This is a genomic window from Comamonas odontotermitis (assembly GCF_040396735.1).
In the GTDB taxonomy this organism is placed as follows: Bacteria; Pseudomonadota; Gammaproteobacteria; order Burkholderiales; family Burkholderiaceae_C; genus Comamonas; species Comamonas odontotermitis_C.
In genome coordinates this window covers 1-54,997 of sequence record NZ_JBEBNZ010000010.1, presented here as the reverse complement: position 1 = coordinate 54,997, position 54,997 = coordinate 1, and the positions used below count along the sequence as shown (strand labels likewise).

General features: G+C 62.2%; 56 protein-coding genes and 1 tRNA gene (1 of these 57 cut by a window edge). 25 read left to right on the top strand and 32 right to left on the bottom strand.

What is annotated here, in order from left to right; genetic code table 11:
• From ACH2DG_RS10790 to ACH2DG_RS10775, 4 genes are all read left to right on the top strand, one after another.
• Positions 1-1,182, top strand: partial view of an MFS transporter gene (locus tag ACH2DG_RS10790; RefSeq protein ID WP_395026051.1) — the 3' portion only. 6 nt of this gene lie to the left of the window's left edge; the window shows 1,182 of its 1,188 coding nt (coding positions 7-1,188); its start codon lies beyond the left edge, outside the window; its stop codon occupies positions 1,180-1,182.
• 103 nt (positions 1,183-1,285) lie between these two features.
• Positions 1,286-2,440 (top strand): NADH:flavin oxidoreductase/NADH oxidase, encoded by a 1,155-nt coding sequence (locus tag ACH2DG_RS10785; RefSeq protein WP_395026050.1) that lies wholly within the window; start codon positions 1,286-1,288, stop codon positions 2,438-2,440.
• 33 nt (positions 2,441-2,473) lie between these two features.
• The gene (locus ACH2DG_RS10780) at positions 2,474-3,169 is read left to right on the top strand and encodes an EthD domain-containing protein (protein WP_395026049.1); all 696 of its coding nucleotides are present in this window, start codon (positions 2,474-2,476) and stop codon (positions 3,167-3,169) included.
• A gap of 242 nt (positions 3,170-3,411) precedes the next feature.
• Entirely contained in the window at positions 3,412-3,771 is a 360-nt protein-coding gene (locus tag ACH2DG_RS10775) for a PRC-barrel domain-containing protein (protein WP_395026047.1), read from the top strand.
• A gap of 247 nt (positions 3,772-4,018) precedes the next feature.
• Here ACH2DG_RS10775 and ACH2DG_RS10770 read toward each other — a convergent pair whose 3' ends face one another.
• Complete coding sequence (locus ACH2DG_RS10770; RefSeq protein ID WP_224149564.1) at positions 4,019-4,168, bottom strand: hypothetical protein; 150 nt, start codon at positions 4,166-4,168, stop codon at positions 4,019-4,021.
• 116 nt (positions 4,169-4,284) lie between these two features.
• Positions 4,285-4,755, bottom strand: coding sequence for a CopD family protein (locus ACH2DG_RS10765; protein WP_395026046.1), 471 nt, complete (start codon positions 4,753-4,755; stop codon positions 4,285-4,287).
• Positions 4,756-5,234: 479 nt separating this feature from the next.
• On the opposite strand from ACH2DG_RS10765, the gene ACH2DG_RS10760 reads away from it, so the two are divergent.
• The gene (locus ACH2DG_RS10760; protein WP_395026166.1) at positions 5,235-6,107 is read left to right on the top strand and encodes a hypothetical protein; all 873 of its coding nucleotides are present in this window, start codon (positions 5,235-5,237) and stop codon (positions 6,105-6,107) included.
• A gap of 70 nt (positions 6,108-6,177) precedes the next feature.
• Here ACH2DG_RS10760 and ACH2DG_RS10755 read toward each other — a convergent pair whose 3' ends face one another.
• Entirely contained in the window at positions 6,178-6,675 is a 498-nt protein-coding gene (locus ACH2DG_RS10755) for a flavodoxin family protein (RefSeq protein WP_395026044.1), read from the bottom strand.
• A 126-nt stretch (positions 6,676-6,801) separates the two neighbouring features.
• Here ACH2DG_RS10755 and ACH2DG_RS10750 point away from each other — a divergent pair, with 126 nt between their 5' ends.
• Complete coding sequence (locus tag ACH2DG_RS10750; RefSeq protein ID WP_395026043.1) at positions 6,802-7,227, top strand: PaaI family thioesterase; 426 nt, start codon at positions 6,802-6,804, stop codon at positions 7,225-7,227.
• A 73-nt stretch (positions 7,228-7,300) separates the two neighbouring features.
• Here ACH2DG_RS10750 and ACH2DG_RS10745 read toward each other — a convergent pair whose 3' ends face one another.
• Positions 7,301-8,089 carry an enoyl-CoA hydratase/isomerase family protein gene (locus ACH2DG_RS10745; protein ID WP_395026042.1) on the bottom strand — a complete coding sequence of 263 codons (789 nt, stop codon included), beginning with the start codon at positions 8,087-8,089 and terminating at the stop codon, positions 7,301-7,303.
• Positions 8,090-8,130: 41 nt separating this feature from the next.
• Positions 8,131-9,054, bottom strand: a complete 924-nt coding sequence (locus ACH2DG_RS10740) for a Bug family tripartite tricarboxylate transporter substrate binding protein (RefSeq protein WP_395026041.1) — start codon at positions 9,052-9,054, stop codon at positions 8,131-8,133.
• 295 nt (positions 9,055-9,349) lie between these two features.
• Between ACH2DG_RS10740 and ACH2DG_RS10735 the strand changes: the two genes are divergently transcribed.
• Positions 9,350-10,144 (top strand): crotonase/enoyl-CoA hydratase family protein, encoded by a 795-nt coding sequence (locus tag ACH2DG_RS10735; RefSeq protein ID WP_395026040.1) that lies wholly within the window; start codon positions 9,350-9,352, stop codon positions 10,142-10,144.
• 307 nt (positions 10,145-10,451) lie between these two features.
• On the opposite strand, the gene ACH2DG_RS10730 is transcribed toward ACH2DG_RS10735, so the two are convergent.
• Entirely contained in the window at positions 10,452-10,988 is a 537-nt protein-coding gene (locus ACH2DG_RS10730; RefSeq protein ID WP_395026039.1) for a hypothetical protein, read from the bottom strand.
• Positions 10,989-11,116: 128 nt separating this feature from the next.
• The gene (gene lexA / locus ACH2DG_RS10725; protein WP_395026038.1) at positions 11,117-11,845 is read right to left on the bottom strand and encodes a transcriptional repressor LexA; all 729 of its coding nucleotides are present in this window, start codon (positions 11,843-11,845) and stop codon (positions 11,117-11,119) included.
• A gap of 115 nt (positions 11,846-11,960) precedes the next feature.
• Between lexA and ACH2DG_RS10720 the strand changes: the two genes are divergently transcribed.
• Both ACH2DG_RS10720 and ACH2DG_RS10715 read left to right on the top strand, forming a co-directional pair.
• Positions 11,961-12,962, top strand: a complete 1,002-nt coding sequence (locus ACH2DG_RS10720) for an asparaginase (RefSeq protein WP_395026037.1) — start codon at positions 11,961-11,963, stop codon at positions 12,960-12,962.
• Between the two features lie 11 nt (positions 12,963-12,973).
• The gene (locus tag ACH2DG_RS10715; protein WP_395026035.1) at positions 12,974-13,432 is read left to right on the top strand and encodes a VOC family protein; all 459 of its coding nucleotides are present in this window, start codon (positions 12,974-12,976) and stop codon (positions 13,430-13,432) included.
• Between the two features lie 92 nt (positions 13,433-13,524).
• Here ACH2DG_RS10715 and ACH2DG_RS10710 read toward each other — a convergent pair whose 3' ends face one another.
• From ACH2DG_RS10710 to ACH2DG_RS10675, 8 genes are all read right to left on the bottom strand, one after another.
• Positions 13,525-13,767 carry a hypothetical protein gene (locus tag ACH2DG_RS10710; protein WP_395026033.1) on the bottom strand — a complete coding sequence of 81 codons (243 nt, stop codon included), beginning with the start codon at positions 13,765-13,767 and terminating at the stop codon, positions 13,525-13,527.
• 257 nt (positions 13,768-14,024) lie between these two features.
• On the bottom strand, positions 14,025-14,681 hold the full coding sequence (gene adk, locus ACH2DG_RS10705) for an adenylate kinase (protein WP_395026031.1): 657 nt from the start codon (positions 14,679-14,681) through the stop codon (positions 14,025-14,027).
• Positions 14,682-14,932: 251 nt separating this feature from the next.
• Positions 14,933-15,733: a 3-deoxy-manno-octulosonate cytidylyltransferase gene (kdsB, locus tag ACH2DG_RS10700; protein ID WP_395026029.1), complete on the bottom strand. Its 801-nt coding sequence runs from the start codon at positions 15,731-15,733 to the stop codon at positions 14,933-14,935.
• A gap of 101 nt (positions 15,734-15,834) precedes the next feature.
• Positions 15,835-16,473 carry a hypothetical protein gene (locus ACH2DG_RS10695; protein ID WP_395026028.1) on the bottom strand — a complete coding sequence of 213 codons (639 nt, stop codon included), beginning with the start codon at positions 16,471-16,473 and terminating at the stop codon, positions 15,835-15,837.
• Positions 16,474-16,683: 210 nt separating this feature from the next.
• Positions 16,684-16,893 carry a Trm112 family protein gene (locus ACH2DG_RS10690; protein WP_395026027.1) on the bottom strand — a complete coding sequence of 70 codons (210 nt, stop codon included), beginning with the start codon at positions 16,891-16,893 and terminating at the stop codon, positions 16,684-16,686.
• Positions 16,894-16,901: 8 nt separating this feature from the next.
• Positions 16,902-18,026 (bottom strand): tetraacyldisaccharide 4'-kinase, encoded by a 1,125-nt coding sequence (gene lpxK, locus ACH2DG_RS10685; protein ID WP_395026026.1) that lies wholly within the window; start codon positions 18,024-18,026, stop codon positions 16,902-16,904.
• A gap of 54 nt (positions 18,027-18,080) precedes the next feature.
• Positions 18,081-18,500, bottom strand: coding sequence for an ExbD/TolR family protein (locus ACH2DG_RS10680; RefSeq protein ID WP_395026025.1), 420 nt, complete (start codon positions 18,498-18,500; stop codon positions 18,081-18,083).
• A gap of 18 nt (positions 18,501-18,518) precedes the next feature.
• Positions 18,519-19,139 (bottom strand): MotA/TolQ/ExbB proton channel family protein, encoded by a 621-nt coding sequence (locus ACH2DG_RS10675; RefSeq protein WP_395026023.1) that lies wholly within the window; start codon positions 19,137-19,139, stop codon positions 18,519-18,521.
• A 556-nt stretch (positions 19,140-19,695) separates the two neighbouring features.
• Between ACH2DG_RS10675 and xseA the strand changes: the two genes are divergently transcribed.
• On the top strand, positions 19,696-21,033 hold the full coding sequence (gene xseA, locus ACH2DG_RS10670) for an exodeoxyribonuclease VII large subunit (protein WP_395026022.1): 1,338 nt from the start codon (positions 19,696-19,698) through the stop codon (positions 21,031-21,033).
• A gap of 273 nt (positions 21,034-21,306) precedes the next feature.
• Positions 21,307-21,888: a superoxide dismutase gene (locus ACH2DG_RS10665; protein WP_184707783.1), complete on the top strand. Its 582-nt coding sequence runs from the start codon at positions 21,307-21,309 to the stop codon at positions 21,886-21,888.
• Between the two features lie 95 nt (positions 21,889-21,983).
• Here ACH2DG_RS10665 and ACH2DG_RS10660 read toward each other — a convergent pair whose 3' ends face one another.
• Complete coding sequence (locus ACH2DG_RS10660) at positions 21,984-22,892, bottom strand: LysR family transcriptional regulator (protein ID WP_395026020.1); 909 nt, start codon at positions 22,890-22,892, stop codon at positions 21,984-21,986.
• Positions 22,893-22,989: 97 nt separating this feature from the next.
• Here ACH2DG_RS10660 and ACH2DG_RS10655 point away from each other — a divergent pair, with 97 nt between their 5' ends.
• The gene (locus ACH2DG_RS10655) at positions 22,990-24,006 is read left to right on the top strand and encodes an aldo/keto reductase (protein WP_395026018.1); all 1,017 of its coding nucleotides are present in this window, start codon (positions 22,990-22,992) and stop codon (positions 24,004-24,006) included.
• 21 nt (positions 24,007-24,027) lie between these two features.
• Here the strand turns inward: ACH2DG_RS10655 and arfB are convergent, their stop codons facing one another.
• A complete protein-coding gene (gene arfB, locus ACH2DG_RS10650; protein WP_395026016.1) occupies positions 24,028-24,444 on the bottom strand; it encodes an alternative ribosome rescue aminoacyl-tRNA hydrolase ArfB in 417 nt (138 codons plus the stop codon).
• A 339-nt stretch (positions 24,445-24,783) separates the two neighbouring features.
• Between arfB and ACH2DG_RS10645 the strand changes: the two genes are divergently transcribed.
• Entirely contained in the window at positions 24,784-27,015 is a 2,232-nt protein-coding gene (locus tag ACH2DG_RS10645) for an NADP-dependent isocitrate dehydrogenase (RefSeq protein ID WP_395026015.1), read from the top strand.
• A gap of 243 nt (positions 27,016-27,258) precedes the next feature.
• On the opposite strand, the gene ACH2DG_RS10640 is transcribed toward ACH2DG_RS10645, so the two are convergent.
• Positions 27,259-27,735, bottom strand: a complete 477-nt coding sequence (locus tag ACH2DG_RS10640; protein WP_395026014.1) for a DUF192 domain-containing protein — start codon at positions 27,733-27,735, stop codon at positions 27,259-27,261.
• A 213-nt stretch (positions 27,736-27,948) separates the two neighbouring features.
• Here ACH2DG_RS10640 and icd point away from each other — a divergent pair, with 213 nt between their 5' ends.
• Entirely contained in the window at positions 27,949-29,205 is a 1,257-nt protein-coding gene (gene icd, locus ACH2DG_RS10635) for an NADP-dependent isocitrate dehydrogenase (protein WP_395026013.1), read from the top strand.
• Positions 29,206-29,529: 324 nt separating this feature from the next.
• On the opposite strand, the gene ACH2DG_RS10630 is transcribed toward icd, so the two are convergent.
• From ACH2DG_RS10630 to ACH2DG_RS10620, 3 genes are all read right to left on the bottom strand, one after another.
• Positions 29,530-29,727, bottom strand: a complete 198-nt coding sequence (locus tag ACH2DG_RS10630) for a CsbD family protein (protein WP_224149536.1) — start codon at positions 29,725-29,727, stop codon at positions 29,530-29,532.
• Positions 29,728-29,869: 142 nt separating this feature from the next.
• Positions 29,870-31,099, bottom strand: coding sequence for a GNAT family N-acetyltransferase (locus ACH2DG_RS10625; RefSeq protein WP_395026012.1), 1,230 nt, complete (start codon positions 31,097-31,099; stop codon positions 29,870-29,872).
• Positions 31,100-31,145: 46 nt separating this feature from the next.
• Positions 31,146-32,213, bottom strand: coding sequence for a threonine aldolase family protein (locus ACH2DG_RS10620; protein WP_395026010.1), 1,068 nt, complete (start codon positions 32,211-32,213; stop codon positions 31,146-31,148).
• A gap of 232 nt (positions 32,214-32,445) precedes the next feature.
• Here ACH2DG_RS10620 and ACH2DG_RS10615 point away from each other — a divergent pair, with 232 nt between their 5' ends.
• Both ACH2DG_RS10615 and glnK read left to right on the top strand, forming a co-directional pair.
• Positions 32,446-34,101: an NAD+ synthase gene (locus ACH2DG_RS10615; RefSeq protein ID WP_395026008.1), complete on the top strand. Its 1,656-nt coding sequence runs from the start codon at positions 32,446-32,448 to the stop codon at positions 34,099-34,101.
• A gap of 103 nt (positions 34,102-34,204) precedes the next feature.
• Positions 34,205-34,543, top strand: coding sequence for a P-II family nitrogen regulator (gene glnK, locus ACH2DG_RS10610; RefSeq protein ID WP_184707805.1), 339 nt, complete (start codon positions 34,205-34,207; stop codon positions 34,541-34,543).
• Between the two features lie 170 nt (positions 34,544-34,713).
• On the opposite strand, the gene ACH2DG_RS10605 is transcribed toward glnK, so the two are convergent.
• Positions 34,714-35,343, bottom strand: coding sequence for a helix-turn-helix domain-containing protein (locus tag ACH2DG_RS10605; RefSeq protein ID WP_395026006.1), 630 nt, complete (start codon positions 35,341-35,343; stop codon positions 34,714-34,716).
• A 206-nt stretch (positions 35,344-35,549) separates the two neighbouring features.
• Between ACH2DG_RS10605 and ACH2DG_RS10600 the strand changes: the two genes are divergently transcribed.
• Positions 35,550-36,497 carry an ornithine cyclodeaminase family protein gene (locus ACH2DG_RS10600; RefSeq protein WP_395026004.1) on the top strand — a complete coding sequence of 316 codons (948 nt, stop codon included), beginning with the start codon at positions 35,550-35,552 and terminating at the stop codon, positions 36,495-36,497.
• Between the two features lie 125 nt (positions 36,498-36,622).
• Positions 36,623-37,918 (top strand): MFS transporter, encoded by a 1,296-nt coding sequence (locus tag ACH2DG_RS10595; RefSeq protein ID WP_395026003.1) that lies wholly within the window; start codon positions 36,623-36,625, stop codon positions 37,916-37,918.
• A gap of 231 nt (positions 37,919-38,149) precedes the next feature.
• On the opposite strand, the gene ACH2DG_RS10590 is transcribed toward ACH2DG_RS10595, so the two are convergent.
• From ACH2DG_RS10590 to ACH2DG_RS10565, 6 genes are all read right to left on the bottom strand, one after another.
• Positions 38,150-38,743, bottom strand: coding sequence for a TIGR00730 family Rossman fold protein (locus ACH2DG_RS10590; RefSeq protein ID WP_395026164.1), 594 nt, complete (start codon positions 38,741-38,743; stop codon positions 38,150-38,152).
• A 2-nt stretch (positions 38,744-38,745) separates the two neighbouring features.
• Positions 38,746-39,219 (bottom strand): diacylglycerol kinase, encoded by a 474-nt coding sequence (locus ACH2DG_RS10585; protein WP_395026001.1) that lies wholly within the window; start codon positions 39,217-39,219, stop codon positions 38,746-38,748.
• A 237-nt stretch (positions 39,220-39,456) separates the two neighbouring features.
• On the bottom strand, positions 39,457-40,005 hold the full coding sequence (locus tag ACH2DG_RS10580; RefSeq protein WP_395025999.1) for an RDD family protein: 549 nt from the start codon (positions 40,003-40,005) through the stop codon (positions 39,457-39,459).
• Between the two features lie 10 nt (positions 40,006-40,015).
• Positions 40,016-40,951: a DUF3106 domain-containing protein gene (locus ACH2DG_RS10575; RefSeq protein ID WP_395025997.1), complete on the bottom strand. Its 936-nt coding sequence runs from the start codon at positions 40,949-40,951 to the stop codon at positions 40,016-40,018.
• Positions 40,948-41,397, bottom strand: coding sequence for a DUF3619 family protein (locus ACH2DG_RS10570; RefSeq protein ID WP_395025995.1), 450 nt, complete (start codon positions 41,395-41,397; stop codon positions 40,948-40,950). The genes ACH2DG_RS10575 and ACH2DG_RS10570 overlap by 4 nt, the downstream gene beginning before the upstream one ends.
• Entirely contained in the window at positions 41,394-41,960 is a 567-nt protein-coding gene (locus tag ACH2DG_RS10565) for an RNA polymerase sigma factor (RefSeq protein WP_224149524.1), read from the bottom strand. Before ACH2DG_RS10565 ends, ACH2DG_RS10570 begins: the two co-directional genes overlap by 4 nt.
• Positions 41,961-42,268: 308 nt before the next feature.
• Between ACH2DG_RS10565 and ACH2DG_RS10560 the strand changes: the two genes are divergently transcribed.
• From ACH2DG_RS10560 to ACH2DG_RS10530, 7 genes are all read left to right on the top strand, one after another.
• Positions 42,269-44,062 (top strand): acetolactate synthase 3 catalytic subunit, encoded by a 1,794-nt coding sequence (locus tag ACH2DG_RS10560; RefSeq protein WP_184707819.1) that lies wholly within the window; start codon positions 42,269-42,271, stop codon positions 44,060-44,062.
• Positions 44,063-44,204: 142 nt separating this feature from the next.
• Positions 44,205-44,696, top strand: coding sequence for an acetolactate synthase small subunit (ilvN, locus tag ACH2DG_RS10555; protein ID WP_184707821.1), 492 nt, complete (start codon positions 44,205-44,207; stop codon positions 44,694-44,696).
• A gap of 354 nt (positions 44,697-45,050) precedes the next feature.
• Positions 45,051-46,067: a ketol-acid reductoisomerase gene (ilvC, locus tag ACH2DG_RS10550; protein ID WP_224149522.1), complete on the top strand. Its 1,017-nt coding sequence runs from the start codon at positions 45,051-45,053 to the stop codon at positions 46,065-46,067.
• A gap of 276 nt (positions 46,068-46,343) precedes the next feature.
• Positions 46,344-47,231 (top strand): CDP-diacylglycerol--serine O-phosphatidyltransferase, encoded by an 888-nt coding sequence (pssA, locus tag ACH2DG_RS10545; protein ID WP_224149521.1) that lies wholly within the window; start codon positions 46,344-46,346, stop codon positions 47,229-47,231.
• Positions 47,232-47,454: 223 nt separating this feature from the next.
• Positions 47,455-49,194 (top strand): 2-isopropylmalate synthase, encoded by a 1,740-nt coding sequence (gene leuA, locus ACH2DG_RS10540; RefSeq protein ID WP_395025992.1) that lies wholly within the window; start codon positions 47,455-47,457, stop codon positions 49,192-49,194.
• Between the two features lie 119 nt (positions 49,195-49,313).
• Entirely contained in the window at positions 49,314-50,852 is a 1,539-nt protein-coding gene (locus ACH2DG_RS10535) for a 2-isopropylmalate synthase (protein ID WP_395025991.1), read from the top strand.
• A gap of 195 nt (positions 50,853-51,047) precedes the next feature.
• A complete protein-coding gene (locus tag ACH2DG_RS10530) occupies positions 51,048-52,163 on the top strand; it encodes a serine hydrolase (RefSeq protein WP_395025989.1) in 1,116 nt (371 codons plus the stop codon).
• A 114-nt stretch (positions 52,164-52,277) separates the two neighbouring features.
• Here the strand turns inward: ACH2DG_RS10530 and ACH2DG_RS10525 are convergent, their stop codons facing one another.
• The 4 genes from ACH2DG_RS10525 to ACH2DG_RS10510 form a co-directional block, all read right to left on the bottom strand.
• Positions 52,278-53,075 carry an IclR family transcriptional regulator gene (locus ACH2DG_RS10525; RefSeq protein ID WP_395025987.1) on the bottom strand — a complete coding sequence of 266 codons (798 nt, stop codon included), beginning with the start codon at positions 53,073-53,075 and terminating at the stop codon, positions 52,278-52,280.
• Positions 53,076-53,138: 63 nt separating this feature from the next.
• Complete coding sequence (locus tag ACH2DG_RS10520; protein WP_395025985.1) at positions 53,139-53,900, bottom strand: arginyltransferase; 762 nt, start codon at positions 53,898-53,900, stop codon at positions 53,139-53,141.
• The gene (aat, locus tag ACH2DG_RS10515) at positions 53,893-54,681 is read right to left on the bottom strand and encodes a leucyl/phenylalanyl-tRNA--protein transferase (RefSeq protein WP_395025984.1); all 789 of its coding nucleotides are present in this window, start codon (positions 54,679-54,681) and stop codon (positions 53,893-53,895) included. Before aat ends, ACH2DG_RS10520 begins: the two co-directional genes overlap by 8 nt.
• Before the next feature lie 134 nt (positions 54,682-54,815).
• Positions 54,816-54,891: transfer RNA gene (locus ACH2DG_RS10510), tRNA-Asn, on the bottom strand.
• Positions 54,892-54,997 lie beyond the last annotated feature (106 nt).

The window sequence follows — 54,997 nt, the reverse complement described above, 5'->3', positions numbered from 1 at the left end:
AAGCCGCAATCGGCTGCGCTCCCGCAAAAGCCTGACCAGCTCTGGCTTGTGGGCAGTTGCGCATTCACCAGCATGGCTTCCATGCGTATCTGTGATGCCATGCTGCCCGCGTTTGCCCAGGATTTTTCCGTGACACCGGGGCGGGCAGCGGGTGCGATTTCCGCATTCGCCTTGGCTTACGGAGTGCTCCAGCTTCTTTATGGCCCGTTGGGCGATCGGTTTGGAAAAACCCGGGTTATCGCGCTGGCAACCCTCGCCTGCACCGTTGGAAGCATTCTGGCGGCCATGGCGCCGAGCATGGAGTGGCTGGTTGCCGCACGTGTGCTGTCAGGCGGGGCCGCTGCCGGAATCATTCCATTGGCCATGGCCTGGATCGGCGATACGGTGCCTTACCAAGGCCGTCAGGCGGTGCTGGCAAAACTGCTGGGCGCAACCGTGTTCGGCATGATCAGCGGCCAGTGGGTGGGCGGCGTTCTTGCACACGCATGGGGCTGGCGTTCTGCGTTCTGGGTGCTGGCTTTGCTTTTTTGCTGTACTGGCGTGTTCCTGCTCCGGCAGCTCGCGGGGGAGCAGCCGAAGGCGCAAAGCACTCCAGCGGGGCTGGTGGAAGGATTCCAGTCGGTGCTGCACAACCCCTGGGCCAGGGTGGTTCTCCTGGTGACCGCGCTGGAGGGCGCGTTTGCATTCAGCGCGCTGGCATTCATTCCCAGTGACCTTCATTTGCGCTTCGGGCTGTCGATGCCTGTGGCTGGCGGGCTGGTGGCCCTGTATGGTGTTGGCGGGCTGGTATACAGCCGTGCCGCAAAAAGAATGCTTGCGCGCTGGCGCGAGCCGGAGCTGGCAAAAGCCGGGGGCGTCTGCATCGGCGTGGCATTCGCCGCCATGGCACTGGCTCCCCATTGGTGCTTCATACCTCCAGCGTGCCTGCTGGCCGGCTTTGGGTTCTATGCACTGCACAACACCTTGCAGACCAATGCCACACAGATGGTGCCGGCAGCCCGTGGCACGGCAGTCTCGCTCTTTGCATGCAGCCTCTTTCTCGGCCAGTCTGCCGGGATCCTGGGGGCGGCCTGGGTGGTGGACCATCTGGATGCATCTGCCCTATTTGCGGTCTGCGGAGCAGGCCTTCTCATGGTGGGTGCCGTGTTTGCCATGCTGCTTCAGCGGCAAGACCCTCCGTGAACCCGCAGGGAGCCCTTCGCGCCGCCATGGCGCCTACATGCCTGTGCATGGGGTACCGACACGGGCCGACATTGCCTGAAACCCAGAAGTCCTGATCTTCAAGATGACCTCTACGCTTCCTTTGCTTTTCCAGCCGCTCAGGCTGCGATCGCTTGAACTCAAGAACCGTATCGTGATTTCTCCCATGTGCCAGCACGCCGCGCAGCGGGGGTGTGCCACACCCTGGCATCTGGTTCACCTGGGGAAGTTCGCCCTCGGGGGCGCGGGCCTCATTCTCACGGAGAGCACAGCGGTCGACCCGCGCGGCCGTATCGGCAACGCGGATCTGGGCCTGTGGAACGATGACCAGATGGAGCCGCTCAAGGCCGTGGTGGATTTCATCCATGCCAACGGAGCCGCCGCAGGCGTGCAGTTGGCCCATGCCGGGCGCAAGGCGGGCAGCCAACCGCTGTGGGAGGGCGGGGCAGCGCTCAGTGAGGCAGAGATGGCCAGCGACGCCGAACCCTGGTGGCGGCTGGGGCCCAGCGCACTGGCTGCAGGGCCTGGCTGGTCCAGCCCGCACGCCATGGGTGCGCAGGACATTGAAGACATGATCGTGCGCTTTGTCGAGGCCACCAGGCGTGCCGACCGGGCCGGGTTCGACGTGGTGGAGCTGCACTTTGGCCATGGCTATCTGGTGGCGAGTTTCCTGTCTCCGAACTCGAACCTGCGTAGCGACGAATGGGGCGGAAGTCGCGATGGCCGCATGCGGCTGGCCTTGCAGCTTGCCGCGCGGGTGCGCGAGGTCTGGCCGGCTGGCAAGCCGCTATTTTGCAGGCTTTCCGTTGTGGACGGCAGCACCGAAGGATGGAGCCTCGAGGATTCGGTGGTGCTGTCCCGTGCGCTGGCGCAACTGGGTGTGGATGTCATCGATTGCTCTTCCGGTGGCCTGACCGAAGAGACAAAGGCGCTGCCCGTTCCGCGCGGACTGGGTTTTCAGGTGCCGTTTTCCGAGCGCATCCGGCAAGAGGCTGCGGTACGCACCCAGGCGGTTGGCATGATCGTGGACGCGAGCCAGGCAGAGGCGGTGCTCCAGGAGGGCAAGGCAGACCTCATCGCCCTGGGCCGGGAAGCCTTGTTCGATCCGTACTGGGCGCACCACGCCGCAGTTGCGCTGGGCGTGGACCCGGGTTTTCAGCGCTGGCCCGTTCGCCACGGCGTGTGGCTGGCCAAGCGGGCCCCAGGGCTTGAGAAGGCGCGTGCGCAAGCTGCTCAATGACCACACCATCCATTTGACGAAAGGAAGCCATCCATGACCGTGCGTATGGGATTGATCCGCAAGAAGGCAGATTGGACGTTGAGGGATTTCGATGCCTATTGGCATGCCAGCCACGGTGCCTTGGCCCGGCGGGCGCCGCAACTGCGGGAGTACTGGCAGAACCTGGTTCTCGACAGGCTGCAACGCGGCATTGAATTTGACAGAGGGCCATGGGAGCTGGACGGCATTTCGCAGCTTCGATTTGACGACGCCAGCCAGTCTGCGCAGGCATTCGATGGCAGCTCACTCGCCGCCGAACTCATCCAGGATGAGCAGTACTTTCTGGATGGTCTGCACATCGTCACCGCCGAGCCAACCGTGGTCATCGCGATACCTGCGCAACAGGAGCGCTCCGCGTTGTTGAAACGAATGTCGATCATTACCCGCCTGCCCTCGGTGAGCGAGGAGGACTTTCGCCGGGAATGGACGATCCACGGCGAACTGGTTCGGGGCATGGCAGGCGTGAGCGCCTATCGCCAGAACGTCATCGTGGGCCGGGAGCGCGTGAAAGGGCAGCCCTGCAGTTACGACGAATTGCCCATGGACGGTATCGTCGAGCTGTGGTTCAAGGACGCGGCAACCCTCGAAGCAGCATTCAACTCCGAAGCGGGCAGGAAGACCATGGCGCATGCAAAGACCTTTCTGTCCCACATCACCGCGTTTGTGGTCGGCGAGCGGAAAATTCTCTAGCGCAATAGCGGCTGGAGCGGCGCCGCCCGGTTCCTGCCGGCTGTTTGGAAACGTATGTTTGTGTAGCAGGTCTTGACTGCTGCGCGGCATGTCCTACCCGTGTGCAACAGGCTCGACTACCCCGTCGCTCCACACAGGCACGTAGCATGGATACCAAGGCAAAGCGATGGTTTTGACTGCAGCGGCCGCAAGGCCCGCAATGCTTTGTCTTTTGTTCAACGCTTCCCAAAAAGGAGGACAACATGGATACCGTTCACACCGCATCCAGCGTCATCTCTTCGGACAAGGTTCATGGCACGAACGTGTTCAATCCCGATGGAGAAAAGCTGGGCTCGATTGAGTCTCTGGTGCTTGACAAGCTTTCAGGCAAGGTTCGCTACGCCGTCATGGAGTTTGGTGGTTTTCTGGGCATGGGCACCGATGTCTACCCGCTGCCGTGGGAAACCCTGAAGTACGACACCGACCTGGGTGGCTATGTGGTGACATTGACACGCGAGCAACTGGAAGGCGCGCCGCGTTATGGGCGAGAGACGACGCAGGACTATTCCGATGAATACGGCCGCAAGGTGCACGATTATTACGGTGTGCCCTGGATCTACTGATCTGACGCCCATCGCCTGATTCGCAGAGCGCAAGCCACCTTCGGGTGGCTTTTTCATGGGTACCGTTTTCTGCCGTGCAAATCCTATTTTTATAGCGGTCTGCGCAGACCAGCCAAGCGCCCAAAGCGTGAAACAATGATTTTTGCGGTGGAAACGCACCCGGAAAAACGCCGCGCAAGAGGGCGCGGCGCGGGGGCGGACAGGCAAGAGGGTCAGCGCTTTTGCAGCGCGCGCGGTGCCGGCACCTTCAATGCTTGCTGTGCTGCTGTGCCAGCACACGTCTTGCCTTCTCGAAGGTCTTGCGGATGTCCGTATTGTCCTTGTTGGTGTAACGCAGACTCTTTTCGCCCGGCTTGGCAAGCAAGGGGCGGCTTGGCATGGTGAGCATCGGTGTCATAGGGCCTCCTGAGGGAATAGGCTGCAGTGCCCACTGTTACCTATCAGGAACGGCTTGCCCATCAGTATTTGCCGCAATCCGGACTGGGACTGCACCTACAGCGTGTGAAGAGGCTTTTAAAAAGGTAGTCGTAAAGTCACCACAATCACGGTGCCGAGGGCGAGGTTCAAGGCCACCCATTTGCGGATCTGGTCCATGGCCTTGCCGCCGGCCGGCCAGTCCTTGGCGTCCACGGCGGCGTTGAGCCGTTTGAACAGTGAAAATCGGATATGGCCGAACACCGCCATCATCACGAGTCCCAACACCGCCATCACGATCCACGATACCGGCATGGGTGCCTTGGCGCCAGCCTGCGCGGCCATCTGGTGCACCAGCCCAATCATGCCCAGGCCGCTGACCAGAATCAGCACGATGGCAATCAGAACGGCGCCAAAAAAGCGCTGCAGCACATCGCGCATCAGCGGCAGGCGTTGGGGCGGCGGCAACTGCGCTGCGGCAGGGCGAAGAAAGAAATGGGCGAATGCCATGCCACCCAGCCAGACGATGAGGGCGAGCAGGTGAAGCGTTTTGAGAATGATGTAGAGCATGGGGATGGTATAGGAGTAGGAGGGCGGACGTTGGCCTGTATCGTACCTGCCTTGTCTGCTGAAATGTTGGCTGTTTGGCCATGCAGGCTGCCTGCAGCCCTTGGCGAAAACGGGGCGAGCGAGGGCAGAACCGACCTGGTCAAAGACCACGCTGCATCGTGCGACATGGCGGTGGGCATTTGCTGGCGCTCTGGCTGGCTGCTACCATGCGCCGCATGTTGTCTTCTGCCTCCACGCACTGCCTGCACGCGCCAGTTGCCCTGCCTGGAGGCGCCGTGCTGCGCGGGATGAATTACAAGCCCGTCGCACATTCCCTCGCCCGGCGATAACCCCACACTCATTTGCGCAAACGCAGTATCGCCGGGCTTCTACCCCGCGCGATCGCGGCTGCTCGCCTGACAGGCGCCCGGCCATGGAACAAGCTCGTGACCACGCGTTGCGCCGTCACACGGAAGGGGAAGACCGTCATGGACCAATCCATGGAATTTACCAAGCAGTTTCTGCGCTCCAAGAGCCCTTGTGCAATGGGGTTTCGCTGGTTTGTGCGCAACATCGAAGATGGCGTGAGTTACCAGAAGGCGCTGGACACCCTGGTGGCTGCTGGCCGCGTGGACGATGCGCTATGGCTGTTGAACAACTTTGGCCCCACCAATGCCGTGCTGCAACTGGACCGGCTGGAGGCCGATGCCGTCGTGTTTGCCGGTAGTGTGCAGGTGCGTGGTGGCGTGGAGGTGGATGGTGCGGTGCACGTGGGCCGGTCCCTGCAGGCGGGGGGCGGCGTGCGCTGTGGCAGCGATCTGGTGGTGGGTGAGGACATCCGTGCGGGTGCCAGCATCTTTGCGGGGGGCAGGCTGCAGTGCGGCGGCCATCTGCGCACCGATTGGGGTGTGGATGTGCAGCAGGGCGTGACTGTCGGTGGCGATCTGCGCGTGGCCTGGGATCTGGTGGCACATGGTGCGATCAGCGTGCGCGGCTCGGCAGTGGTGGGGCAGGATGTGATTGCGAGCGACAGCCTCCATTGCGAGAAAAATCTGCGGGTGGGTGGGCATCTGACCGGGGCAGGCCCTCTGCGCGCGGGCCATGGGATTGCAGTGGGCGGCGCGATTGAAGGGGTGTCACATATCGATGCCGGTTGGGGTATTCGTGCGGGCGAACACATCCACGCCAGCGGGGCCATCAAGGCCGGGGAGAGCCTGGCAGCAGGTGAAGCCATCTGCGCAGGCGATGGCTACGGCGTGTTTGCAGGTCTCAATGTGCAGGAAGACAGCTGGGAAGTGAGCGGCCAGGTCTGGGCACCCAGCCCGCCCGCGCGCTTGCGCAGTGGGCTCTGGATCGGCCCCAGCCTGCTGTGAATCTGAGCGGAAACTGCCTGTAGCGCTGGATGGATGTGCGCAGGCTGCTATGGAAAATATAGGAGCTGGTTCAGAAAACGCCAAGCGCCAGGCCTGCCGCCAGTGCTGTGCCGAGTTCGCGGCAGCGCTGCAGATCGGTATCGGGAATGTGCTTGGTGGCCAGTATCGCTTCGGGCGTCTGTGCATGGGTACAGATGACCAGCGGCTCGGCCACCGGCTTGAGCCGCCAGCCTGTGGCGATGCGCTCGATCTGGCGCGCGGCGCCGTGGCCATCGCTGCCCGCGCACACCAGGCTTGCATAGGCACGGCCATTGATGCGATCGAGCACGGGGTAGTAACAGCGGTCAAAGAAATCCTTCATCATGCCGCTCATCGCTGCCAGATTCTCCGGCGTGGCAAACACATAGGCATTGGCGGCCAGCACATCGGAGGGCTGGGTGGCCTGCGCGTGCAGCAGGCGCACCTCCACGCCGCCTTCTGCCAGAGCGCCGTCGCACGCGGCCTGCGCCATCTGGAGCGTGCCCTGGGTGAGGGTGTGGTAGACGATGAGCAATTGCGGAGCAGCCATGGCGCAAGCATAGCGGCAAAGCTGGCGCCGGCATGGCCCGTGCCTTGTCATGTGCACGACGCCGTGTTGCCGTCTGCGTGATGGCGCATGGTAGATTGGCCCTCTCATTCCTTCGGACCGACTTCCATGAGCGAAATGTTTGACCACGTTGCCGCCAGTTTTCATGCCCAGGGGCTGATGCACACCATGGGGGCCAGTCTTCGGCAGGTGAGCGATGGGGAGGTGCAGATTGCGTTGCCCTATAGCAAGGCCCTGTCGCAACAGCACGGCTTTTTGCATGCAGGCGCGGTGACCAGCGTGGTCGACAGTGCCGCTGGCTACGCGGCGCTCACCAAGGCGCCTGCGGGGTACGAGGTGGTCACCGCCGAATTCAAGATCAACCTGCTGCGCCCGGCCATTGGCGAGCACTTTGTGGCGGTGGGCAAGGTGCAGAACGCCGGCAAGCTGCTGACCGTGTGCACCGGCGAATTGCTCGCCTATACCGCAGACATCGACGCCGCACCCAAGGTGGTGGCGCTGATGCAGGCAACCATCGTGAACGTCAAATACTGAGATCGATAGAAAAAAGGCTGCTGGCGCTTATCCATCAAGCGCCAGCAGCTATTATTTTCATAGTGAGTGAGGTTCAGTCCTGCCATTGGTACAGCGCAGGCTGTTTGCTGACAAAGCGCTGGATGGCCTCCTGGTGAAAGGCGCTTTCGCGGCACAGTGTCTGGGCCAGCGCCTCCTGCTGGAACACCTCGGCGCGCTGGCTCTCGAAGGCATGGTTCATCACGCGCTTGGTGTAGCCAATGGCTTCGGTAGGGGCACTGGCAAAGCGCTCGGCAAAGGCAATGGCATCGGCCAGCACATCCTCGCTCGTCACTCGGTAGGCCATGCCCAGTTGCTGCGCCTCTTCGGCACCCACCACGCGGGCGGTAAAGGCCAGTTCCTTGGCGGTCTGCAAGCCCACCAGGCGCGGCAGCAGATGCATGGCGCCCAGGTCCGGCACGAAGCCGATCTTGGCAAATACGCAGCAGAACTTGGCACTGGGCGCAGCCAGCACGAAATCACCTGCCAGGGCCAGTGACAGGCCCGCGCCAAAGGCACTGCCCTGCACGGCGGTGATGACAGGCTTTTCCAGATCGAGCAGCTCGTCAAACCAGCGGTGCAGGCCCAGCATGCGGTTGCGGCTGTCAAACACATCCTGCTTGCCAGCCACTGTGGCCTGCATGCTCTTGATATCGCCACCCGCGCAGAAATGGCCACCCGCGCCGGTCAGCACCACAGCCTTGATGGCGCGGTCGTCACGGATCTGGGGTACGAGGCGGGTGAACTCCTCGCGCATGCTCTGGTCGAGCGCATTGCGGGCTTCGGGGCGGTTCATGGTGAGCACGGCGGTACTGCCGTGCATGGTCAGGGTCAAGGATGTCATGGCGTGGCTTGGAGAGAGAAAAACGGCTGCGGTGTGCAGGCTCATTCCGCCTTGATGTCGAGGCGCTTGGCAACAGGAATCCAGCGCTCGCGCTCGGCGGTGATGAACTGGCCCCATTCTGTGGCGCTTGCCGCAATCGGCTGGGCACCTATGCGACGCAGCTTTTCCTGCACTTCGGGCTTGGCCAGCGACTGATTGACAGCCTGGTTCATGCGGTCGATGGCAGCCTGCGGTGTGCCCTGGCGCGCCACCAGGCCGAACCAGGCACTCGCCTCGGTGCCTGCAAAGCCCAGCTCGGCCAGTGTGGGTACATTCGGTAACTGCGGAAACCGCTGGTTGTCCAGCACGGCCAGCGGCACAATGCGGCCGCTGATGGCTTGCTGCATCGACGAGGGCAGTGCGTCGAACATGATGTCCACATTACCGCCCATCATGCTGGTGATGGCCGGGGCGCTCCCTGCAAACGGCACATGCGTCACCTTGAAGCCCATGCGGTCGCTGGCAAATTCGCCTGCCAGATGGGTGATGTTGCCGCTGCTGGCCGATCCCATGGTGAGCGTCTTCCCCTCCTTTTGCGCCTGCTGGGCCCTGGCGATCAATCCCTTGGCATCCTGCACGCCCAGATCCTTGCGGGTGACGAGCAGCAGCGGCGCCTTGCCCAGGCCCGCCACGGGTACAAAATCCTTGGCCGGGTCGTAGCTCATCTTGGCGTAGATGGCGCTGTTGATGACGAGCGGGGCATTCGAGCCGACGAAAAACGTCTGGCCGTCGGCGGGGGCACGCAGCACGGTTTCTGCAGCAATCATGCCAGCGGCGCCGCCCTTGTTCTCGATGACGATGGGCTGACCGCTTGCCTGCCCCGCATCGTGGGCCACAATGCGGGAAATCTGGTCGGCGGCGCCGCCTGCCGGGTAGGGAACCACCCAACGCAGCGGAGCCTCGGCGGCCTGGCTGTGCAACGCCATCGTGGCAGTGGCTGCGCCTGCCGCAAGGCAGAAAGCACGGTGCAGAAAGTGACGCCGTGAACGGCTCCGAAAATGGTTTTGGGGCACAGTGGTTGTCTCCTGTTTGCCATGAGTCAAGTAGCGGTGGCAGTGGTCTGCTCTGTAGGGTAGAAGGGCAGCAGCGGCTGCTGCACCTGCAACCACACTAGGTCGTTTTGTCAGTCGCGTCCAATATCAAATTGCTCTCAGCTGATATGCGCTGCAACAGTGGCTTTGCCCGTATGCTTGCTGGCAAACGATGCATGAGGAGCAAGCCATGAGCGCATTCTTGAAGTACGAGCAATCCGGCCATGTGGTCACCCTGACCATGTGCCAGCCCGAGCGCCGCAACCCGCTGACCGGCAACACGGCGGTGGAGGAATTTCTCGCCGCCATCGAGAAAATCCGTGCCGACAGCACGGTGCGTGCCGTGATCCTGACGGGCGAGGGCCCGGCGTTCTCGTCTGGTGGCGATATCAAGACCATGCAGGAGCAGTCGTTTGGCGACGTGGACGGCATGCGCATCCGCGAAGACTACCGCCAGGGCATTCAGCGCCTGCCACTGGCGCTGTTCAATCTGGAGGTGCCGACGATTGCCGCCGTGAACGGCCCTGCCGTGGGGGCGGGCCTTGATCTGACCTGTATGTGCGACCTGCGTGTGGCATCGGACAAGGCCAAGTTTGCCGAGAGCTTTGTGAAGGTGGGCATCATTCCGGGCGACGGTGGCGCCTGGCTGCTGCCGCGCGTGATCGGCATGTCGCGTGCAGCCGAGTTGTCGCTGACCGGGCGCATGATCGATGCCGCCACCGCACTGCAATGGGGGCTGGTGTCGCAGGTGGTGCCGCATGACGAGCTGATGCAGGCCGCCCGTGCGCTGGCCGAAGAGATTGCAGCCAACCCGCCGCAGGTCACCCGCATGACGAAAAAGCTCATGCGCGAAGGCATGCACCAAAGCCTGGCATCCATTCTGGAGCTGTCTGCAGCCTACCAGGCGCTGGCCCACCAGACCGCAGATCACCGCGAAGCGGTCAGCGCCTTTCTGGAAAAGCGCAAGCCGGATTTCAAGGGTTGAAGCAGTCTGCCAGCCATGCAGACATGAAAAAACAGATGGCCGCGCAATGCGGCCATCTGTTCTTGGGTACCCCCGGTTGAGCAAGTCTAGCGACTGAGGCCAAAGGTCAGAGGCCCGTAGACCTCGGGACCGAAGCGGGTAACGCAGCAATTGCGATACCAGCCGGGGGCAAAGCGCAGCACGGACGAGAAGCGGGCGCGGTGCCCGCGCTTCTTTGTGTCACTTTGTCACCCTGCCCACCCTGTCATGGGCGGTTGCAGGCGATGGCAGGTGGCGATAGGTGGAAACCGGTCGCGCTTGAGGCTTTTCAGCAGTGCTGGCGCTCCAGCCGTTCCAGGCGCTCCAATTCCGCGCAGATATCGGCCATCGAGCCAGTCATCGCCCAGCGCATGCCGCGCTCGCGCTGCAGGCTGGCAGGTTTGGCCCAGTAGCGTTTGATGGAGGCATCATTGGCGGCCTGGGCACTGCAGCGCTGCACCGAAAGAAAGACATTGCTGGCAGCCACTGCAGTCGTCTGGGTGCGGCGACGGCTGGCGGGTTTGCGCGGCAGGCGGATACGGTCAATGGGGCGGTCAACAGGGCCTTGCGCCGGAGCGGCGGGTTTGTCGTCCTGGGCATCCAGCAGGCTCATCTGTCCCGTGGTGCTGCGCTGGGCGGCAGACGATGCCGAAAGAAAGCAGTGCACCTGGGCTGCATGCTGGCCATCATTGGCTGCACCCCGGTGGGCCTTGCGGCCACGGCGCACGGGCAGGGTGGACAGGGTGCGGCTGACCATGTGGAAGATGGGCGAGCCAGCGACGAGGGAAAAGGGCGCGAGGGCGCGCAATGCTGCAGCGACGAGCATAGGAACTCCTTGTGTACGGGAACGACAGCAGGATTGCTCATGGCAGACGCCGGCCTCAGGGCAGTGGGATGGTTCCCACGGCGCCCGCTACCTGAAGCCGGGTCACATTTTTACTGCTGACGTGCTGTCTACATCAGCATCGTGTTGCGTATCAAGCCAACGGCGATGCCTTCAATCTCGAAGGGCTCGCCGGGCTGCACGACGATGGGCAGGTAGTCGGGGTTTTCGGCCAGCAACTCGATCCCGTCCTTGGTGCGCTGCAGGCGCTTGACGGTGACATCGTCTCCCAGCCGGGCCACGATGATCTGCCCGTTTCGCGCTTCGCGTGTGGATTTGACGGCGAGCAGGTCGCCATCCATGATGCCTGCATCACGCATGGACATGCCGCGCACTTTGAGCAGGTAATCGGGCTGCTGCTGGAACAGGCTGCCTTCCACGCTGTAGGTCTGGTCTACATGTTCCTGCGCCAGAATGGGCGAGCCTGCCGAGACCCGGCCAATCAGGGGCAGCGACAACGGTGCCAGCTCCTGCACGATGCGACCCACACTGGCTGCCATGCTGGAAACCCCCGCCGAGAGGCCGGCCAGCGGCGAAGAAAACCGCGTGCCGCGCGCCGCATTGATGGAGCGCACCGCGTCATTGTTGAGGCGGATGCCGCGCGAGGTACCGCTGACCAGTTCGATCACTCCCTTGCGGGCCAGGGCCTTCAAATGGTCTTCTGCCGAGTTGGCGGATTTGAAGCCCAGTTTGCTGGCGATTTCGGCACGGGTAGGGGGAGCACCAGTGCGCGAGATGGCAGTCTGGATCAGGTCCAGAATTTCTTGTTGGCGCGCGGTCAGTTTGGGGTGGTCTCGCATAAGATCTCCGTGTGATCTGTGGTGCCAGGTGCACCGCCCGTGGGCTGTGCATTCAGACACCTGTACATCAATCCAGTACCTGTATTTTTAACCAGTTTTTTCGGAGAGGCAAGCCTTGCAGCAAAAAATTTTGATCCTGGGCACTGGCGGAACCATTGCAGGTATGGCAGAAGATGCCGAACACCCTGGTAAATACCGTGCCGCGCAGCTCTCCATAGCGGCCTTGGCGGCAGTGATCCCTGGCATTGAAAAGGCTGCTGGTGGCAGCCTGGATGCGCAGCAGCTTGCGCAAATCGATAGCAAGGACATGGACGACGCGGTATGGCTGGCGCTGTTGCACGCATGCGACAAGGCGCTGCACGACGATGCCGTGGCGGGCATCGTCATCACCCACGGTACGGACACGTTGGAGGAAACCGCGTGGTTTCTGCACAGTTGCCTGGGGCGCCTGCCCAAGCCTGTGGTGCTGACCTGCGCCATGCGGCCGGCCAATGCGCTGATGCCGGATGGCCCGCAAAACCTCAAGGATGCCGTACTTGCTGCAGCCTCACGCACTGCCGCCGGCGCGCCCTTGCTGACCGAAGTGGTTGCCGTCACGGGTGGCGGCGAGTTGCACAGCGCGCGGTGGCTGCAAAAAGCGCATCCACACCGGTTGATGGCCTTCTCATCGGGTGAGCAGGGGCCTATCGGCTGGGTGGGGAGTGACGGGGTGCGCCTGCGCGACGGCCAGGTGCCCGGCGGCGTGACGGCGGCTGCCCAGGCATCTCTCGCTGTGCCCAGCTTGCCTGCGCCTGAGGCCTGGCCTTGGGTAGAAATCATCACCAGCCATGCAGGCGCGCGAGCTGCTGCTGTGGATGCATTGCTGGCGCAGGGTGTACAAGGCCTGGTGGTGGCAACCACCGGGGACGGCACGGTGCACGAAGCGTTGCAACCGGCCCTGGCGCGTGCTCGCAGCCAGGGCGTGCCCGTGTGGCGCAGCAGCCGCTGCAGTGAAGGCGTGATCAGCGGCGGCAGGCTGCCGGTGCATGCCGATCTGGGCGCCGACCTGGCCGTGGCACTCAACCCCTACAAGGCACGCGTCAGCCTGCAACTGGCCTTGCTGGGCGCTTTGCGCTGATGGGGGGTGCCATGAGAAAAGAAGCGATCAGCGCCTGTTCCTTGGGCGCTGCAAGCCAGTTTTCAGCAAATATCAGCAATCCTCTGGGGGCCAGCGGCCTGCACCATGTGGCCCTGATTGCATCGGACTATGCCCGCTCCAAGGCGTTTTATACCCATACCCTGGGTTGCACCGTGATTGCCGAGGAATACCGCGCTGCCCGTGATTCCTGGAAGCTGGATCTTGCAGTGCCCGGCGGCGGGCAACTGGAGCTGTTCTCTTTTCCAGCGCCGCCACCGCGCGTGTCCCGGCCCGAGGCCTGCGGCCTGCGCCACCTCGCCATTGCCGTGCAGGCGGTGGAGGCTGCGCGCACCTATCTGGTTTCGCAAGGCGTGGAATGTGAAGCGATTCGCCTGGACGAGATGACCGGCAGGCAATTTTTCTTTTTCAGCGACCCGGATGGCTTGCCGCTGGAGATATACCAGGCCTGATGGGAGCTGCTGGCCACCAGCATGAGCCTGGCAGGCCTGCTTTCGGGGAATTTCGGAGAAAGATGCTGGTGTGCAATGCTTCGCCGGGCCGGTCAATCCGCCTGCGGGGAGGCGCGTCCATCGCGCACTGCCGCGATCACAACACCTACGGCACATGCTGCAAACAGCAATCCGGTCGGGATGCCGCCAATGGTGGCCATCAACCAGCCGTAGATTTCGGAGAGCAGGCCGATGATGCGGTTGCCGCTGTGCGTGCCCAGCTTGTTGCCGATGAAGGCGTTGAAGGACAGCACTGCAAAGACCAGTGCCAAAAAGGCGGTGACGATCCACTTCATGGGATTCTTTCCTCGTTTATTGGAATGAGAGCTTTTGGGAGGGAGACATCTGTCCTTGAGCTGGCTCAAGAACGGGCCGCACTCATTACAGCAGGAAACCGTGTGGTGCTGTAGCTCCGCCGTGCGGCTGTTGCGCCGATGCCGCTTTGGGGTAAAAAAAGCCACTACCAAAAAGATAGTGGCTTGCGCTTGTCGCATGGGCGTGAAAGGCTTGAAAACCTCTCATCGCCGTGCAGTGAAGGACAGATAGGCGGGTATCAGGCTTGCAGCGCTGCAATGGCGCGCTGGGTGATTTCCTCGACGCTGCCCAGGCCGCTGATGGCGCGGTATTTTGGGGCGGCGGCTGGGTCCTGCTGGGCCCAGTTGCTGTAGTAATCGACCAGCGGGCGGGTCTGGTTGCTGTAGACATCGAGGCGCTTCTTGACGGTTTCTTCCTTGTCGTCGTCGCGCTGCACCAGGTCTTCGCCGGTCACATCGTCCTTGCCAGCCACCTTGGGGGGGTTGAACTTGGTGTGGTAGGTGCGGCCCGATGCAGGGTGGCTGCGGCGGCCGCTCATGCGTTCAATGATCGCATCGAACGGCACATCGATCTCCAGCACATAGTCGAGCTTGACACCGGCCGCCTTCATGGCATCTGCCTGGGGAATGGTGCGGGGAAAGCCGTCGAACAGAAAACCGTTGGCGCAGTCGGGCTGGGCGATGCGGTCCTTGACCAGGTTGATGATCAACTCGTCGCTGACCAGCTGGCCTGCATCCATCACCGCCTTGGCTTGCACGCCCAGCGGGGTGCCAGCCTTGACGGCGGCACGCAGCATGTCGCCGGTGGAGATTTGGGGAATACCGTATTTTTGGCAGATGAACGCGGCTTGCGTGCCTTTGCCGGCCCCGGGCGCTCCCAACAGAATCAGTTTCATGACGGTCCTTGGAAATTAGAAAACTTGCACGGCAAAAGCGGGCCGCCAAGCCCGCTTTTACACAAAAAAACTGGGCTTGAGCATATCACGCATCAGGGGATTGTCACCAAAATGCAAGCTAATGTAGTGTCTCCGAATGTGCAATGTTACCCTGCCTTGAAACGGGTTCTCAGCATGCACCGTCTTGCTTACGAGGCGCTTGCATCTGAGCTGCCCGGTGCTGCGGGTTGGCGCAGGCTCTGGCGCCCAGATCACATCTGGGAGGCAAAGAACTGGCGCACGCGCACCAGGTCTTCCGGGGTGTCGACTCCTGCCCCTGGCTGGCCCTGCGTGGTGTGCACGGCAATGCGGTAGCCGTGCCAGAGGGCGCGCAACTGTTCCAGCGCTTCGATCTGCTCGGTCGGCGCCTGGGTCAGCGTGGGAAAGAGCTGCAGGAAACTGGCACGGTAGCTGTACAGGCCCATATGGTGCAGCGGGGCGAACCCGGGCGTGCCGGTGGCATGGGGGTTCTTCCACCAGCTGGCATTGACGTGCTCGCGCCCCCAGGGGATGGGCGCGCGGCTGAAATAGGCGGCGAGGCCCTTGGCATCCAGCACCACCTTGACCACATTGGGGTTGAGCAGCGATTCCAGATCCGCCACGGGGTGGGCCACGGTGCCCATGCTGGCTTCGGGGCGGTCGGTCAGCAGCTGCGCGACGGCATCGATCAGTCCGGGTGCGATCAATGGCTCGTCGCCCTGCACGTTGACCACGATGTCGTCCCCCGTGAGGCCGAGCCGTTGGCAGGCTTCGGCCAGCCGGTCGCTGCCACTGGGGTGGTCTGCGGATGTGGGCACGGCCTGCACGCCATGCTCCTTGCAGGCCTCCAGAATGCGTGCATCGTCGGCGGCCACCACCACGCGCTGGGCATTGCTTTGCTGCGCGCGCTGGGCCACCCGTACCACCATGGGCAGACCACCGATATCAGCCAGAGGCTTGCCGGGCAGGCGCGATGACGCCATGCGCGAGGGAATCAGAACGGTGAAAGGCGCAGGTGTGGAGACGGTTGCCATGGTGTGCCGGGTTGTAGAGGAGCAAAACAAAAAGGGTTGCACCCGACGGATGCAACCCAGAGGCGAGAGGCCATTGTAGCGACGGAGGCAGCGCTCCCCGATCAGGGAATGATCGCCGGCGTGGGCGCATTGCTCGCGGGCACGCTCACGGCATCGGGTGCCAGCAGGATTTTTTCGACCGCGCGCAGCTTTTTGGCCTCGATGGTCTCGCGCAGGCGCGGCAGCAAAGCCACCAGTCCTTCGTAACCCTGGGCTTTTTCCAGGGCCAGTTGCAGGCGGAAACCCTTGAGCCCGAGCTCGCTCACCAACTGGCTGGCGACTGGATAGGCTTTCATGTAGCGGTCTGTCGGATCGCTGACCTGTGCCGGTGCAATGGTGTGGCGTGCTGCCTGCTGGCGCTCTTCAGCCAGGGAGGGCGGAGGGGCCGCAGAGGCAGAGGTTGAGGCCGCCGGCTCATGGGTGGCGCCGGGTGCGTCGGAGGGATGGTTGAGCCAGCCGCCCACTTCGCCACCCTGGGCCGGGCGCAGCAATTCCAGCAGGCCCTGCTGGATCAGCAGCTTGATATCTTCCAGCAGTTGCAGGCGGCCCGTGTTGCCGGGGAGCAGCTCAATCACCTGTTCGACGCTTTTGTTGCCATCGAACAGGATGAAAGCCGTACGCATGCGAGGAGGCAGGGCGGGGTCGCGTGCCCGTAGCGCCTCAAGGCCCTTGTCGGTCTTTTTCAGGATGAGGGTTTGCATGGCAATTCGCTGTCGGTGAAAAAGCCATCCCGCCATTAGTGGGCGGTTGGATGTGTCACGAAAATGTCAACGAATTGTGACTAACTGAAAAAAACTGTGTATTAGGGATTTTCCGGAGCCACGCTCCCGCATGAGTGCAGGCCGTTGATTGGCCTATGAAGCAGCAGTGGCAAGTGCCTGCTTACCGGGGCGGCGGGGGGCAGGCGCGGTTCAGGCGCTTTCGCCAGGGGCTGCTGCGATGGCATCGATCTCATCGTCGGTCAGCGGGCGGGCTTCGACCTCCAGCATCACGGGGATGCCGTCGTGCACCGGGTAGGCCAGGCGGGCGCTGCGCGATACCAGTTCCTGGCGTTCGCGGTCGTAGCGCAGGGGGCCTTTGGTGACCGGGCACACCAGCAGTTCGAGCAGTTTCGGGTCCATAACGGCAATCAATCCTTCTGTGGTTGGGGGGTGTGCGGAGCGGTTGGCAAGGCCATCAGGCGCTCATGCACGTGCTGGGCAAAGGCGGGAGCAATCGCCACCTGCAGTGGCACAGCCAGGGCCTGCGGCGCGATGTGCCACAGCTTGCCTGCGTCCTTTTCGGTGCACAGCAACACGGGCTCCTCCATTGTAGGTGCTGCACCGGCTGCTGCGGAATCTGCCAGCCCCAGCCGGGTCAGCAGTTGGGGATCGGTCAGGTCGGCATGGTCGGGCAGGGCGTCGCTGCGCGCCTGCGGCAGTCCGGCCGCATGCAGCATGGCAAAGAATTCCTGCGGGTAGGCAATGGCGGCCACTGCGTGGATGCGGCGCCCGCGCAGGCTGTCCAGCGGAATGTGGCGGCCGTCCTTGGCAATGGCGAAATCGGCCAACTGGCGTTCTACAGGCCAGACTGCAGCACCGCTGCGCAACAGATTGGCGGGTGGTTCGCCTGCATACAGGGCAATATCGAGCGGGCGTGGCCAGGGCTCGCGCAGCGGGCCGGCCGGCAGTTGCCAGCCGTTACCCACGCCCTGGCGGTTGAACACGGCAATCTCCAGGTCTCGCGCCAGCGCCAGGTGCTGCAGGCCATCGTCGCAGAGGAGTACATCAATATCTTTATGTGCCGAAAGTGCTGCCTGCGCTGCATCTGCACGTTTTTTTGCTACAAAAACAGGAACAGTGGTGCGGCTGGCAATCAGCAGGGGTTCATCGCCCACCTCGCGCGGATCGCTGAGCGCGGTCACTTCCAGCGCAGCAGGGTTGCCCGAGGTGGTTCGCCCATAACCGCGCGAGATGACGGCCGGCCGCCAGCCCTTGGCCTGCAAGGCCAGTACCAACTCAATGGTGACGGGCGTCTTGCCCGAGCCGCCCGCGATCACGTTGCCCACCACCACGGTCGGCACGGGCGCGTGCCAGCTTTTGAGCACGCCCACCCGGTAGAGGCTGCGGCGCAGGCCGCCCAGGCCGGCATGGATCCATGAGAGTGGCAGCAGTGCGCAAGCCAGCAGTCCCTTGCGCTGCCAGGCATCGGTGATGCGGGCAGAGAGGGGGCGGTTGGACAGGGGCTGGGAGGCGTGTGGCGGGGGGGCAGTCATGCAGGCTGCATGCTAGCACTGCAGGGCTTCGTTGCTGAAGACCTGCAGCGCCGTTTATTTGCCTGCCGCCGATTGGGTGGCAAAGGTGACCTGGTTCAGGCCCACGCGGCGTGCGGCTTCCATCACGGAGACGACCGCCTGGTGGGGCGCCATGGCGTCGGCGCTGATGATGATCACGCTGTCCTTGCCTGCGGTGGCGGCACTGCGCAGGGCGGCTGCCATATCGGCCACGGTCTTGCCTTCCAGGGATGTCTTGTTGACGGCGTAGCGGCCATCAGCCGCCACGGCCACAATGATTTCCTTGGGACGGTCGCGCAATTGCTCGGCATTGGCGATGGGCAAGGTGAGCTGCAGCTCGGTGAACTTGCTGTAGGTGGTCGAGAGCATCAGAAAGATGAGGATCACCAGCAGCACATCGATGAAGGGGATCAGGTTGATCTCCGGCTCTTCCTTGGTGCGGGGGCGAAAGTTCATGCGCGGCTCCTGAGGCGATCAACCGCGGCGCAGCTTGTTCAGGTGGCGCAGGAACTGTTCGGCCGACAGCTCCAGCGTCAGGAGGTAGCCATCGACGCGGCTGCGGAAATAGCGCCAGAAAATCAGCGCAGGAATGGCGACGATCAAGCCAAAGGCCGTGTTGTACAGCGCGATCGAGATGCCGTGGGCCAGCAGGGTGGGATTGTTGCCGCCGCCGCTTTGGGAGCCGAAGATCTCGATCATGCCGATCACCGTTCCCAGCAGTCCTAAAAGAGGAGCGGCTGACGCAATGGTGGCAAGCGCCGTGAGGTATTTTTCGAGGTTCTGTGCAGCGCGGCGGCCTGCGCTTTCCATGGTGGCGCGCAGATCGGCTTCGGAGATGCGGGGCTCGCTGTTGATGGCGCGCAAGCCGCTGGCCAGCACTTCGCCAAGGGCCGAATTCTGTCCCAGCTGGTTCACCACTTCCGCACTGGGCACGCTGGTGGAGGAGACGGAAATCGCCTCCTGCAGCAGATTGGGGGGAGCTACCTTGGATGTCTTCAGTGCCAGAAACCGTTCAACAATCAGCGCCAGGGCCAGGATGGAGCAGGCGATCAGCGGCCAGATCGGCCAGCCTGCGGCTTGAATAATGGAAAACAAAATCTCTCTCCGCTCGTTCTTTTCAGCAATGCATTATGGCGCAACGTGGCTTGCTGTCAGCCTAAAATCATGGCGGACGCGGCCTGCAGCCAACAGGGTGCGGATACCGGTGGCGCCGAGGACCGAGTCTTCCACAGAATGTGTGGATAACTTTGTGGGCAATCTGTCATCAGCCGGAAAAATTGCTGAAAGCACGGGGTTTTTCTTAGATTGCTTAAAAAATAAGCTGATAAAAATATATATAAATCAACTGGTTGCACCTGTATTCGGCGCTTTGCGCTACAGACTATGACGGTCAGATGACGTACCCTGGCGCCTTGCCTTCTGTGGACTACTGCCCTGGCTCCTGTGCGGAACTGAACGGCGGCTCGTCTGGATGAGGGCCAGAAGGGCGGGCGTCGAAAAAGTTGCGAGCAAAACCAACGGTGATGGCGTGCGATGTTGCTTTTTGGCGCTGGATGGTGGAGGCTGGGCCGATCTTTCTGTGTGGTATCGGTGAATCCGCTATTGGATATGTAGCTGTTTGCGCCTGCTGATCGGGCGCTAGAGGCAATTTATGAATGATTTCGACACCTCTCCCACCGCTGCTCCCCGCATCTGGGAAGTGGGCGCGCTGTGCCGCGCGGTGGGCGATGCCTTGTCGGCCCGCTTCAACCCGGTGGCGGTGCGCGGAGAGCTGAGCGGCTTTTCACGGGCGGCCAGCGGCCACTGCTACTTCAATCTCAAGGATGTGAACGGCCAGATCCGCTGCGCCATGTTCAAGCGTGCGGCACAGTCGATTGGATTCACCCCGCGCGACGGCGAACTGGTGGAAGTGGTGGGAAAGCTCGGCGTGTATGAACAGCGCGGCGACCTGCAGCTGGTGGTGGAGGACATGCGCCGTGCCGGGCAGGGCGCCTTGTTCGAGCAGTTTCTTCGCCTCAAGGCGCAGCTGGAAGCCGAAGGTCTGTTCGATGCGGCCCGCAAGCGCCCGCTGCCGTTGATGCCGCGCGGCGTTGGCATCGTCACCTCGCTGGGCGCAGCGGCGCTGCATGATGTGGTGACTGCCTTGCGCCGCCGTGTGCCGCAACTGCCTGTGGTGCTGGTGCCTGCGTTGGTGCAAGGGGGGCAGGCGGCTCCATCGATGGTGGAAGCGCTACAGAAACTGTACCGGCTGGCGGAAGCGCAGATTGCGCTGGATGCGGGTTTGACGGATGAGGCGCCGGCGGCTGCCATCGACACCATCCTGCTGGTGCGCGGCGGCGGATCGCTGGAAGACCTGTGGGCCTTCAACGACGAGCAACTGGCGCGCACCATCGTGCAAAGCCCGGTGCCACTCATCAGCGGCGTGGGGCACGAGACGGATTTCACCATCGCAGACTTCTGTGCCGACCTGCGCGCGCCCACGCCAACGGCGGCGGCCGAGCTGGTGTGCCAGCCTCGGGACGTGTGGCTGGGCGCGCTTGATCTGGTACAGGAGCGCCTGGACGACGCGGTCGAGCGGCATATTGACCGCCAGTTGCAGCGCCTGGACATGGCTGCACGCCAGATATCCCGGCCCTCAGGCCTGGTGCATCGCCAGCAGCAGGGGCTCGATCGCAGCGCGCAGCGCCTGCAGGCAGCGGTGCAAAGCCAGTTGCATGGGCAGGACAAGCGCGTGCAGCATCTGGGCAGCACTTTTCCGGTGAGCGTGGCCCGCAGCCTGGAGCGGCAGGAGCAGCATGTCGAACGTCTGGGGGCGAGGCTGGAGTTGCTCAACCCCAGGCAGGTACTCTCGCGCGGCTATGCACTGCTCACCGGCATGGATGGCCAGGTCATCCATTCAGTAACGCAGGCGACACCGGGCAAGGCCATGCATGCGGAACTGGCGGATGGCAGTGTGGATGTGGTGGCCACCCAGCGCTTGCTGGTGTGAGAGTGGGGCTGCCGGCTTTGTCGTGCAACGGTGCAGGGCTAGATCCGAACGAGGCATGCCGGTACTTGGATGCGATGGATTGTCGGCAACCGCTGACCCCACGCTGCCATGTCTGCATGCTATGGTGGTCATAAGAATTTCTGTTGAACCCTATTGGTCATCAGGTCGATTTTCCTTTCTACAATCGACCGATGCCAGCGAAAGCGCGGCGCCCTTTGCGGAGCGCACGCTGCTGCCCATTTTGCAACCCATACCAACCACGAGGAAACGACGATGGAACGCACTCTGCCACCCCTGCCTTACGCGCTTGACGCCCTGGCCCCTGCCTACAGCAAGGAAACCATGGAGTACCACTATGGCAAGCACCACAACGCTTATGTGGTGAACCTGAACAACCTGCAAAAGGGCACCGAGTTCGAAAACATGGAACTGGAAGACGTGGTCAAGAAGTCTTCCGGCGGTATCTACAACAACGCAGCCCAGATCTGGAACCACACCTTCTTCTGGAACTGCATGACCCCCAATGGCGGCGGTGCTCCAAGCGGCGCGCTGGCAGATGCCATCAACAAGAAGTGGGGCAGCTTCGACGAGTTCAAGAAGGCCTTCCAGGCATCGGCCGTGGGCAACTTCGGCTCGGGCTGGACCTGGCTGGTGAAGAAGGCTGACGGTTCGGTTGACATCGTCAACACCGGTGCCGCAGGCACGCCGCTGACCACCGCCGACAAGGCCCTGCTGACCGTGGACGTGTGGGAACACGCGTACTACATCGACTACCGCAACCTGCGTCCCAAGTTTGTCGAGACCTTCCTGGCAAGCCTGGTGAACTGGAAGTTTGCCGAAGCCAATTTCGCCTGATCCTGTGGCGCACAGCGGCTTGCTTTCCGGCAAGCCCGAACGCCTCCGCAAGGAGGCGTTTTCTTTTTGCACCTTTCAATGACGGGCAAGGCGGTTCAGGGCGCTGCCTGCAGCAGGCGTATCAGTTCGCGCAGTGCAGCGGGCACATGGCGGCGGCTCGAATAGTACAGATAGAAGCCCTCGGTCTGCGGACACCAGTCTTGCAGCACACATTCCAGCCGGCCCGACGACAGCGCTTCGCCCACCATGCCGTCGTAGACATAGGCCAGACCCATGCCGTCCAGTGCGGCCTGCAGAACCAGTTGGTCGTCGTCCAGCGTCAAGGGGCCGTTCACGGGTACTTCCAGGCTTTGGCCTTTTTTGGCGAACTCCCATGCGTAGGGGGCGCTGCCCGGAAAGCGGCGGTTGATGCAGGCATGTGCCGCCAGATCGCGCGGGTGCTTGGGGCGGCCATGGAGATCCAGGTAGGCGGGCGTGGCCACCACCAGAAAGCGGGGTGCAGGCCGCAGCGGCAGCGCCACCATGTCTGCTGCCACGCGCGCGCCAAAGCGGATGCCGGCATCGAATCCGTCCCGCACAATATCCACCATGCGGTCGTCCGTGACGATCTCGAGCAGCACCTTGGGGCAGCGCGCGTGGAACGCCGCCAGCAGCGGCGCCAATACCAGCCTTGCGGCTTGCCGGGGCACGTTGAGCCGCAGTGTGCCCGATGGCGTGCCACCGAGTTCGCGCACCTCACGTAACGCTCCGTGGATGTCCTGCAGCGCGGGGAAGAGCCGCTGCAGCAGCAATTGCCCCGCTTCCGTTGGCGTCACGCTGCGCGTCGTTCGGTTGAGCAGGCGCGTGCCCAGCGCTTCTTCGACCTGCCGAAGGCTGTGGCTGAGGGCCGAAGGCGTCACCCCCAGCTGGCGGGCCGCCTTGCTGAAGCTGCACAGCTGGGCCACCTGCACGAAGGCGGCAAGGGCGTCGAGGCTGGCTTCGCCCGTTTCCGAGAGATTTTTCATTTGTGAATTTTTCTCAATGATTCATCAAATATTGTATGGATTATCAAACACAGTCTGCTGTCGCACACTGGGGTCCGTTTCGTTGAAAGGATCTGAAATGCAAATGAGGAAACTGGGCTCACAGGGTTTGCAGGTGTCGGCAGTCGGGCTGGGATGCATGGGCATGAGTTTTGCGTATGGCGATGCCGACGACGCGCAATCCATTGCCACCTTGCACCGTGCGCTCGATCTCGGTGTGAATTTCTGGGACACGGCAGAGGTGTACGGGCCATTCACCAATGAGCAGCTCATTGGCCGGGCACTGCAATCGCTCAAAGGGCGCCGCGATGAAGTCGTGGTGGCCACCAAGTTCGGCTTCGACATCGCCCCTGAGACGCCACAGCGGCGCGGGCCGCAGCGCATGGTGGGGGTGAACAGCCGCCCTGCGCATATCCGTGCGGTCGTCGAGGCGTCGCTTGCGCGGCTGGGGATCGAGGCCATCGATCTGCTCTACCAGCACCGGGTCGATCCCGTTGTTCCGATAGAAGAGGTGGTTGGCACCATGGGCGATCTGGTGCGGCAGGGCAAGGTGCGCTTTCTGGGTCTGTCGGAGGTATCGGCGGCCACGCTGCGCAAGGCGCATGCCGTGCACCCCATCTCGGCCGTGCAGTCGGAGTATTCGCTCTGGAGCCGCGAGCCGGAGGCGGAGGTGCTGCCCGCATGCGCCGAACTGGGCATCGGCTTTGTGCCATACAGCCCCTTGGGGCGCGGTGCGCTGACCGGCAAGCTGCCTGCACCGGGCGAGTTGTCCGAGGATGATTTCCGCCGCGGCCTGCCACGGTTCCAGGCCGATGCCTGGGATGCCAACCAGTCGCTGGTGGCCACCTTGCAGCGCATGGCGGCAGAGCGCGGCCTCACGGCGGCGCAGCTGGCGCTGGCATGGGTGCTGGCGCAGTCGCCATCCATCGTGCCGATTCCCGGCGCGCGGCGCGAGCAGCACCTGCGCGAAAACGCGCTTGCGGCCGACGTGGTGCTCAGCGACGCGGAACTGCGCGAGATTGGCGCTGCGATGGACCCTGCGCGCGTACAGGGCGGCCGGTACACCGAAGCGGCGCTGGCCCTGGTGGACCGCTGAGCTTCGAGCGCGTTCTACGTTCTAATCCACCACCTTGCCACGCAGGGCCTTCACATTGGCGCGCAGGCTCTTGCCCTGCAGGCGACGCTGCTGCGATCCCCAGGTGGGCTTGGTGGCGCGGCGCTTGCGGGGCACGGCGGCGGCCTGCGCGACCAGGGCGTTGAGGCGCTGCAGGGCATCCCACAGGTTGTGTTCCTGTGTGCGGTACTGCTGGGCCTTGATGACGATCACGCCTTCGGTCGTGATGCGGCTGTCGCTCAGGGCCAGCAGGCGTTGCTGCACTTCGTCGGGCAGGCGCGATGCCCGGATATCAAAGCGCAGGTGCACGGCGCTGCTCACCTTGTTGACGTTCTGTCCCCCTGGCCCCTGGGCGCGCACGGCGGTCCACTGCACATCCGATTCGAGCAGCTCCAGTGCAGCGGGGCGCGGGTTGGTCATGGCGGGCGTGTCGTTGTTGGGATTCACAAATGTGCAGCAGGCAGCGTGCATTATGAAGGGGCGTGGTTTCGTGACCGCACAGGTGTGTGCACATGTGGGCGCCTTGGGCGATCAATTCGCTGGGTCAACTCTTGTATAAGACTTAAAAACCAGCGACAATCCTTTCCTGTTGAATTCCGTATTGTGATATTGCATTGCGCCATTGATGGGATTACCCAGCGCTGGTTGCGGTGCGCGTCATAAGATGGCTTCACGCGGGCGTATACGTATATAGAGGCAGACGAGACCACTGCCTTCAGCAGCCACGCTCCCCTGAACTTTTGCCACTTGAAAGACCAGATGACTACCCAGCAACCCACCATCATCTACACCCTGACCGACGAAGCGCCCCGCCTGGCGACCGCGTCGTTCCTGCCCATCGTGCGCAGCTTCGCGGGCGCGGCAGGCATCAATGTGGCCGAGAGTGATATTTCGCTGGCAGCCCGCATTCTCGGTGAGTTTCCTGAGTTCCTGACCGAGGCACAGCGCGTTCCCAACAACCTGGCAGACCTGGGCAAGCTGACCCTGACGCCGGACGCCAACATCATCAAGCTGCCCAACATCTCGGCATCGGTGGGCCAGTTGCAGGAAGCCATCAAGGAGCTGCAGGACAAGGGTTACAAGCTGCCTGACTATCCCGAGAACCCCGGCACGCAGGAAGAAAAGGACATCAAGGCGCGCTACAGCAAGTGCATCGGCTCGGCCGTGAACCCCGTGCTGCGCGAAGGCAATTCGGATCGCCGCGCGCCTGCCGCCGTCAAGAACTACGCCAAGAAGCACCCCCACTCGATGGGTGAATGGAAGCAGTGGTCGCAAACCCATGTCTCGCACATGGAAGAGGGCGATTTCTACCACGGCGAAAAGTCCATGACCCTGGACAAGGCCCGGGACGTGAAGATGGTGCTGGAGACGAAGTCCGGCAAGACCATCGTGCTCAAGGACAAGGTCAAGCTGCAGGATGCAGAAGTGATCGACTCCATGTTCATGAGCAAGAAGGCCCTGCTGGCTTTCTATGAGCGCGAGATCGAAGACTGCCGCGAATCGGGCATCCTGTTCTCGCTGCACGTCAAGGCGACGATGATGAAGGTGTCCCACCCCATCGTGTTCGGTCACTGCGTCAAGATCTTCTACAAGGAAGCTTTCGAGAAGCACGGCAAACTGTTCGACGAACTGGGCGTGAACGTGAACAACGGCATGGCCGATCTGTATGCCAAGATCGACACGCTGCCCGCGTCGCAGCGCGACGAGATCATCCGCGACCTGCACAAGTGCCAGGAGCACCGTCCGCGTCTGGCCATGGTCGACTCTGCCAAGGGCATCACCAACTTCCATTCGCCCAACGATGTGATCGTGGATGCCTCGATGCCTGCGATGATCCGCGGCGGCGGCAAGATGTGGGCTGCCGATGGCAAGCCCTACGATTGCAAGGCCGTGATGCCCGAATCGACCTTTGCCCGCATCTACCAGGAAGTGATCAACTTCTGCAAGTGGCACGGCAACTTCGACCCTCGCACCATGGGCACCGTGCCCAACGTCGGCCTGATGGCGCAAAAGGCCGAGGAATACGGCTCGCACGACAAGACCTTCGAAATCTCCGAAGACGGCGTGGCCAACATCGTGGACATCGCCACTGGCGAAGTGCTGATGAGCCAGAACGTGGAAGCGGGCGATATCTGGCGCATGTGCCAGGTCAAGGACGCACCGATCCGCGACTGGGTGAAGCTGGCAGTCACGCGCGCCCGCAACTCCGGCATGCCTGCAGTGTTCTGGCTTGACCCCTACCGTCCGCACGAGTCCGAGCTGATCCAGAAGGTCAACAAGTACCTCAAGGAGCACGACACCAGCGGCCTGGAAATCTACATCCTGTCGCAAGTGCGCGCCATGCGCTACACGCTGGAGCGCGCTGCCCGTGGCCTGGACACCATCTCGGTGACCGGCAACATCCTGCGTGACTACCTGACCGACCTGTTCCCGATCCTGGAGCTGGGCACCTCGGCCAAGATGCTGTCGATCGTGCCTTTGATGCAAGGCGGTGGTCTGTACGAAACCGGCGCCGGCGGCTCCGCCCCCAAGCATGTCGAGCAGCTGGTGGAAGAAAACCACCTGCGCTGGGATTCGCTGGGCGAGTTCCTGGCTCTGGCCGTGTCGTTCGAAGAGCTGGGCATCAAGAACAACAACAGCCGCGCCAAGCTGTTGGCCAAGACCCTGGACGAGGCCACCGGCAAGCTGCTGGACCTGGACAAGTCGCCATCGCGCCGCACCGGTGAGCTGGACAACCGTGGCTCGCAGTTCTACATCGCGCTGTACTGGGCCCAGGCACTGGCGGCCCAGGCCGAAGACAAGGAACTGGCTGTCAAGTTTGCACCCATTGCCCAGCAACTGGCCGACAACGAAGCCAAGATCGTGGGTGAACTGAAGGCCGTGCAGGGCAAGGCCGTGGACATCGGCGGTTACTACCAGCCCGATACCGCCAAGCTGGACGCCGTGATGCGCCCCAGCGCCACCTTCAACAAGGTGGTTGCGGAAATCTGAGACCTGTGAATGCGGTCTGACAAGCCCCGTGTCCAGCACAAGGCAGGGGCCTCCACAAAAAAAACCGCAGTTTTCGGACTGCGGTTTTTTTATGCGCTCAGCCATTGAAATGGGGAAAGCGTTTTTTTTTTTTGCTATATTTTTAGTAGCTATTGACGCTATGCCATCAGGCGCTACAGGTGTTTCATCTATAGGTATGCGGAGGCTGGCGCCCGCCAAACTTGCGGCGCCCGTGCGCAGCCCTTACTGGCTGAACGGCTTGCCTCGCAACTGCGCGCCTTCGGCAATGCCCTTCTGTTTGAACCAGCCCTGGTTCATCTCCAGCACGTAGCGTACCGGCTTGCGCGAGCAGTGCGAATCCTCGGTCATGGGCTGCATGTCGGCGAGGTTGACGATGGTGCCGTCATCGGCCACAAAGGCGGTGGTCAGTGGCAGCAAGGTGTTCTTCATCCAGAAGCACTGCACGGCGGGCTGCTCGAACACGAACAGCATGCCTTCGGCAGCAGGCATTTCCTTGCGGTGCATCAAGCCCACTTCGCGTTGGCGGGGTGTCTGGGCCACCTGGGCATGGATGCGGTGCATGCCGGCCGATAGCTCGGTACGCTGCAGATTCATCTGCGGCTCGCCCGTCGTCTGGGCTGTGGCGGAAAGGCTGAGCGCCGACAGGCCCAGGGCCAGGGCGACGGTGGAGGTGCGGGCAAGAAAATTCAGGCTTGACATAGGGAAACAGGGCCTTCTCAAAAAACGGGCAGCGCAAGGCGCCGTGGGGGTTTTATACACGATCTGGCTGCATCGTTGAGCGAGATGCGCAGGCCCGATGTGCGCGACAGCAGAGGCGGCCATTGTCGATAGAATCAATCGGAGCAACGCTGCTGCATGTCCGCCATGGCATGCAGCGCTTCACGGTTTCTGATGATTTTGGAGAGAGGTTCCATGTCTTACCAACACATCCGCCTGCCTGACGGCGGCCAGCCCATCACTGCGCGCGAGGGTCATGCGCTGCAGGTGCCTCCGCAGCCCATCATTCCGTTCATCGAAGGCGACGGCGTGGGCCGTGATGTTACCCCGGTGATGCGCAAGGTGGTCGATGCCGCCGTGGCCAAGGCCTACGGCGATGCCCGCCGCATTGCATGGATGGAGGTGTTCGCAGGCGAGAAGGCGACGCAGGTGTACGGTGCAGACCAGTGGATGCCGCAGGAGACGCTGGACGCTATCGGCCAGTACCTCGTGGCCATCAAGGGTCCGCTGAACACGCCGGTGGGCGGTGGCATCCGCTCGCTCAATGTCACCTTGCGCCAGACGCTGGATCTCTACGTCTGCCTGCGCCCGGTGCGCTATTTTGCGGGCGTGCCGTCGCCGGTACGCGAGCCCGAGAAGACCGATATGGTCATCTTCCGCGAGAACTCGGAGGATATCTACGCAGGCATCGAGTTTGCCGCAGGCTCGGAGGTGGCAGTCAAGTTGATCGAGTTCCTGCGCAAGGAGGTGGGCAGCCAGAAGATCCGTTTTCCAGAGACCTCGGGTATCGGCATCAAACCCGTCTCGCGCGAAGGCAGCGAGCGCCTGGTGCGCAAGGCCATCCAGTACGCCATCGACCATGACAAGCCTAGCGTCACCCTGGTGCACAAGGGCAACATCATGAAATTCACCGAAGGGGCCTTCCGCGACTGGGGTTATGCGCTGGCGCAGAAGGAGTTCGGTGCCGAGCCCATCGACGGCGGCCCCTGGCTGCGGCTGAAGAACCCCAAAAACGGCAAGGAGATCATCGTCAAGGACGTGATTGCCGATGCCTTCCTGCAGCAGGTGCTGCTGCGTCCTGCCGATTATTCGGTGATCGCCACCTTGAACCTGAACGGCGATTACATTTCGGACGCGGTGGCGGCCCAGGTTGGCGGCATCGGCATTGCGCCGGGCGCCAATCTGTCGGACAGCGTGGCGGTATTCGAAGCCACCCACGGCACGGCCCCCAAGTATGCGGGCAAGGACTATGTCAACCCTGGCTCGATGATCCTGTCGGCCGAGATGATGCTGCGCCACATCGGCTGGACCGAAGCTGCCGATCTCATCATCCGCTCGATGGAGGCTACCATCGAGTCCAAGCGCGTGACCTATGACTTTGCCCGCCTGATGGACGGCGCCACGCAGGTGAGCACCTCGCGCTTTGGCGACGAGATGATTGCCAATATGTGAGGAATGGGGGGGCAGCGGGAGCCATCGCCATTTCCCCCTGTAAGCCAGCTTGAAGTAGCAAAGGCGCCAGCACCCAGCCGGCGCCTTTGTTTTTGCGCTTGGCCAGCGTCAGGGTATGCAGGCGCTGCTGTCTGGCATGCCTGCCAGAGGCTCGGCGGCACCACAGATGCGGGCAAAAAAATGCCAGCACTGAGGCTGGCCAAGGAGGGGTTCTGTGAAAACCGATGAAGGCATGATGCCCGAAATCGGCAAGGTGGTGCAGCCAAATTTGTTTAAGTTGGTGACTATCGTTTGCCTGGCTGTTACACCCGTGGTGGCTGATTCTTAGAGGTTCTTTTTCACTTCTTTGACGGCATCCTTGGCGGCCTGCTTCACATCGCCTGCTGCCTTCTGCAATTCACCTTCGGTCTCCAGTGCCTTGCCTTTGGCAATCTGCTCGGGGCTGTTGATGGCCTTGCCAATGCCAGCCTGTGCTTCGCCCGCCAAATCCTTGATCTTGCCGACTACTTGATCCTTGTTCATGCAAACTCCTTCAGATGCGTTGGGAATGGATTGCATTGTGGATTGGCAGTAGCGCGGGCCATGTCAGCCATGCCAACAGATGGCTGTGCGGGATGGCCGACATCGTTAAAACTAATTACAAATGGGGCGGGCGCGGAGCCCTTCACATGGGCGGCGAATCGCTCTTGATCGGGCTGTGGCTCTGCAGCACTTGCTGGTAGGCCTGCAGGTGGGCGGATTCCTGCTGCAAGTAATGGGCAATGGCGCGGGCAAACTGCGGCTCGGCCACCCAATGCGCACTGGGCGTCGAGAGCGGCAACAGCGCGCGTGCCATCTTGTGTTCGCCTTGGGCGCCGCCTTCAAAGTGAAGATAGCCATTGGCAATGCACCATTCGAGCGGCTGGTAATAGCAGGCCTCGAAATGCAGGTTGTCCACGCGCTCGATGGCTCCCCAGTAGCGTCCATAGGCGGTGGGTTCCAGCTGTCCGTTGGTGCTGCCCTGCGGGCCGCTGATGGCGACCAGGCTGCAGGCGATGGCCTGGTTGTCGCGTTCAGCGACGAACAGCAGCCAATGCTCGGGCATGGCATTGCGCATCGCTTCAAAGAAGGCGGGAGTCAGGTAGGGCGCGTTGCCGTGTTCGAGGTAGGTGCGCTCGTAGCATTCGTAGAAGAACGCCCAGTCGGCGGCAGTGATCTGCTGGCCCGTTGCATGGCGGAACGTCACGCCGGCGTCGCGCACCTTGCGCCGCTCCTGGCGGATTTTCTTGCGCTTTTCCTGCTGCAGCTCCGCCAGAAAATCGTCGAAATCGGCATAGGGCGCAGCGCTGCCATTTTGCGTGTGGCGTGCATGGCGGTTGTGCCAATGGAACTGCACGGTTTCGCGCTGCATCAGGCCTGCCTGCTGCGCGGCCTGCAGATCTGCGGCATCGGCAAACAGCAGATGCAGGGAAGACAGGCTTTGCTCCCGGCACCAGGCAGTCGCCGCATGCAGCAAGGTGGTACGCAGCGCCGGGCGGGCCGCCAGCAAGCGGCTGCCTGGTACCGGGGTGAAAGGCACCGCAGCCACGGCCTTGGGGTAGTAGTGCAGGCCATGGTCGGCGTAGGCCCGCGCCCAGGCGAAATCAAACACGTATTCGCCGTAGGAGTGGGTTTTGGCGTACAGCGGGCAGGCGGCTACCAGGGCGTCACCTTCCCACAGGGTGATGTGGCAGGGCTGCCAACCCGTTTCCACCGTGGCGCTGCCGCTGTCCTCCAGCGCCTGCAGATAGGCGTGGCGCATGAAGGGCGTGGGCCGGGCCTGCAGGGCCAGCAGGCCATCCCAGGCGGCGGCATCCACATCGGCCATCTGGTGCAGCACTTTCAATTGCGGGGAAGCGGTCGAAGAAAGGGTCATGGCCTGATTGTGGCGGCTGTGCTGCGCCTGTGCCGGGGTGCGGAAATCAGGCGAGGCGCCGCACCAGGCCTGCCAGCGCCTGTACCTCGTCGCTGGTGGACGACCACGATGCCACGAAGCGCACCACCATCTCGTCGGCCGCCAGGGCCGTGCCGGGCGGGACGCTGGTGTCATACCAGTCGGCGCAGCGCACGCCGTGGGAGACCAGTTGTGCATGCAGGGCACGCGGCAGAATGGCAAACACCTCGTTGGCCTCGGCGGGCCAGGCCAGGCGCGCCGCCTGGGTTGCCACCAGGGCATCGGCGAGGCTGCGCGCAGAGGCATTGGCCTGGCGTGCCAACTGCAGCCAGTGGTCGTCCTGCAGCCAGGCGCAGTATTGCGCACCGATCAACCGGCTTTTGGACACCAGTTGCCCCGCGCGTTTCTGGCGGATGCGGAAATGCTCGGCCAGCGCATCGTCAAAAAACACCACGGCTTCGGCCATCAGTGCACCATTCTTCGAGGCGCCCAGGCTGAGCACGTCCACCCCGGCCTTGCAGGTGATGTCTGCCGGGTGACAGCCCAGGGCGGCCACGGCATTGGCCAGGCGTGCACCGTCCATGTGCAGGCGCAGGCCCCTGGCATGGGCGCTGGCAGCCAGTGCGGCCACTTCGTGCGGCTGGTAGACCAGGCCGTTTTCCGAGACTTGCGAAATGCTGACCGCGCTGGGCAGCATGTTGTGCGGCGGACTGGCCGGGTAGCTGGCCAGAAAGCGGTCCAGATCGTCCGCCAGAACCTTGCCGCTGCCGGTGGCGAGCGGCAGGAGGCGGGCGCCACCGGTGAACCATTCGGGCGCGCTGTTCTCGTCCACCGCGATATGGGCCATGTCGTGGCACACCACCGCGTTCCAGGGCTGGGCGACGGTGGAGAGCGCCAGGCAGTTGGCGGCTGTGCCTGTGGCGACGAAAAAGGCTTTCAGCGGTGTGTCGAAAGCCTCGCACAGCATCTGCTCGGCGCGCGCACACCAATCATCGTTGCCATAGGCGGACTGGATGCCGCTGGCGGCCTGTACCAGGGTCTGGAGGATGGCCGGGGAGACGCCGGCCTGGTTGTCGCTGCCAAAATTCATTGTCATCGGGGTTTTGCTGGGGAAGGCTGTGATTTTGCCTGGGTAAACCCATTGCGTGGTGCACCTGCCTGACAGGCCTGCATTGCCAGATTTGCCTGACTGCAGCCAACGAGCCAGGTTGCGACTTGTTTTCGCGCTAGACTCATAGAACATATCAATGCTCTCATCGCGCCGCAACGCGAATGCGGCGCGGAGACAGGCAGGCACGTTATTTGCTGCACCAGGTTCATAAAGCACCATGTCCAACTTTTCCATCGCCAGCGCCCAGCTCAATTTCGTTGTGGGCGATATGCAGGGCAACGCCCGCAAGATCATTGACGCGGCCGCCGAGGCCGTGGCCCAGGGCGCGCAGCTGTTGCTGACCCCCGAGCTGGCCATTTGCGGCTATGCGGCCGAAGACCTGTTCCAACGTCCCTCGTTCCTGGCTGCCTGTGAAGTGGCGCTGCAGACGGTGGTGGATGCCTCCAGCCAGTGGCCGGAGCTGACCATCGTCGTGGGCCACCCCAAGGCCGCCCTGCATGCGCCGCATGGCCGCTGCTACAACGTCGCCAGCGTGGTGCGCGGCGGCCAGCTGCTGGCCAGCTACCGCAAGCAGCTGCTGCCCAATTACCGTGAGTTCGACGAGACGCGCTATTTTGTCGAAGGCGCGCAGACCTGCGTGTTCGACGTGGCGGGCACCCAGGTGGGTCTCCTGATCTGCGAAGACGCCTGGGCCAGCCAGCCCGCACGCGCTGCCCGGGCAGCAGGCGCGCAGGTACTGGCAGTCATCAACGCATCGCCTTTCCAGATGGACAAGGTGGGCCAGCGCGAGCAGGTGGTGGCCGAGCGTGTGCGCGAAACCGGTTTGCCGCTGGTGTACACGCACCTGGTTGGCGGGCAGGACGAACTGGTGTTTGACGGCCATTCGTTCGCGATGAATGCCGATGGCAGCGTGGCGGCACGCGCGCCGGGTTTTGACGAAAAACTGCTGCTCACCAACGTTGATACTTCGGGGCCTGCTATCAAATTGTCTGGAGAAATCGCTCCGCAGGGCGACACCAACCAGCAGTTGTGGCATGCACTGGTGCTGGCAGTACGCGATTACCTGGGCAAGAGCGGCTTCCCCGGTGCGGTGCTGGGCCTGTCCGGCGGCATCGATTCGGCGCTGGTGCTGGCCATTGCGGTGGATGCCATCGGCGCGGACAAGGTCCGCACGGTGATGATGCCTTCGCCCTACACCGCCGACATCAGCTGGATCGACGCGCGCGACATGGCCAAGCGGCTGGGGGTGCAGTACGAAGAGATTTCGATCGCACCGATGTTCGAGAGCTTCAAGGCCGCGCTGGCGCAGGATTTTGCGGGCCGCCCCGAGGACACGACCGAGGAGAACCTGCAGGCGCGCATTCGCGGCACCTTGCTGATGGCGCTGTCCAACAAGTTCGGCTCCATCGTTCTGACCACCGGCAACAAGAGCGAAATGGCCACCGGCTACTGCACCCTGTATGGCGACATGGCCGGCGGCTTTGCCGTGATCCGCGATGTGCTCAAGACGCGCGTGTTCGAGCTGGCACGCTGGCGCAATGCGAACGACCCCTTCGGCACCGGGCGCGAGCCGATTCCTGAGCGCATCATCACCCGCCCGCCCAGCGCCGAGCTGCGTCCCGATCAGAAGGACCAGGACAGTCTGCCGCCTTACGAGGTGCTCGATGCGATCATCGTACGCTACATGGAGCAGGACGCCGATATCGACAGCATCGTGGCCGCTGGCTATGCGCGCGCCGATGTAGAGCGCGTGGTGCGGCTCATCCGCGTCAACGAATACAAGCGCCGCCAGGCTGCCGTGGGGCCGCGCCTGTCGGCACGGGGCTTTGGCCGCGACTGGCGCTACCCGATCACGAACGGTTTTCGCGGTTGAATCTGCCCGCCCATGTGGGCGCGGAGTTCTTGACGCACAATAGCTGCAGTTGCCGTGTGGCCGTGACACGCGGTGTATGTTTGGCCGATCCGAGGAGTGACCTATGAAAATGATTACCGCCGTTATCAAACCCTTCAAGCTGGACGAGGTGCGCGAGGCCTTGGCCGATGTGGGCGTGACGGGTTTGACGGTCAGCGAAGTCAAGGGTTTTGGCCGCCAGAAAGGCCATACCGAGCTGTACCGTGGTGCGGAGTACGTGGTCGATTTTCTGCCCAAGGTCAAGATCGAAGTGGCCGTGAAGGACGAGGACGTGGACCGTTGTGTCGACGCCATCGTGAACGCTGCCCGCACCGGCAAGATTGGCGACGGCAAGATTTTTGTGACCGAAGTCGAGCGCGTGATCCGCATCCGCACCGGCGATCTGGACGAGGCTGCGGTCTGATGCGCACGCGCAGCTGATCCATTGGCTGCACCGTGAAAGTGAAAAGCGCCTTGCTTGCAAGGCGCTTTTTTTCTTGGCGGATGCTATGAAAAGAGAAGTGCTTGGCGCTTACTTCGTAAGCTCTTCAGATCAGTTTTTGTCTGAAAATGGCGCGCGCCGGGCGCCTGCAGCTATGGTTTGATGGTGATGTGGGAGCAGATCCACAGCACCTGCGCGTCCTCGTCGCCGCCGGAGATGCAGGCATGACCCATGGCGCTGTCAAAGTAGCAGGAGTCGCCGGTCGCCAGCTCGAGTGGCGCATAGCAGTCGGTATGGATCACCACCTTGCCGTGCAGCACATAGACCATCTCCTCCCCGTCGTGGCTCAGCAGTTGCGGGAACGCCGTGCGTTCGCGCGCCTTGATGGTGGTGAGCAGGGGAATGAAGCGCTTGTCCGCCAGATCGGCATGCAGCAATTCGTACGCATACTGTGGCGTGCGGTGCGCGAGGCCGTCGCCCGCGCGCGTCACGCTGCGGCGCGCCCGCAGCGCAGGCTGTTGCACGGGGCTGAACAGCTCGCCCACATCCACTTCCAGCCCCCGCGCCAGTGCCGCAATCTTTTCGTAGGTGGGCGATAGCTGGCCGTGCTCCACCTTTGATAGCGCCGAGGCCGAGATGCCGCAGCGCTGGCTGAGCTGCTGCAAGGTCAGCCCGGCATTGCGCCGCAGCAGGCGCAGCTTGTGGGCCAGCACATCGGTGGTGGCGTCGGCATTGGCGCTGCCGAGGGATGGGGCAGGGGTGGTGGTGGTGGAATGGGGCATGTCTCGTGTTCTTCTGGGCGCCAGCAAGTGTAGGGCCCGGCACACACCTGTGGAGCGCAAGCCCAGGTCATCTATCTTTCTGTTCACAGGGGTAAACCCTAGGAAAAAACCGGTGCCGCGCGGGAAAACCCATGAACAATTCTACATAAAATTTCCTATACGAAATTTATTCTTCTTTAGTGGATTTTTGACTCGACCGTACCCGCATGCAGATACTTGACCAGACCACCACCGTACAGCACCTGCCTTTTGGGCCCTTGATCGACAGCCTGGAGCAGATGTTTATCGACGGCTGCGAAGTGCCGCTGCGCCACAACCACAAGATTGCCGGCAGCACGACTGACGAAGATGGCATTGTGCTGCTGATGCCGGCATGGCAGAGCGGCAAGCGCATCGGCATCAAGACCGTCTCCATCTTCCCGGGCAACCAGGCCAAGGGCCTGCCGGGGCTGCATTCGGTGTTCATCCTGTACGACGCGACCACCGGCGTGCCGCTGGCGGTGCTGGATGGCGACACCATCACCTCGCGCCGCACGGTGGCCGCATCGGCATTGGCGGCGCGCTGGCTCAGCCGCCCCGATGCGCGCAGGCTGCTGGTGGTAGGTGCGGGCCGCGTCGCCAGCCTGCTGCCGGGTGCCTACCGCTGCGTGCGTGATATCACCCACGTGCAGGTGTGGGACATCCGCCCGGAGGCGGCGCAAGCCATGGTGGAGCGCCTGCGGGAGCAGGGAGTGGACGCCACTGTGGCGACCGACCTGGAGCAGGCGGCACGCGCGGCGGACATCATCAGCTGCGCCACCTTGTCCACGGCGCCCCTGATTCGCGGCGAGTGGCTGCAGCCGGGCACGCACCTGGATCTGATTGGCGGCTTCACGCCTGCCATGCGCGAGAGCGACGATGCCTGCTTTGCGCGCGGCACGGTGTTTGTCGACACCAGCGAAGCGCTGATGAAGTCGGGCGACATTCTGGAGCCCATCGCCAGCGGTGCCTGGGAGCAGGCCCGCCTGGCCGCCACCCTGGAAGACCTGTGCCGAGGCAAGCACGCGGGCCGCAGCAGCGCAGAAGAAATCACGGTCTACAAGGCCGTGGGCACGGCGCTCGAAGATGTGGCTGCGGCATCGCTCGCCTATGACGCGTTCATGGCAACTGCCTGATACCACCCACCATCGTTTCGTGACTTTCTGACGTCTTCTCGGCCCGTGCAGGCACTCTCCAAGGTGTTGCGCGGGCGGCTTTGGCTGTTTTCTACAACCTCATTCCCCTCTCTTTCTCTCTTTTCATGAGCCCAACCCCAACCATGCCCGCGGCGAGCGCGGCCACGAACAAGCGCGTACTGATGGCCAGCCTCATGGGCAGCTCCATCGAGTGGTTCGACTACTTCCTGTACGCCACCACGGCTGCACTGGTGTTCAGCAAGGTGTTTTTTCCCACCAGCGACCCGGTCGTCGGGCTGATGCTGTCGTACCTGACGTTTTCGCTGACCTTCTTCATCCGTCCGCTGGGCGGCTTCATCTTCTCGCACATCGGTGATCGCATCGGGCGCAAGAAGACCCTGGTGATCACCCTGTCGCTGATGGGTGGTGCCACGGTGCTCATCGGCCTGCTGCCCGGTTATGACCAGATTGGCATCTGGGCGCCCATCCTGCTGATCGTGCTGCGGCTGATCCAGGGCCTGGGCATCGGCGGAGAGTGGGGCGGTGCCTTGCTGCTGGCCTACGAATACGCGCCGCAAAACCGCAAGGGCCTGTTTGGCAGCGTGCCGCAGATGGGTGTGACCATCGGCATGCTGCTCGCAACCCTGGCCATCACGGTGATGAGCACCTTGCCGGATGAGCAGTTCCTCGCCTGGGGCTGGCGCGTGCCTTTCCTGCTGAGCGCGGTGCTGGTGTTCCTGGGGCTGTGGATCCGCAAGGGCATTGACGAGACGCCCGCCTTCAAGCAGGCCAAGGCCAGCGGCAATGTGGCCAAGATGCCGCTCGTGGAAACCTTGCGCTACCACTGGCGTGCCGTACTCGTGGCAGTGGCGATCAAGTTCGTCGAAACGGCGCCGTTCTACATCTTCTCGACCTTCATCGTCAGCTATGCCACCAGCAGCCTGGGCTTTGACCGCATCTCGGTGCTCAATGCCGTGACGCTGGCCACCCTGGTGACGACCCTGATGATCCCGGTCATGGGCCGCATCTCCGACACCGTGGGCCGCAAGCGTATGTTTGTGGCGGGCACGGTCATCATGGCGGTGTTCACCTTCCCGTACTTCATGCTGCTGGAGCAGCGTACCACCGCGACCCTGGTGATTGCCACCGTCATCGGCCTGGGCCTCGTGTGGGCGCCGATCACTGCTGTGCTGGGAACCCTGTTCTCGGAGATTTTCTCGACCCGCGTGCGCTACACCGGCATCACCCTGGGCTACCAGATTGGCGCAGCCCTGGCGGGCGGCACGGCTCCGCTGCTGGCCACCTGGCTGCTCAAGACTTATGACGGCTCGTGGGTGCCGGTGGCCTGGTACATCGTTGGCACGGCGGTGATTTCGCTGATCGGCATCGCCTTTGCCAAAACCGTGGCAGACAACGACTGACACTTTGATGTGCATCCGGGTGTGGCCCGGAAGCAAAACGGCGACTGCGGGTAAGAGCAGTCGCCGTTTTTTTTGGTTACTTGATTGCTATCGAAACAGAAGCGGTATGCGCATGCTGGTATTGGTATTCAGATAAAAAATAATCTGCGACTCAACGCTAGCTTGCGCTCTGTGCTCACATTCTTGATGGCCGTATGATCGGTACCGAAAACGGCCCGGCAGGCTGCGCGTTCAGATCACGTCGCGCAGGGCATCCCTCTGGTGCGACAGACCCGCTTCTTCCACCAGCCGGGCCAGCAGCGTGGTGTGGTCGCCGCTGCTTTGCACCAGGCCCATCTGCCACTCGTCCATGAAGCCCTGGCCCACGCACTGCTGCAGAAACTGCAGCATGCCGTCGTAGTAACCCTGGGTATTGAGGATGCCGATGGGCTTGTCGTGGTAGCCCAGCTGGCGCCAGGTCCAGATCTCGTACAGCTCTTCAAACGTGCCGATGCCGCCAGGGATGGCGACAAAGGCGTTGCTGCGCTCTGCCATCATGGCCTTGCGCTCGTGCATGGTGGTCACCACGTGCAATTCGTCGCACAGTTCGTTGGCCAGTTCGCGATCGACCAGCGCCTTGGGAATGACGCCCACCACCCGGCCGCCCGCCTCGCGGGTGGCGCGCGCCACCATGCCCATCAGCCCGGATTTGCCCCCGCCATAGACCAGCTGGCCTCCATGGCGGCCAATCCAGGTGCCCACGGCATCTGCCGTGGCAGCAAAGGCCTCATCCTTGCCTGGGCGCGAGCCGCAGTACACACACATCGAAAAAGCAGGGGAAGTCATCGTCATTTCAACCATCTTTCATACAGCGCCGCCAGCCATACGGCGGCGCACAATACCAGGGCCAGAAACACGGCAGCACTGCCCATGTCCTTGGCCTTTTTGGACAGCAGGTGCCATTCGGGGCCAAAGCGGTCAATGGCCGCTTCAATGGCGCTGTTGAGCAGTTCGGTGATCAGCACCAGAAACACGGGCAGGGTCAGCAGCGCCCATTCGCGCCAATCCCGTGCCAGCCAGCAGGCGGCAGGCAGCAGCACCAGGGTCAGCAAGGCTTCCATGCGGAAGGCCTTTTCCCCCCAGCCAGCGCGCAGGCCCTGCAGGGAATAACCGGCTGCATGCTTCAACCGGCTGAAGCCGCTTCGCGCCTTATGGGGATTGATCTGCAGAAAGGCCTCTGAGGCCGGGTCCTGGTGCGCTTGCGGAGCCTGTTGCGTCGGAGCGGATTCTTGCCGGGGGCGTGGTGCAAGCGGTTCGGTCATGGAGCGGGCCAATGGTGAGCAGGGGTGAAATCTGGGTGCGGGCTATCTGCGTGTGGCCCAGGCGAAGGGGGCAGCACAAGCCGTCACTATAACCATATTGCACTGCAGCAGGCCGGGGAGGCGATGCAGGAATGGGCTCACAGTATGCCTGTATTTGCTATTAAAAAAATAGCCTGTGGCGCATGACAGCCTTGCGGTGGACATGGGTTTCTGTCCAGGCGCGCTAATCCTGCCCGCTCAGGCCTTGTTGCGCGGCGCGGGGGGCTCGCTGCTGATCAGGCGTGTACCAGCCAGTGCGTCGTGCCAGAACTGTTTTTGCGGGTGCAGGCGGCTGGCCAGGGCCCAGACGGCGATCCAGCCTGTCAGCAGCACCAGAACCTCTGTCACCGGAAGGTGGAACGGTAGGGTAGCCACCAGTGGTGGCAGAAACCACAGCCAGCTGCAGGCATAGCGCACGAGCGCACGGCGTTGGCTCAGCGGCTGGCCCATGGCATCCACGACACGGATGTGCCAGGTCTTCATCGCCAGAGTCTGGCCTTTGTACCAAAACCACACAAAGTAGATGCCAAAGATGATGAAAAGGAACAACTGCAGCCCATGGCGGTTGTCCAACGCGTTGCGGGTCTGGCTCAGGGTGCTGTAGAGATAGCCCGAGATGAAGACCACGCCGAACATCAGCATGCCTTCATACAGCCAGCATGCCATGCGCCTTCGGAGGGTGGGTGCCTGCAAAAGGGGGGCTGCGGCAGGCTGATCGGGGGCAGTGGTGGCGTGTGAGGAAGGCATGGTGCCAGTCTCAGGCAGGCGGATGCACCGGGCCATCGCCCAGGCGCGACTGTGGCTCGCCAGCGGGGGCAATCGGGGCCGGGCGGCTGTCCAGGGGCGGCAGAGGCGATGAGGTGACTGGCGAAGGCACCTGCACCGGCGCGGTCTCCGCCGCAGGGGCTGCCGCCGGGGGAGGCGTGATGCTGGTGGGGCTGACGCCGCCTGGGCCAGGCACGTTGTTGGGGTTTGCAGAAGGGCCTTGCAGCGGGCCGACTTCTACAGGGGTCACCACACCGCGCGACTGCACGCGAATCTCGGGCGGCGGCAGAATCTTGGGCGGGTTGGCGCGGTTGGGGTTGACCGCCGCAGCCGGCACCTTGACCAGGCGCCCGCTGGTCTTGCTGTTGGGGCGCAGGGCCAGGGCAACGCCTCCGGGGCGCAGGGCACCGCCCTGGGCCAGTCGCTTGCGTTCGCGGGCGCTCAGGGCCTGGTAATCCTCCCAGAGCTGGCGCTTTTCCTCGGCAGACAGATTGCTGGTGTTGGAATAGTTCAGGCGCGCCTGGCTCTGGTCCACCAGGCTGAACTTGGCCCATTCCTTCATATGTTCGCCGATGCGGTACTGCTCGTCGGGCGAGAAGTCGTCAAAACTGTCGGCAATCAGGAGCCAGCGGCGCTTTTGTTGCTCAGTCAGCCAGGACCATTGCTCCTGCAGGGGTGCCAGGGTGGTCTGCTGGTCGGTATCAAGGCTGTCCCAGTTGGGGCCTTCGTTACGTGGTGTAACGGTGCGGGTGTTGCCGCCGGCGCTTACCAGATCGCTGGGCGCGCTACCGTATACATTGCGGGCCTGGGTGCTGGCGTAGATACCAGTTACAGCAAAAGCAGCCAGCAAAATGCTGGCTGCGAGAGTGGAGAGGGACGAGGTGGGCGCCTTGGCGGCCACCTCGTCAAAGTCGTGATCGTGTCTCAATGCTTGTCGGTGGGCTGCTTTTGTTGGGCAGCGATCTTCAGATACTGGGTAAAACCAGGATCAGTATAGGCGGTTGGCGGCAATTCGTCAGCCAACAGGGTGGCGTCGTACTCGGCCATTTCGGTGGCACCTTCGTCCGCCTGCACGCCATTGAAGAACGTCAGGCCAGCTACCATGGCGCTCAGGGGAACCGCAGACACCACCGCTCGCCACCAGTTGCGTTTGCCGGAAGGGGCTGCCGCAGCGGTAGATTCCTGTTCGGGGTGACGGGCAATGGCCGGAGTGGCTACTACCTTGCGACGCGCCAGTGCCTGTTCACGCGCAGCGCGCAGGCGCTCGGTGATGTCATAGTCCAGATCGGCCTCGGCTTCGCTCAGCCGGGCGGTGACGCGGCGGGCGAAGATTTCGGCGTGGGCAACTTGTTGGGCGGTGTTTGGGCGGTTCATAGCACGATTCCTTTGGCCTTGAGCACTTTGCTCAAGGTTTGGATGGCTCGGAAGCAATGGGTTTTCACGCTGCCTTCCGAGCAACCCATGGCCGCTGCAGTCTCTGCAATGTCCATCTCTTCCCAATAACGCATCAAAAACGCTTCGCGTTGACGCGCGGGCAACTCTTGTATCTCTTTTTCTATCAATGCAAGTGTTTGTTTGCGGTTGGTGTGGTCTTCGGCGCTCTGTTCGGACTCGCCCTGCTGGGCGTTGTAGGTCTCCAGGAGGTCGAAATCGCCGCCTTCGTCGTCAGGGCCTTCAAAGGCGCTCATATTGGTAAAGAGCGCGTTGCGGGTCTTCTGGCGGCGAAACCAGTCCAGCGTACTGTTGGACAGGATACGCTGGAACAGCATGGGCAGCTCGGTAATGGGTTTGTCGCCGTAATGTTCAGCCAGCTTCATCATGCTGTCCTGCACGATGTCGAGGGCCGCTTCTTCGTCGCGCACATGAAAAAGCGAGCGCTTGAAAGCTCGCTTTTCAACGCTTTTCAGAAAATCGGACAGTTCTCGTTCTGTTGCCAAATCGTACCCAACACCATGGTTATTCGCGCAATCAGGTGGTTCATACCTGGGTAAACCCTGTCGTGTGGCAAAAAACACCGCGCTAAACGGAAGATTATCGCATCGTATGCAATTTTTTTCTGCGCTTTGTCGCAAACCAATGTTGCAGTGCGATAATGTTTTTAAGTCACATCAAGGCAAAAGGGTCACGGTCCGGCGTCGCAAGCATCTCGCCCATGTCCGTTGGCCTCAAGTTCCAAGCAGGCTCCACAAGAGCTGGGCAAGGGGCACCAGAGGTTTTTCGTTAGAGAAATTCGCAAAGGTTGATCATGGAAATGTCCAAGGCCGAACAAAACTCGGCACAAGCGGCCAATCAGTCCGCACAAAAAGCACAAGATCTCATGGGCGCCGAAGTGCTGGTCAAGGCACTGCAGGCAGAAGGCGTTCAGCAGCTGTGGGGATACCCAGGCGGCGCCGTTCTGTACATCTACGACGCGCTCTACAAACAAGACACCATCAACCACGTATTGGTTCGCCACGAGCAGGCTGCCGTGCACGCCGCTGACGGCTATGCACGGGCCACGGGCGAAGTGGGGGTGGCGCTGGTCACATCCGGCCCTGGCCTGACCAACGCGGTGACCGGCATTGCCACCGCCTATACCGACAGCATTCCCATCGTGGTGATCTCGGGGCAGACCTCGACCACGGCCATCGGCTCCGATGCGTTCCAGGAATGCGACACCGTCGGTATCACCCGTCCCATCGTCAAGCACAACTTCCTCGTGAAGGATGTGCGCGATCTGGCGATGACGATGAAGAAGGCCTTCCACATCGCCCGTACCGGCCGTCCAGGCCCGGTGGTGGTCGATATTCCCAAGGATGTGTCCTTCAAGAAGGTGGCGTACAGCGGCTATCCACAGACCGTGGAAATGCGCTCGTACAACCCGGTCAAGAAGGGCCACAGCGGCCAGATTCGCAAGGCGCTGCAGTTGCTGCTGGCTGCCAAGCGCCCCTATATCTATACCGGCGGCGGCGTGCTGCTGAGCGGTGCCGAGCAGGAGTTGCGCACGCTCGTCGACTTGCTGGGCTACCCGGTCACCCACACCCTGTTGGGGCTGGGCGCCTATCCGGCCAGCGACAAGAAATACCTGGGCATGCTGGGCATGCACGGCACGATCGAAGCCAACAACACCATGCAGAACTGCGATGTGCTGCTGGCCGTGGGTGCGCGCTTTGATGATCGCGTGATTGGCAATCCCAAGCACTTCATGTCGGTGGCCGACCGCAAGATCATCCATATCGACATCGATCCATCGTCCATTTCCAAGCGCGTCAAGGTTGATGTGCCAATTGTGGGCGACTGCAAGGAAGTGCTGACCGAGCTGATCGCCATGGTCCGCGAAGCCCAGACCAAGCCCGATGCCGCCGCGCTGGAAGCCTGGTGGAAGACGATTGAAGGCTGGCGCAGCCGCGACTGCCTGCGCTACGACCGCGACAACAAGGAAGTGATCAAGCCGCAGTATGTGGTCGAAACCCTGTGGAACATGACCCGGGACGCGGACTGCTACATCACCTCCGATGTGGGCCAGCACCAGATGTGGGCTGCGCAGTACTACCGTTTTGAGGAGTCGCGCCGCTGGATCAACTCGGGCGGGCTGGGCACCATGGGTGTGGGCATTCCCTATGCGATGGGCATCAAGCTGGCCAAGCCCGATGCCGAGGTGTTCTGCATCACCGGCGAAGGCTCGGTGCAGATGAACATCCAGGAGCTGGCCACCTGCCGCCAGTACGAGACGCCGATCATCATCTGCGCGCTCAACAACCGTTTCCTGGGCATGGTGCGCCAGTGGCAGGAGATCGAATACTCCGGTCGCTACAGCCACAGTTACATGGATTCGCTGCCCGACTTCGTGAAGCTGGCCGAGGCCTTTGGTCACGCCGGCATCCTGGTCGAAAAGCCCGAGGACGTGGAGCCCGCCCTGCGCGAAGCACGCCGCATTGCGCGTGAAGAGCGCAAGAGCGTGTTCATCGATTTCCGCACGGACCCGACGGAAAACGTCTTCCCCATGGTGCAGGCCGGTAAGGGCATTACCGAAATGCTGCTGGGCGCTGAAGATCTATAGGAAATTGGCATATTGGCGCGTACCCATAGTGCGTCGTCTGCTCATTTTTTCATAGCAAATCCCTTATTGACGAATCTATTGACTGCCGAGCCCTGCACTTACCGGTGCAGGGGGAGGGCAGCGAAAAGAGGAATCTCATCCCATGAAACACATCATTGCGGTTCTCCTGGAGAACGAACCAGGCGCCTTGTCGCGCGTGGTGGGCCTGTTCTCGGCCCGTGGCTACAACATCGAGTCGCTCACCGTGGCGCCGACCGAAGATGCATCGCTCTCGCGCATGACAATCACCACGGCGGGCTCGGACGACGTGATCGAGCAGATCACCAAGCACCTCAACCGCCTGATCGAGGTGGTGAAGGTGGTTGACCTGACCGAGGGCGCCTACACCGAGCGCGAGCTCATGATGGTGAAGGTGCGCGCTGTGGGCAAGGAGCGCGAGGAGATGAAGCGCATGGCGGATATCTTCCGCGGCCGCATCATCGACGTGACCGAGAAGAGCTACACCATCGAGATGACCGGCGATCAATCGAAGAACGATGCGTTCCTCAGCGCGATTGACCGCTCGGCCATTCTCGAAACCGTCCGCACCGGTGCCAGCGGCATCGGTCGTGGCGAACGCATCTTGCGCGTGTAATGCGCTGGTGGCACCGGCTGCGGCGCCATTCCCGCCAGATTGCGGGCATGGGGTTGTTGCTGGTGGGGCTTGTGCTGGTGGTGGCATGGGTGCAGACGGATGACCCGGATTGCAGCTTGTACCAAGACCTTTTCACGCAACAACGTTTGTGTGATGGCGCCGCTGGCGAGCCCGACGAAAACGCTTCGCAGCGTACCAACCCCTGGCTAGTACTCATAGTAGGATTGGGCGCTTTTGTAGCGGGAGCTTATTTGCTGGCTTCAGGAAACACCGCAAGGCCCCCTGACGATGCAGATTCTTGACAAGTGTTTGTTTGAATTTCTGATTTTTTGACTGATACCAACGGAGCGAACCATGAAAGTTTTTTACGACAAGGATTGTGATCTGTCCCTCATCAAGGGCAAGACTGTCGCCATCATCGGCTACGGCTCGCAAGGCCACGCCCACGCACAGAACCTGAACGACAGCGGCGTGAAGGTCATCGTCGGCCTGCGCAAGGGCGGCGCTTCGTGGCCCAAGGCCGAAAAGGCCGGCCTGACCGTGATGGAAGTCAATGATGCGGTCAAGGCTGCTGACGTGGTCATGATCCTGCTGCCTGACGAAGACATCGCCAAGGTCTACACCGAAAACGTCAAGGACAACATCAAGCAAGGCGCTTCGCTGGTGTTCGCCCACGGCTTCAACGTGCACTACAACCAGGTCGTGCCCCGCGCGGATCTGGACGTGTGGATGGTCGCTCCCAAGGCCCCTGGCCACACTGTGCGCAACACCTACACCCAGGGCGGCGGCGTGCCCCACCTGATCGCTGTGCACCAGGACAAGTCCGGCAAGGCCCGTGACCTGGCACTGTCGTACGCCATGGCCAACGGTGGCGGCAAGGCCGGCATCATCGAAACCGACTTCAAGGAAGAAACCGAGACCGACCTGTTCGGCGAGCAGGCCGTGCTGTGCGGCGGCGCGGTTGAACTGGTGAAGATGGGCTTCGAAACCCTGGTGGAAGCCGGCTACGCGCCTGAAATGGCCTACTTCGAGTGCCTGCACGAGCTCAAGCTGATCGTGGACCTGATCTACGAAGGTGGTATCGCCAACATGAACTACTCGGTGTCCAACAACGCCGAGTATGGCGAATACGTGACCGGCCCTGAAGTGATCAACGAAGAATCGCGCAAGGCCATGCGCAATGCCTTGAAGCGCATTCAGGACGGCGAATACGCCAAGATGTTCATCTCGGAAGGCCGCCTGGGCTACCCCAGCATGACCGCCCGCCGCCGCAACACCGCCGATCACCAGATCGAAAAGGTGGGTGGCCAGCTGCGTGCGATGATGCCCTGGATCGCCAAGAACAAGCTGGTGGATCAGACCCGTAACTGATCGGTGTATGGCTTCGGCCGCGCAGGCGGCTGCAGCCAGTGCTCCCAAAGGACTGCTTCGGCAGTCCTTTTTTGTTGCGGGGCCGGGTGGGCGCGAAAGCGCTCTCTGGCGGCAGGTCTCTTGCCTGCGCATACGCTGGCGCGGTGTTTTTCTGGGCCGGAAGCCATACCGGTAAAGGTACACTGTGGGCCTTGCTTTACAAGGCGCTGGCCTTGTTGAGAACTATAAAAGTAATAGCTGATTGCGCTGTTGTAGCAAGCGCTGGAGTTCAATTGAATGCTGGATAACAACGAAACCAAGCCCAGGCAGGGCGCAGAAGGCCCGGCCGCTGCGCAACGCAGGTGGCGCAAAGGCATTTATGTGCTGCCCAACTCCTTCACCCTGGCGGCGCTGTTTGGCGGGTTCTACGCCATTGTGATGGCCATGAACGGCCGCTTTGAAGCCGCTGCCGTGGGCGTGTTCTGCGCCATGGTGCTCGACAGCCTCGACGGCCGCGTGGCCCGCATGACGCACACCCAGAGCGCCTTTGGCGAGCAGATGGATTCGCTCTCGGACATGGTGTCCTTTGGCGCGGCGCCAGCGCTCATCGCCTACGAATGGGCACTGCGCCCGCTGGGCCGCTGGGGCTGGATTGCGGCATTCGTCTACTGCTCGTGCGCTGCGCTGCGCCTGGCGCGCTTCAACGTCAATACGGGCGTGGTGGACAAGCGTTACTTCCAGGGCATGCCTTCGCCAGCGGCGGCGGCCCTGGTGGCGGGCTTCATCTGGCTGACCAGCGCGCTGTTGGTGTCGCACCGCGATGTGCCGATCTTTGGCGAGGTGATTGCCTTGTTCGGCGGCCACCCGGCGAGCCGTGAAGACCTGTCGTGGATCATGTTCGCCATCACCCTGTTTGCGGGGCTGACAATGGTGACGAACATCCCGTACTACAGCTTCAAGGACGCGGGCATGGCGAAAAGCGTGCCGTTCATCTCGCTCGTGGTGGTGGTGCTGGTGCTGGCGCTGGTGAGTATTGAGCCGGCAACCATGCTGTTCCTCATCTTCGTGGCCTACTCCGTCTCGGGCTACATCATCTATGCATGGCGCCGCGCCAAGGGCCAGCAGGTCTCGATTGTGGCCACCTCAACCGACGAGCCCGACGAGCGTGGCCTGCACCACGATTGAAGAATCTGTTGCACAGGCCGAAAAACCTGTGTTAGAGTAGCCCACATGCAAAACCTGTCCCTAGCTCTACTACTAATGTCCAACGGGCAGGTAGAGTAGCGCGCACAGTTTTCACCCTACATCCATCGGCCCGTTTGCACCAGCAACGGGCCGATTCTGTTTTTGCAGGTTGCTGGTTTCCACCCCCCGAACTTTTTGTTTCGATGAGAAAGACCAGACAACCATGTTGAAGAACCCCGCCAGCAAGTACCGCGCCTTTCCAACCATTCAGTTGCAGGATCGCACCTGGCCCGATGCCCAGATCACCCAGGCGCCCATCTGGCTGTCCACCGATCTGCGCGACGGCAACCAGGCCCTGATCGAGCCCATGGATCTGGCGCGCAAGCTGCGGATGTTCGACATGCTGGTCAAGATCGGCTTCAAGGAGATCGAAGTCGGCTTTCCCGCCTCGTCGCAGATCGAATTCGATTTCGTGCGCCAGTTGATCGAGGAAAAACGGATTCCCGCCGATGTGACGATCCAGGTCATGACTCCGGCCCGCCCCGAGCTCATCACCCGCACCGTCGAAGCCCTGCAAGGCGCTCCGCGCGCCATCGTTCACATCTACAACGCGGTGGCTCCGGTGTGGCGCAAGGTGGTATTTGGCATGAGCGTGCCCGAGGTGATGGAGCTCGTGCAATCGCAGGTGGCCCACCTGAAGGCCTTGGCCGACGCCCGGCCCGGCACCGAGTGGATCTTGCAGTACTCGCCCGAGACTTTCTCGCTGGCAGAGCTGGATGTGTCGCTGCAGGCCTGCGAAACCGCGATCGCCGCCTGGGGGGCGGGCCGCGAGATCATTTTGAACCTGCCCACCACGGTGGAAAACACCACCCCCAATGTGTTTGCAGACCAGATTGAGTGGATGGTGCGCCACTTCAAGGGTCGCCCGGAAGTCGTAGTGTCCGTGCACCCGCACAACGACCGTGGCACCGGCACCGCCAGCGCCGAGATGGCGCTGCTGGCGGGCGCCCACCGTGTGGAAGGGTGCCTGTTCGGCAATGGCGAACGCACCGGCAACCTCGACATCGTCAACGTGGCGCTCAACATGTATGTGCAGGGCGTGTCGCCCGGGCTCGATTTCTCGGACATCGACGCGATCCGTGCCGAGGTCGAACACTGCAACCAGTTGCCAGTGCCAGCCCGCCATCCCTATGCAGGTGATCTGGTCTACACCTCGTTCTCCGGCTCGCACCAGGACGCCATCAAGAAAGCCTTTGCAGCGCGCAACGAAGGCGATGTGTGGGAGATGCCGTACCTGCCAATTGACCCCAAGGACCTGGGGCGCAGCTACGAGGCGGTGATCCGCGTCAACAGCCAATCGGGCAAGGGCGGTATCTCGTATCTGCTCGAAGAGGAATACGGCCTCACCATGCCGCGCCGCCTGCAGATCGAGTTCAGCCAGGTGGTGCAGCGCGCCATGGATGTGGCGGGCACTGAATTCACGGCGCCGGACCTGTGGCAGATCTTCGAGCGCGAATACCAGCTCGACGCCAACTATGCCGTCGCCCAGTGCCGCGTGGAGCCTGCAGGCAGCAACGATGGCGAGGTTCGGGTGTCTGGCAGGGTGCAGGTCGCAGGCCACTCCATTGCGGTGCAAGGACAAGGCAATGGCCCCATCGACGCCTTTGTCCACGCCATCAGCAGCGCTACCGGCGTGCCGGTGCGGGTGCTGGATTACAGCGAGCATGCTATGCATTCCGTAGCTGATGGCGCTTTCGGAGTGGGCGCAGGAGGCCAAAATGGCGCCAACGCCAAGGCTGCAGCCTACGTGGAGCTGCGGGTGAATGAGAGCCAGACCCTGTACGGCGCAGGCATGGACAGCAACATCACCCAGGCGGCCTTCCGCGCCGTGATGAGCGCGCTGGCGCGCAGCGGCGCTGTCACCCGTGTGAATACGCCAGCGGGCGACACGGTTGCCGCGTAAGCAAATGCAGGCAAAGCACGTACACTGTCAGGTTGAGCCCGGCTGCGGGCGTGCTGCGCATTGAATAACAGAGGTGGCGCCACAAGCGCTGCCTGCAAACCCATGCCATGGAGAACACGATGAGCGATCAACTGATTATTTTTGACACCACCTTGCGTGACGGCGAACAGTCGCCAGGCGCGTCGATGACCAAGGACGAGAAGCTGCGTATTGCCCGCCAGCTCGAGCGCCTGAAGGTGGATGTGATCGAGGCGGGCTTTGCAGCCAGCTCCAATGGTGATTTCGATTGCGTGCAGAGCATTGCGTCGATCATCAAGGATTCCACCGTGTGCTCGCTGGCCCGCGCCAACGATCGTGACATCGCCCGCGCTGCAGAGGCGCTCAAGCCCGCCAACCGCGCGCGTATCCACACCTTCATTGCAACCAGCCCGCTGCACATGGAGAAAAAGCTGCGCATGTCGCCCGACGAGGTGTTCGAGCAGGCCAAGATGTCGGTGCGCTTTGCCCGCAATCTGGTGGGCGATATCGAATTCAGCCCGGAAGACGGTTACCGCAGCGACCCGGATTTTCTCTGCCGCGTGATTGAGGCTGTGATTGCCGAAGGCGCCACCACCATCAATGTGCCTGACACCGTGGGCTATGCCATTCCCGAGCTGTACGGCAACTTCATCAAGAACCTGCGCGAGCGCATTCCCAACAGCGACAAGGCCGTCTGGTCGGTGCATTGCCACAATGACCTGGGCATGGCCGTGGCCAACTCGCTCGCCGGTGTCAAGATTGGCGGCGCGCGCCAGGTGGAATGCACCATCAATGGCCTGGGCGAGCGCGCGGGCAATTGCTCGCTTGAAGAAGTGGTGATGGCCGTCAAGACGCGCAGGGACTACTTTGGCCTGGATGTCAATATCGACACGCAACATATTGTTGCTGCCAGCAAGATGGTCAGCCAGACTACCGGCTTCGTCGTGCAGCCCAACAAGGCCGTGGTGGGCGCCAATGCGTTTGCCCACGCTTCCGGTATTCACCAGGATGGCGTTCTGAAGGCACGCGACACCTACGAAATCATGCGTGCGGAAGACGTGGGCTGGAGCGCCAACAAGATCGTGCTGGGCAAGCTGTCGGGCCGCAATGCCTTCAAGCAGCGCCTGCAGGAGTTGGGCGTGGTGATGGAGAGCGAGAGCGACATCAATGCTGCCTTTGCCCGCTTCAAGGACTTGGCTGACCGCAAGAGTGAAATCTTCGACGAGGACATCCTCGCGCTGGTCAACACCGAAGGTGCACAGGGCAACTCCGAAGCCTTCCGCTTCGTCTCGTTGGCGCAGGCAAGCGAGACCGGTGAGCAGCCCAAGGCGACCGTGGTGCTGATGGCCCATGGCAAGGAAGTCAAGGGTGAATCCACGGGCAACGGCCCGGTGGATGCCTCGATGAAGGCCATCGAGTCGCAGGCCAAGAGCGGCGCCGAAATGGTGCTCTATGCGGTCAACGCCATCAGTGGTTCCACCGAGAGTCAGGGCGAGGTGACCGTGCGCTTGCAGCAGGGCGGCCGTATCGTCAATGGCGTGGGCGCCGACCCCGATATCGTGGTCGCGTCAGCGAAAGCTTACATCGCTGCGCTCAATAAGTTACAAAATCCTACAGAGAAGGTAGCTGCACAAGGATGAGGCTTCGGAATATAATTTCACTTAAATAATTGAAGAGTCGCGTAAGTTAATGAAATTGCGCGACTTTTTAAATTTCGAGTTTCATCCTCAGCTATCGTTTTTGTAGGGAGCAGAATAATGGCGCCATCCAACCGCAGTGTTTTGCGTCGTTTTTCACACATTTTTGCAATCTGTGCGTTGGCAATTGGCATCGGCATGCCACATGCCTATGCCGCTACCAAAAAGAAGGCCGTCCGAGCCAAGGCCCATGTCGAAGCCAAGGCCGGCAAGAAGCAGGCTGCTGCTGTCCAAAAGGGTGAGCGCAATGGCCGCGCGCACAAGGAGGCCGTTGCCTCCAAGGGCGCTTCCAAAAAGGTAGCAGACAAGTCGACGGGCAAGGGTGCCAAGGGCAAGACGGTAGTAGCCAAGGCTGGCAAGGCCGAGAAGGCAGACAAGGGTGGCAGGCGCCATGCGCGCGCTGCAGCGGCAGCCGCGGCGGCACTGGTGGCGGTGGAAGCTGCTCCAGCTCGCCAGTCCTTCGGCCAGATGGCCGGACTGCACGATGTCATGGACCCATTGGCGCTCAAGTCCAGCGTAGCGCTGGTGCTGGACCAGGACACGCATGAAGTGCTGCTGTCCAAGAACGACCATGCGGTGCTGCCGATTGCATCGCTCACCAAGTTGATGACGGGTCTGATCATTTCTCAGGCCAATTTGCCGATGGATGAAGAGATCACCATCACGCAGGACGATGTGGATACCGAAAAGCACAGCAGCTCGCGCCTGCGCGTCGGCACCACCTTGATGCGCGGCGAGTTGCTGCATCTGGCGCTGATGTCCAGCGAAAACCGCGCTGCCCATGCACTGGGCCGCACGTTCCCTGGCGGCATGCCAACGTTCGTGGGCCAGATGAACATGAAGGCCAAGATGCTGGGCATGGCCGATACCCGCTATGTGGAGCCTACCGGGCTGTCCAGTTCCAACCAGTCCAGCGCGCATGATCTGGCGACCCTGGTGAATGTGGCGCACTCCGATCCCTTGCTGCGCGAGCTGACCACCTCGCCCTCGTACCAGGTAGAAGTGGGTGCGCGCACCGTGCAGTTCAACAATACCAACCGCCTGGTTCATAACCCGGATTGGAACATCGGCCTGCAAAAGACGGGCTACATCTCGGAAGCGGGCCGCTGCCTGGTGCTGCAGGCCCAGGTGTCCGGCCGCAAGCTGATCATGGTGTTCCTGGATTCGGCAGGCCGCTTCAGCCGGCTGGCGGATGCCGAGCGCGTGCGCCACTGGGTGGAAGGCTCGGGCGGGCGACTGCTGGCCAAGCACTGATTGCTGCGGGCTGCCCATGGGTTGACTCTACGCCGGCAATCCGCTGCCCAAAAAAAAAACCTGCCACTGGCAGGTTTTTTTTATGGAGAGGACGAGAGAGGTGGAGCCGGAGATTCAGGGGGTCCCCGCCGATTTGCGCTCTTCGAAGCCCAGCGCGGCAGAGATTTCGGTGGCAGTGGACTGCAGCTTGCTCGTCCAGTTGTCGTCCAGCCGGTCTGCAGGAGCTGAGACCGACAGGCCGGCAACCAGGCGGCCCTGGTCGTCGTAAATGCCTGCGGCCATGCAGCGCACGCCCAGTTCCAGCTCCTCGTTGTCTCGCGCGAGGCCATATTGACGGGTTTTGGAGAGCTCGCGCTCCAGCACGGCCAGATTGGTGATGCTGTTCTTGGTATTGCCAGCCAGGCCCGTGCGCATGGCGTAGGCGCGAACGCGCTCGGGCTCTTCTGCTGCGAGAAAGAGCTTGCCGGTGGAGGTGAGGTGCAGCGGTGCATGGCCGCCAATGGCGCGCACCACCTGCATGCCCGAACGCTCGGAAAAGCTGCGCTCCACATACACGATCTCGTCGCCCTGGCGCATGCTCAGGTTGATGGCCTGCTGCGTGGCCAGATGCAGGCGGCGCATCGGCAGCAGGGCCACTTCGCGCACGTTGATGCGGGCTTTCACAAGGTTGCCCAACTCCAAGAGGCGCATGCCCAGGCGGTAGCTGCCCGATTCGGGCCGGTCCACAAAGCGGCCGATGGTCAGGTCATTGAGGATGCGGTGTGTGGTGGATGGGTGCAGGCCGGTGATTTCGCTCAGCTCTTTCAGCGACACTGCCTCCTCGCGCGAGGCGAGTACATCCAGCAGTGTGAACATGCGCTCTAGCACTTGCACGCTGGGTTTGGCGGCGGTGTCGTGTTGTGGTTTGGTCATGCGTCGGATGGCGGTGTAAGGGCAAAGGCAAAAATAGAATGCGGCGCCTGATGGACAGGCGCATCAAGCTGCAGAATGTATAGCAAAACGGGCAGGTTGCCAGCGCTGGTCCACATAGACCTCATAGGGCTGGTAGTCGGCCTTGTATTGCATCTTGCGGCTTTCCTCGATCCAGTAGCCCAGGTAGAGATAGGGCAGGCCCATGGTGCGGCACTGTGCGATCTGCCACAGCACGTTGTAGGTGCCGTAGCTGGTGTGGGGTTCGGGTTCGTAGAAGGTATAGACGGCGGAGAGCCCGTCGTTGAGGATGTCGATGATCGACACCATCTTGAGCGCGCCGGGCTGCTGGGGTTCGGCCCCGGGCGCGCGAAACTCCACCAGGCGGCTGTTGACGCGGCTTTGCAGCATGAACTGCGAGTACTGCTCGACACTGTCCTCGTCCATGCCGCCGCCCGTGTGGCGTGCAGCCTGGTAGCGCAGGTACAGCTCGTAGTGTTCGCGCAGAAAGCCCAGGGGGAGTACGCGAACTTCAAGACTCTGGTGCTGTTTGAGGGCGCGGCGCTGGTGGCGCTTGGGCTTGAAATCAAGCGCCGCTACGCGCAGCGGCACGCAGGCCTGGCAGCCGTCGCAGTAGGGGCGGTAGGTGAACAGGCCGCTGCGGCGAAAGCCCTGCTGGATCAGCTCCGAGTACACATCGTTCTGAATCGCATGGCTGGGCGTGGCCACCTGCGAGCGCGCCATGCGCTCGCTCAGGTAGCTGCATGGGTAGGGTGCCGTTGCATAGAACTGCAGGGAATGCAACGGAAGTTCGTTGAGCCTACTCATCCGTATGTGCCGTATGTGGAAATGTCGTTTCAGATAGTGGGATTATGTCAGCCCAATCGCTTGCTGCAAACTCCCAGTGCATTGCAGGCTGCTGCGTCTGCTCTGCGACGTGGGTCACGAATTGCGCGCGGGGGATTTCGGCTGCTCCCATGAAGGCCAGATGGCCGGTGTTCTGCTGGCAATCGATCATTGTCACACCTTCGCGCCGGCACAGCGCCACCAGCGCGGCAAGGGCAATCTTGGAGCCATTGCTGATGGTGGTGAACATGGATTCGCCAAATACGGCGCGGCCCATGGCCACGCAGTACAGCCCTGCCACCAGCTCTCCATGCATCCACACCTCAACGCTGTGCGCAAAGCCGTCGCGGTGGAGCTGGGTGTAGGCGGCCTGGATATCGTCCACGATCCAGGTGCCGTCCTGCCCGTCGCGGCTGATCTGGCTGCAGGCGCGAATCACTGCCGGGAAATCGCTGTCTATGCGCAGCGCAAAACCTGGCGTTGCCACGGCCTTGCGGATGGCCTGCCTGAGCGAGCGGTGCAGGCGGAAGTGCGCGGGCTGCAGCACCATGCGCGGATCGGTGGACCACCAGAGGATCGGGGAATCTCCGCTGAACCAGGGAAAGATGCCATGCCGGTAGGCGCGCTGCAGGTGGCGGCTGTCGAGCCTGCCGCCGGCGGCGAGCAGGCCGGGATGGGGGGTGTTGGCTCCCCAGGCTTGCTCCACCGGGGGGAAGGGGTCGTCTGGCTCCAGCCAGGGCAGTGGCGGCAGGGGGCGCGGCACGTTGGCAGTCTCTCGATGAAAAAAATCTCACTGCATTGTGCGGGAAATGGGCTCCGGCTACAGCCCTGGATTGGCTTTGAATGGCGCAGCCCACAAAGAAAAAACCCATATGCCATGGCATATGGGTTCTGATCTGGCTCCTCAACCTGGGCTCGAACCAGGGACCTACGGATTAACAGTCCGGCGCTCTACCAACTGAGCTATTGAGGAATATCGGTGCAAATTTTTGGCGGCAGCCTTGTGCAATTGCAAGGTGCCCTGTCTTGGCTCCTCAACCTGGGCTCGAACCAGGGACCTACGGATTAACAGTCCGGCG

Bases quoted from the DNA above. Each gene is read 5' to 3' on its own strand.
- ACH2DG_RS10785 (WP_395026050.1), top strand. From the start codon at position 1,286: ATGACCTCTACGCTTCCTTTGCTTTTCCAGCCGCTCAGGCTGCGATCG.
- ACH2DG_RS10780 (WP_395026049.1), top strand. From the start codon at position 2,474: ATGACCGTGCGTATGGGATTGATCCGCAAGAAGGCAGATTGGACGTTG.
- ACH2DG_RS10775 (WP_395026047.1), top strand. From the start codon at position 3,412: ATGGATACCGTTCACACCGCATCCAGCGTCATCTCTTCGGACAAGGTT.
- ACH2DG_RS10770 (WP_224149564.1), bottom strand. From the start codon at position 4,168: ATGACACCGATGCTCACCATGCCAAGCCGCCCCTTGCTTGCCAAGCCG.
- ACH2DG_RS10765 (WP_395026046.1), bottom strand. From the start codon at position 4,755: ATGCTCTACATCATTCTCAAAACGCTTCACCTGCTCGCCCTCATCGTC.
- ACH2DG_RS10760 (WP_395026166.1), top strand. From the start codon at position 5,235: ATGGAATTTACCAAGCAGTTTCTGCGCTCCAAGAGCCCTTGTGCAATG.
- ACH2DG_RS10755 (WP_395026044.1), bottom strand. From the start codon at position 6,675: ATGGCTGCTCCGCAATTGCTCATCGTCTACCACACCCTCACCCAGGGC.
- ACH2DG_RS10750 (WP_395026043.1), top strand. From the start codon at position 6,802: ATGAGCGAAATGTTTGACCACGTTGCCGCCAGTTTTCATGCCCAGGGG.
- ACH2DG_RS10745 (WP_395026042.1), bottom strand. From the start codon at position 8,089: ATGACATCCTTGACCCTGACCATGCACGGCAGTACCGCCGTGCTCACC.
- ACH2DG_RS10740 (WP_395026041.1), bottom strand. From the start codon at position 9,054: ATGGCGTTGCACAGCCAGGCCGCCGAGGCTCCGCTGCGTTGGGTGGTT.
- ACH2DG_RS10735 (WP_395026040.1), top strand. From the start codon at position 9,350: ATGAGCGCATTCTTGAAGTACGAGCAATCCGGCCATGTGGTCACCCTG.
- ACH2DG_RS10730 (WP_395026039.1), bottom strand. From the start codon at position 10,988: ATGCTCGTCGCTGCAGCATTGCGCGCCCTCGCGCCCTTTTCCCTCGTC.
- lexA (WP_395026038.1), bottom strand. From the start codon at position 11,845: ATGCGAGACCACCCCAAACTGACCGCGCGCCAACAAGAAATTCTGGAC.
- ACH2DG_RS10715 (WP_395026035.1), top strand. From the start codon at position 12,974: ATGAGAAAAGAAGCGATCAGCGCCTGTTCCTTGGGCGCTGCAAGCCAG.
- ACH2DG_RS10710 (WP_395026033.1), bottom strand. From the start codon at position 13,767: ATGAAGTGGATCGTCACCGCCTTTTTGGCACTGGTCTTTGCAGTGCTG.
- adk (WP_395026031.1), bottom strand. From the start codon at position 14,681: ATGAAACTGATTCTGTTGGGAGCGCCCGGGGCCGGCAAAGGCACGCAA.
- kdsB (WP_395026029.1), bottom strand. From the start codon at position 15,733: ATGGCAACCGTCTCCACACCTGCGCCTTTCACCGTTCTGATTCCCTCG.
- ACH2DG_RS10695 (WP_395026028.1), bottom strand. From the start codon at position 16,473: ATGCAAACCCTCATCCTGAAAAAGACCGACAAGGGCCTTGAGGCGCTA.
- ACH2DG_RS10690 (WP_395026027.1), bottom strand. From the start codon at position 16,893: ATGGACCCGAAACTGCTCGAACTGCTGGTGTGCCCGGTCACCAAAGGC.
- lpxK (WP_395026026.1), bottom strand. From the start codon at position 18,026: ATGACTGCCCCCCCGCCACACGCCTCCCAGCCCCTGTCCAACCGCCCC.
- ACH2DG_RS10680 (WP_395026025.1), bottom strand. From the start codon at position 18,500: ATGAACTTTCGCCCCCGCACCAAGGAAGAGCCGGAGATCAACCTGATC.
- xseA (WP_395026022.1), top strand. From the start codon at position 19,696: ATGAATGATTTCGACACCTCTCCCACCGCTGCTCCCCGCATCTGGGAA.
- ACH2DG_RS10665 (WP_184707783.1), top strand. From the start codon at position 21,307: ATGGAACGCACTCTGCCACCCCTGCCTTACGCGCTTGACGCCCTGGCC.
- ACH2DG_RS10660 (WP_395026020.1), bottom strand. From the start codon at position 22,892: ATGAAAAATCTCTCGGAAACGGGCGAAGCCAGCCTCGACGCCCTTGCC.
- ACH2DG_RS10655 (WP_395026018.1), top strand. From the start codon at position 22,990: ATGCAAATGAGGAAACTGGGCTCACAGGGTTTGCAGGTGTCGGCAGTC.
- arfB (WP_395026016.1), bottom strand. From the start codon at position 24,444: ATGACCAACCCGCGCCCCGCTGCACTGGAGCTGCTCGAATCGGATGTG.
- ACH2DG_RS10645 (WP_395026015.1), top strand. From the start codon at position 24,784: ATGACTACCCAGCAACCCACCATCATCTACACCCTGACCGACGAAGCG.
- ACH2DG_RS10640 (WP_395026014.1), bottom strand. From the start codon at position 27,735: ATGTCAAGCCTGAATTTTCTTGCCCGCACCTCCACCGTCGCCCTGGCC.
- icd (WP_395026013.1), top strand. From the start codon at position 27,949: ATGTCTTACCAACACATCCGCCTGCCTGACGGCGGCCAGCCCATCACT.
- ACH2DG_RS10630 (WP_224149536.1), bottom strand. From the start codon at position 29,727: ATGAACAAGGATCAAGTAGTCGGCAAGATCAAGGATTTGGCGGGCGAA.
- ACH2DG_RS10625 (WP_395026012.1), bottom strand. From the start codon at position 31,099: ATGACCCTTTCTTCGACCGCTTCCCCGCAATTGAAAGTGCTGCACCAG.
- ACH2DG_RS10620 (WP_395026010.1), bottom strand. From the start codon at position 32,213: ATGACAATGAATTTTGGCAGCGACAACCAGGCCGGCGTCTCCCCGGCC.
- ACH2DG_RS10615 (WP_395026008.1), top strand. From the start codon at position 32,446: ATGTCCAACTTTTCCATCGCCAGCGCCCAGCTCAATTTCGTTGTGGGC.
- glnK (WP_184707805.1), top strand. From the start codon at position 34,205: ATGAAAATGATTACCGCCGTTATCAAACCCTTCAAGCTGGACGAGGTG.
- ACH2DG_RS10605 (WP_395026006.1), bottom strand. From the start codon at position 35,343: ATGCCCCATTCCACCACCACCACCCCTGCCCCATCCCTCGGCAGCGCC.
- ACH2DG_RS10600 (WP_395026004.1), top strand. From the start codon at position 35,550: ATGCAGATACTTGACCAGACCACCACCGTACAGCACCTGCCTTTTGGG.
- ACH2DG_RS10595 (WP_395026003.1), top strand. From the start codon at position 36,623: ATGAGCCCAACCCCAACCATGCCCGCGGCGAGCGCGGCCACGAACAAG.
- ACH2DG_RS10590 (WP_395026164.1), bottom strand. From the start codon at position 38,743: ATGACTTCCCCTGCTTTTTCGATGTGTGTGTACTGCGGCTCGCGCCCA.
- ACH2DG_RS10585 (WP_395026001.1), bottom strand. From the start codon at position 39,219: ATGACCGAACCGCTTGCACCACGCCCCCGGCAAGAATCCGCTCCGACG.
- ACH2DG_RS10580 (WP_395025999.1), bottom strand. From the start codon at position 40,005: ATGCCTTCCTCACACGCCACCACTGCCCCCGATCAGCCTGCCGCAGCC.
- ACH2DG_RS10570 (WP_395025995.1), bottom strand. From the start codon at position 41,397: ATGAACCGCCCAAACACCGCCCAACAAGTTGCCCACGCCGAAATCTTC.
- ACH2DG_RS10560 (WP_184707819.1), top strand. From the start codon at position 42,269: ATGGAAATGTCCAAGGCCGAACAAAACTCGGCACAAGCGGCCAATCAG.
- ilvN (WP_184707821.1), top strand. From the start codon at position 44,205: ATGAAACACATCATTGCGGTTCTCCTGGAGAACGAACCAGGCGCCTTG.
- ilvC (WP_224149522.1), top strand. From the start codon at position 45,051: ATGAAAGTTTTTTACGACAAGGATTGTGATCTGTCCCTCATCAAGGGC.
- pssA (WP_224149521.1), top strand. From the start codon at position 46,344: ATGCTGGATAACAACGAAACCAAGCCCAGGCAGGGCGCAGAAGGCCCG.
- leuA (WP_395025992.1), top strand. From the start codon at position 47,455: ATGTTGAAGAACCCCGCCAGCAAGTACCGCGCCTTTCCAACCATTCAG.
- ACH2DG_RS10535 (WP_395025991.1), top strand. From the start codon at position 49,314: ATGAGCGATCAACTGATTATTTTTGACACCACCTTGCGTGACGGCGAA.
- ACH2DG_RS10530 (WP_395025989.1), top strand. From the start codon at position 51,048: ATGCCACATGCCTATGCCGCTACCAAAAAGAAGGCCGTCCGAGCCAAG.
- ACH2DG_RS10525 (WP_395025987.1), bottom strand. From the start codon at position 53,075: ATGACCAAACCACAACACGACACCGCCGCCAAACCCAGCGTGCAAGTG.
- ACH2DG_RS10520 (WP_395025985.1), bottom strand. From the start codon at position 53,900: ATGAGTAGGCTCAACGAACTTCCGTTGCATTCCCTGCAGTTCTATGCA.